The sequence below is a fragment of the Undibacterium sp. RuRC25W genome (assembly GCF_049339825.1).
In the GTDB taxonomy this organism is placed as follows: Bacteria; Pseudomonadota; Gammaproteobacteria; order Burkholderiales; family Burkholderiaceae_D; genus Undibacterium.
Genome location: NZ_JBMPPD010000018.1, coordinates 1 through 57,671 on the forward strand (window position 1 = coordinate 1; position 57,671 = coordinate 57,671).

At 48.8% G+C, this 57,671-nt stretch carries 43 protein-coding genes, 1 tRNA gene and 1 pseudogene (1 of these 45 running past the window's edge); 21 read left to right on the forward strand and 24 right to left on the reverse strand.

Annotated features, from left to right (window positions below):
• Positions 1 to 295 (reverse strand): annotated as a pseudogene (locus ACO0KV_RS09850) (energy transducer TonB); the annotation flags it as partial.
• Between the two features lie 459 nt (positions 296 to 754).
• Complete coding sequence (locus ACO0KV_RS09855; protein ID WP_423042307.1) at positions 755 to 3,646, reverse strand: alpha-1,6-glucosidase domain-containing protein; 2,892 nt, start codon at positions 3,644 to 3,646, stop codon at positions 755 to 757.
• A gap of 180 nt (positions 3,647 to 3,826) precedes the next feature.
• Here ACO0KV_RS09855 and ACO0KV_RS09860 point away from each other — a divergent pair, with 180 nt between their 5' ends.
• Both ACO0KV_RS09860 and ACO0KV_RS09865 read left to right on the forward strand, forming a co-directional pair.
• Complete coding sequence (locus ACO0KV_RS09860; protein WP_423042309.1) at positions 3,827 to 4,900, forward strand: glucokinase; 1,074 nt, start codon at positions 3,827 to 3,829, stop codon at positions 4,898 to 4,900.
• A gap of 95 nt (positions 4,901 to 4,995) precedes the next feature.
• Positions 4,996 to 6,642, forward strand: coding sequence for an alpha-amylase family glycosyl hydrolase (locus tag ACO0KV_RS09865; protein ID WP_423042311.1), 1,647 nt, complete (start codon positions 4,996 to 4,998; stop codon positions 6,640 to 6,642).
• A gap of 64 nt (positions 6,643 to 6,706) precedes the next feature.
• Here the strand turns inward: ACO0KV_RS09865 and ACO0KV_RS09870 are convergent, their stop codons facing one another.
• Positions 6,707 to 7,366: an energy-coupling factor ABC transporter permease gene (locus tag ACO0KV_RS09870; RefSeq protein ID WP_423042313.1), complete on the reverse strand. Its 660-nt coding sequence runs from the start codon at positions 7,364 to 7,366 to the stop codon at positions 6,707 to 6,709.
• Positions 7,367 to 7,961: 595 nt separating this feature from the next.
• Between ACO0KV_RS09870 and hflK the strand changes: the two genes are divergently transcribed.
• The 4 genes from hflK (at position 7,962) to ACO0KV_RS09890 (ending at position 12,773) form a co-directional block, all read left to right on the forward strand.
• Positions 7,962 to 9,035, forward strand: coding sequence for an FtsH protease activity modulator HflK (gene hflK, locus ACO0KV_RS09875; RefSeq protein WP_423042315.1), 1,074 nt, complete (start codon positions 7,962 to 7,964; stop codon positions 9,033 to 9,035).
• Entirely contained in the window at positions 9,032 to 9,946 is a 915-nt protein-coding gene (gene hflC / locus ACO0KV_RS09880) for a protease modulator HflC (protein ID WP_423042317.1), read from the forward strand. Before hflK ends, hflC begins: the two co-directional genes overlap by 4 nt.
• 76 nt (positions 9,947 to 10,022) lie before the next feature.
• Positions 10,023 to 11,255, forward strand: a complete 1,233-nt coding sequence (locus ACO0KV_RS09885; protein WP_423042319.1) for an NRAMP family divalent metal transporter — start codon at positions 10,023 to 10,025, stop codon at positions 11,253 to 11,255.
• A gap of 36 nt (positions 11,256 to 11,291) precedes the next feature.
• Positions 11,292 to 12,773: a TerC family protein gene (locus tag ACO0KV_RS09890; protein WP_423042321.1), complete on the forward strand. Its 1,482-nt coding sequence runs from the start codon at positions 11,292 to 11,294 to the stop codon at positions 12,771 to 12,773.
• 199 nt (positions 12,774 to 12,972) lie between these two features.
• Here the strand turns inward: ACO0KV_RS09890 and bamE are convergent, their stop codons facing one another.
• Positions 12,973 to 13,485: an outer membrane protein assembly factor BamE domain-containing protein gene (bamE, locus tag ACO0KV_RS09895; protein ID WP_423042323.1), complete on the reverse strand. Its 513-nt coding sequence runs from the start codon at positions 13,483 to 13,485 to the stop codon at positions 12,973 to 12,975.
• Positions 13,486 to 13,801: 316 nt separating this feature from the next.
• Here bamE and ACO0KV_RS09900 point away from each other — a divergent pair, with 316 nt between their 5' ends.
• Together ACO0KV_RS09900 and ACO0KV_RS09905 are read left to right on the forward strand one after the other, a co-directional pair.
• Positions 13,802 to 14,908, forward strand: coding sequence for an HAF repeat-containing protein (locus ACO0KV_RS09900; RefSeq protein ID WP_423042325.1), 1,107 nt, complete (start codon positions 13,802 to 13,804; stop codon positions 14,906 to 14,908).
• A gap of 285 nt (positions 14,909 to 15,193) precedes the next feature.
• A complete protein-coding gene (locus ACO0KV_RS09905; protein WP_423042327.1) occupies positions 15,194 to 16,195 on the forward strand; it encodes a catalase family peroxidase in 1,002 nt (333 codons plus the stop codon).
• Between the two features lie 152 nt (positions 16,196 to 16,347).
• On the opposite strand, the gene ACO0KV_RS09910 is transcribed toward ACO0KV_RS09905, so the two are convergent.
• The 11 genes from ACO0KV_RS09910 to mutL all read right to left on the reverse strand — a co-directional run bounded on the left by ACO0KV_RS09910 (position 16,348) and on the right by mutL (position 31,760).
• Positions 16,348 to 17,529, reverse strand: coding sequence for a CmpA/NrtA family ABC transporter substrate-binding protein (locus ACO0KV_RS09910; RefSeq protein ID WP_423042329.1), 1,182 nt, complete (start codon positions 17,527 to 17,529; stop codon positions 16,348 to 16,350).
• Positions 17,530 to 17,540: 11 nt separating this feature from the next.
• Complete coding sequence (locus ACO0KV_RS09915; RefSeq protein WP_423042331.1) at positions 17,541 to 18,116, reverse strand: ANTAR domain-containing response regulator; 576 nt, start codon at positions 18,114 to 18,116, stop codon at positions 17,541 to 17,543.
• Positions 18,117 to 18,190: 74 nt separating this feature from the next.
• Complete coding sequence (locus ACO0KV_RS09920) at positions 18,191 to 20,902, reverse strand: molybdopterin-dependent oxidoreductase (RefSeq protein WP_423042333.1); 2,712 nt, start codon at positions 20,900 to 20,902, stop codon at positions 18,191 to 18,193.
• Between the two features lie 13 nt (positions 20,903 to 20,915).
• Entirely contained in the window at positions 20,916 to 21,239 is a 324-nt protein-coding gene (gene nirD / locus ACO0KV_RS09925) for a nitrite reductase small subunit NirD (protein WP_423042335.1), read from the reverse strand.
• An 11-nt stretch (positions 21,240 to 21,250) separates the two neighbouring features.
• Entirely contained in the window at positions 21,251 to 23,683 is a 2,433-nt protein-coding gene (gene nirB / locus ACO0KV_RS09930) for a nitrite reductase large subunit NirB (RefSeq protein WP_423042337.1), read from the reverse strand.
• Positions 23,684 to 23,699: 16 nt separating this feature from the next.
• Positions 23,700 to 24,902, reverse strand: coding sequence for a nitrate/nitrite transporter (locus ACO0KV_RS09935; protein ID WP_423042339.1), 1,203 nt, complete (start codon positions 24,900 to 24,902; stop codon positions 23,700 to 23,702).
• Between the two features lie 434 nt (positions 24,903 to 25,336).
• Positions 25,337 to 28,024 carry a polysaccharide deacetylase family protein gene (locus ACO0KV_RS09940; protein ID WP_423042341.1) on the reverse strand — a complete coding sequence of 896 codons (2,688 nt, stop codon included), beginning with the start codon at positions 28,022 to 28,024 and terminating at the stop codon, positions 25,337 to 25,339.
• Between the two features lie 391 nt (positions 28,025 to 28,415).
• On the reverse strand, positions 28,416 to 28,535 hold the full coding sequence (locus ACO0KV_RS09945; protein WP_423042343.1) for an Arm DNA-binding domain-containing protein: 120 nt from the start codon (positions 28,533 to 28,535) through the stop codon (positions 28,416 to 28,418).
• Between the two features lie 123 nt (positions 28,536 to 28,658).
• Positions 28,659 to 28,735 (reverse strand) — tRNA-Met (locus ACO0KV_RS09950).
• Positions 28,736 to 28,842: 107 nt separating this feature from the next.
• Positions 28,843 to 29,784, reverse strand: coding sequence for a tRNA (adenosine(37)-N6)-dimethylallyltransferase MiaA (gene miaA / locus ACO0KV_RS09955; RefSeq protein ID WP_423042345.1), 942 nt, complete (start codon positions 29,782 to 29,784; stop codon positions 28,843 to 28,845).
• A 68-nt stretch (positions 29,785 to 29,852) separates the two neighbouring features.
• Complete coding sequence (gene mutL / locus ACO0KV_RS09960) at positions 29,853 to 31,760, reverse strand: DNA mismatch repair endonuclease MutL (RefSeq protein WP_423042347.1); 1,908 nt, start codon at positions 31,758 to 31,760, stop codon at positions 29,853 to 29,855.
• 79 nt (positions 31,761 to 31,839) lie between these two features.
• Here mutL and ACO0KV_RS09965 point away from each other — a divergent pair, with 79 nt between their 5' ends.
• Both ACO0KV_RS09965 and ACO0KV_RS09970 read left to right on the forward strand, forming a co-directional pair.
• Positions 31,840 to 32,487 carry a VTT domain-containing protein gene (locus ACO0KV_RS09965; protein WP_423042349.1) on the forward strand — a complete coding sequence of 216 codons (648 nt, stop codon included), beginning with the start codon at positions 31,840 to 31,842 and terminating at the stop codon, positions 32,485 to 32,487.
• 62 nt (positions 32,488 to 32,549) lie between these two features.
• Positions 32,550 to 32,879 carry a hypothetical protein gene (locus ACO0KV_RS09970; protein ID WP_423042351.1) on the forward strand — a complete coding sequence of 110 codons (330 nt, stop codon included), beginning with the start codon at positions 32,550 to 32,552 and terminating at the stop codon, positions 32,877 to 32,879.
• A gap of 55 nt (positions 32,880 to 32,934) precedes the next feature.
• Here the strand turns inward: ACO0KV_RS09970 and ACO0KV_RS09975 are convergent, their stop codons facing one another.
• On the reverse strand, positions 32,935 to 34,419 hold the full coding sequence (locus ACO0KV_RS09975) for an N-acetylmuramoyl-L-alanine amidase (RefSeq protein WP_423042353.1): 1,485 nt from the start codon (positions 34,417 to 34,419) through the stop codon (positions 32,935 to 32,937).
• Positions 34,383 to 34,868, reverse strand: a complete 486-nt coding sequence (gene tsaE / locus ACO0KV_RS09980; RefSeq protein WP_423042355.1) for a tRNA (adenosine(37)-N6)-threonylcarbamoyltransferase complex ATPase subunit type 1 TsaE — start codon at positions 34,866 to 34,868, stop codon at positions 34,383 to 34,385. Before tsaE ends, ACO0KV_RS09975 begins: the two co-directional genes overlap by 37 nt.
• 79 nt (positions 34,869 to 34,947) lie before the next feature.
• Between tsaE and queG the strand changes: the two genes are divergently transcribed.
• The 4 genes from queG to ACO0KV_RS10000 all read left to right on the forward strand — a co-directional run bounded on the left by queG (position 34,948) and on the right by ACO0KV_RS10000 (position 39,581).
• Positions 34,948 to 36,033, forward strand: coding sequence for a tRNA epoxyqueuosine(34) reductase QueG (gene queG, locus ACO0KV_RS09985; protein ID WP_423042357.1), 1,086 nt, complete (start codon positions 34,948 to 34,950; stop codon positions 36,031 to 36,033).
• A 411-nt stretch (positions 36,034 to 36,444) separates the two neighbouring features.
• On the forward strand, positions 36,445 to 37,911 hold the full coding sequence (locus ACO0KV_RS09990) for an APC family permease (RefSeq protein ID WP_423042359.1): 1,467 nt from the start codon (positions 36,445 to 36,447) through the stop codon (positions 37,909 to 37,911).
• Between the two features lie 125 nt (positions 37,912 to 38,036).
• Positions 38,037 to 38,528 carry a CreA family protein gene (locus ACO0KV_RS09995; protein ID WP_423042361.1) on the forward strand — a complete coding sequence of 164 codons (492 nt, stop codon included), beginning with the start codon at positions 38,037 to 38,039 and terminating at the stop codon, positions 38,526 to 38,528.
• Between the two features lie 189 nt (positions 38,529 to 38,717).
• Positions 38,718 to 39,581 (forward strand): HDOD domain-containing protein, encoded by an 864-nt coding sequence (locus tag ACO0KV_RS10000; protein ID WP_423042363.1) that lies wholly within the window; start codon positions 38,718 to 38,720, stop codon positions 39,579 to 39,581.
• 58 nt (positions 39,582 to 39,639) lie between these two features.
• Here the strand turns inward: ACO0KV_RS10000 and ACO0KV_RS10005 are convergent, their stop codons facing one another.
• The 3 genes from ACO0KV_RS10005 to ACO0KV_RS10015 all read right to left on the reverse strand — a co-directional run bounded on the left by ACO0KV_RS10005 (position 39,640) and on the right by ACO0KV_RS10015 (position 41,922).
• Positions 39,640 to 39,834 (reverse strand): hypothetical protein, encoded by a 195-nt coding sequence (locus ACO0KV_RS10005; protein ID WP_423042365.1) that lies wholly within the window; start codon positions 39,832 to 39,834, stop codon positions 39,640 to 39,642.
• 288 nt (positions 39,835 to 40,122) lie between these two features.
• Positions 40,123 to 40,947, reverse strand: coding sequence for an N-acetylmuramoyl-L-alanine amidase (locus ACO0KV_RS10010; protein ID WP_423042367.1), 825 nt, complete (start codon positions 40,945 to 40,947; stop codon positions 40,123 to 40,125).
• Between the two features lie 6 nt (positions 40,948 to 40,953).
• A complete protein-coding gene (locus tag ACO0KV_RS10015) occupies positions 40,954 to 41,922 on the reverse strand; it encodes an N-acetylglucosamine kinase (protein WP_423042369.1) in 969 nt (322 codons plus the stop codon).
• A 285-nt stretch (positions 41,923 to 42,207) separates the two neighbouring features.
• On the opposite strand from ACO0KV_RS10015, the gene ACO0KV_RS10020 reads away from it, so the two are divergent.
• From ACO0KV_RS10020 to ACO0KV_RS10035, 4 genes are all read left to right on the forward strand, one after another.
• Positions 42,208 to 43,515, forward strand: a complete 1,308-nt coding sequence (locus ACO0KV_RS10020) for an MFS transporter (RefSeq protein ID WP_423042371.1) — start codon at positions 42,208 to 42,210, stop codon at positions 43,513 to 43,515.
• A gap of 69 nt (positions 43,516 to 43,584) precedes the next feature.
• Complete coding sequence (locus tag ACO0KV_RS10025) at positions 43,585 to 44,541, forward strand: succinylglutamate desuccinylase (protein ID WP_423042373.1); 957 nt, start codon at positions 43,585 to 43,587, stop codon at positions 44,539 to 44,541.
• A gap of 86 nt (positions 44,542 to 44,627) precedes the next feature.
• A complete protein-coding gene (locus ACO0KV_RS10030; RefSeq protein ID WP_423042375.1) occupies positions 44,628 to 46,424 on the forward strand; it encodes an ABC transporter substrate-binding protein in 1,797 nt (598 codons plus the stop codon).
• Positions 46,425 to 46,439: 15 nt separating this feature from the next.
• The gene (locus ACO0KV_RS10035; protein WP_423042377.1) at positions 46,440 to 47,039 is read left to right on the forward strand and encodes a M15 family metallopeptidase; all 600 of its coding nucleotides are present in this window, start codon (positions 46,440 to 46,442) and stop codon (positions 47,037 to 47,039) included.
• Positions 47,040 to 47,096: 57 nt separating this feature from the next.
• Here the strand turns inward: ACO0KV_RS10035 and ACO0KV_RS10040 are convergent, their stop codons facing one another.
• Both ACO0KV_RS10040 and ACO0KV_RS10045 read right to left on the reverse strand, forming a co-directional pair.
• Positions 47,097 to 48,752, reverse strand: coding sequence for a glycoside hydrolase family 10 protein (locus ACO0KV_RS10040; protein WP_423042379.1), 1,656 nt, complete (start codon positions 48,750 to 48,752; stop codon positions 47,097 to 47,099).
• A gap of 128 nt (positions 48,753 to 48,880) precedes the next feature.
• On the reverse strand, positions 48,881 to 49,804 hold the full coding sequence (locus ACO0KV_RS10045; protein ID WP_423042381.1) for a LysR substrate-binding domain-containing protein: 924 nt from the start codon (positions 49,802 to 49,804) through the stop codon (positions 48,881 to 48,883).
• 218 nt (positions 49,805 to 50,022) lie between these two features.
• Here ACO0KV_RS10045 and ACO0KV_RS10050 point away from each other — a divergent pair, with 218 nt between their 5' ends.
• Positions 50,023 to 50,862 carry a phytanoyl-CoA dioxygenase family protein gene (locus tag ACO0KV_RS10050; protein WP_423042383.1) on the forward strand — a complete coding sequence of 280 codons (840 nt, stop codon included), beginning with the start codon at positions 50,023 to 50,025 and terminating at the stop codon, positions 50,860 to 50,862.
• A 37-nt stretch (positions 50,863 to 50,899) separates the two neighbouring features.
• Positions 50,900 to 51,721, forward strand: a complete 822-nt coding sequence (locus ACO0KV_RS10055; protein WP_423042385.1) for a sugar phosphate isomerase/epimerase family protein — start codon at positions 50,900 to 50,902, stop codon at positions 51,719 to 51,721.
• A 136-nt stretch (positions 51,722 to 51,857) separates the two neighbouring features.
• Here the strand turns inward: ACO0KV_RS10055 and ACO0KV_RS10060 are convergent, their stop codons facing one another.
• The gene (locus ACO0KV_RS10060; protein ID WP_423042387.1) at positions 51,858 to 54,251 is read right to left on the reverse strand and encodes a TonB-dependent receptor plug domain-containing protein; all 2,394 of its coding nucleotides are present in this window, start codon (positions 54,249 to 54,251) and stop codon (positions 51,858 to 51,860) included.
• 231 nt (positions 54,252 to 54,482) lie between these two features.
• Positions 54,483 to 56,033: a D-alanyl-D-alanine carboxypeptidase/D-alanyl-D-alanine endopeptidase gene (dacB, locus tag ACO0KV_RS10065; RefSeq protein WP_423042389.1), complete on the reverse strand. Its 1,551-nt coding sequence runs from the start codon at positions 56,031 to 56,033 to the stop codon at positions 54,483 to 54,485.
• Positions 56,034 to 56,352: 319 nt separating this feature from the next.
• Between dacB and ACO0KV_RS10070 the strand changes: the two genes are divergently transcribed.
• Positions 56,353 to 57,671: the 5' portion of a peptidase U32 family protein gene (locus tag ACO0KV_RS10070; protein ID WP_423042391.1), read on the forward strand. 652 nt of this gene lie beyond the right edge of the window; 1,319 of the gene's 1,971 nt are visible here — the first part of the coding sequence; its start codon is at positions 56,353 to 56,355; the stop codon falls past the right edge of the window.

A 57,671-nucleotide genomic window follows, 5' to 3' on the forward strand; every position in this document is an offset into this window, starting at 1 on the left:
CCGCATTGATGGTGTTTTGTTGTGGTTGCTGCTGTACTTGCACTTCTGGCGGCGGAATAAATGGTGGCGGTGGGGCCAACAGTTTCGGCGGCGGTGGTGGTGGCGTATCAGGTGGCGGTGGCGGAGGCTTTACCTCTTCCACGATTTTAGTCTCCATTGGCTTTTGGATGATCTGAACGATCTTGGTCCCTAAGCCATTGAGTAGTGCATACAACAGCACTAAATGAAATGCTAAAACCAGCCCCATGCCGAGGAACTTCTTACCTGGCTCTTGCTGGCGATTTGAAAAATCCATTCCGACTGTCTCCTCAATCTAAGAATACGAAGGCGCTAATAATAACCGCTGTTACGTGAAAATTTTCGCCTCAATGCTGAAAAGTTTTCATATTTTTTGTAGCAAACACAGGTATTTTCCGAATAAGCGGTTATTTATCGGTTTTTCGCTGTGAGAAAACGCTATCTGTCGATCAATTTTTTGCTGCTGATTTACCTCTTTTGCTCTTTCCTTCACTATGACTAAGGCTAGGTTTTACGTCTGTTTTTCTACGCTCCTTTAATACCAGTAATACCAATGGTATTGATCGCAATGTCGGACGTTATTTGTTTTCCTGCGGTAGTCCTGAAATATTTCTGATTCTCAGTAGCACACTTGTTTGCAACTGCAATTGCAATTATTGTGCCCGCTGATACGGGTCAATCAAATAGTGATGTACCTATCCTTTAATCACATCACTTAACGCTGATGATGCCTATATTATTTTTCCTCTACAAAAACGACAGCGCTTCTGGCAGGTAGGCTGAAACCGTCACTCACTGAAAATGTTGCTTCTTTTGCGATGCGTTGATCTCCTGCGTTTGCACTGAGGTGGACCGGGTGTAATTGAAATGCACGCTGTTCTAGTGCAGGGATGCGTAGATGTTGTGCCACCTGGCTGACATTGATCAAATACACCAGTGATTTCCAGTGCGCAGATGCCAGTTGCTCTCCATTAATAAAGCCGACAATGACTGCGGGGTTTTGAGTTTTGCCAGTATTGTAAAAATGGAGTCGTTGTCTGACCTCTCTACTTTTGTTGAGATGGAACAGGGAGGTACTTTGTCGTATTTTGAGCAAATCTCTGAAGGTGTCGCGCGTCCAGGCAATATCTTCTGGACGTGGTTTGATTAACATTGTCGTCAGCAAAGGCTGCATCAAGGGATAAAGTGCTGCATTATCTTGTTTCGGAGGTAAGCCTGTCCCAAAGTAATTATCTTGATACGTCCAGTCAATGCGGTTGAACCAATCTCCGGAGTTATAGCTATTACCGTCCAATGACTTTGAACGAAGGATATCTGTGCCCGCATGAAAATAGGCAATACCTTGACTAAAAGCGGTCAGCGCTAGGCCGAGAATCTGCACTCTTGCGCGGTCTTCGTGACTGGTCGTCAACGGAAGCCGGAATGCATTGATATCAAATAGCGTTTGGTTATCGTGATTTTCTACATAATTGACTACTTCGTCTGGTTCGCTGGCATAGCCTGCGGGCTGGCCGTTGTAGTCGATTTCTTTGAGTTTTTGATGTTGCCCTTGCCAGGTCTCGAGTTCGTAATCGCTGAGAGTTCCAGCTAGTCCGACACGGACCATATCTGCAGCGCGTAAAACATGCTGCGGGTCGGTTCGCGCCGAGAGTTGATTAGGGGCGTCAACCATCCCATTGATAAACCCCTGATCTTTGATGATGCTGTTGATGTCGTCATTTCTCCCTGGACCTCGAATGGCATCGCGTGCTCGGTCGCTGAACGTACCGATGCCACTGCCATTGAGGCTTAGCTGCGTTGCCTGAACGAAGCGTGCGTTATCAGCTACCTCACCAAAATTCCAGCCTTCACCAATTAACTCAATAGGATGACCGTTTTCAATTGCCAGTGACGTCTTTAATTGCTCCATGACAGCACGTGGTTGATGTCCCATCAGATCAAAACGGAAGGAGTCGATCTTGTACTCGCGGGCCCACAGGCGTACTGAATCGGTCATTAATTTGGCCATCATTTTGTTTTCAGTCGCTGTATTTCCGCAGCTCTGACATGTTGACTCTTCAACCTTTCCTTCGCTATTACGTCGTTGGTAATAACCAGGGACGATACGATCGAGTACCGATTTCTCATGCTGACCAGCGTAGGTTGTGTGGTTATAAACAACGTCCATGCCGACCCGAAGATTGGCTTGGTGTAGCGCCATTACCATTTTTCTGAACTCAATAATACGTGTCGCCCCATCTGCAGCACTGGTGGCGTAGCTGCCTTCCGGGCTGTTGTAATGGTAGGGATCGTAACCCCAGTTAAAGCAATCAGTTGCGGCATGTGCATCAGTGATGGCTTGCTGCTGTTCGCTATCAGCGCTTCCGGTGACTTCAGGTGTGTCGCAATGCGTCTCAGGGATCGTGGCAATATCGAAGACCGGCAGCAAATGGATATCAGTGATGCCTGCTTGACTCAGTGCAGTCAGGTGGTGCATGCCGTTGGACTGCGTTTCGGTAAAGGCTAGGTATTTGCCGCGATAAGCTGGTCGTACGCTTTGGTCATTGGCAGAAAAATCGCGAACATGTAATTCGTACACAGACATATCCGTCGGCTTTTGTACCCGTGCAGGGATTGTCTGCCGATCCCATCCTGCTGGTTTAAGGGCGGGATTAGTTAGGTCGCCAATATAACTACGTGTTGAGTCTGTTGTCAGACTGATCGAATAGGGGTCGGTGACTGCATTCCGGACCCAGCCTGTTCCCGGGATGAAAACATCCACCAGATATCGGTAATACCGACCGGAGAGATCTTTATTTGTTTGTGCCGCCCAGACGCCAGTCGATGCATCAAAGTGCATAGGATGAATCGTATTCGCTTGACTCTTACCTGTGTGATAGGTACAGACCGCAACGTGTTTCGCAGTCGGTGCCCATAGTTTAAAACTGCTATCGCTTTTTTGTGAGCGACCTGTCGCTTTTAGTTTGACGCCTAAATCATTCAAGTCGTTGGCAGCAACATAGAGGTCATCGAGGGCGCCCGGATTCTGAATATAGGTGTAGTCAGTGACGTTGTTTTGTTTATCCACTTGGACTAAGACGGCTTGTTGCTGGAGTAGTTTTAGCAATGCTGTTCGTGGCTGATCGACATGCAACTCGACCCCTGCGCCGGTAAAGGTGAAGCGGTTTTGCAGCTCAGTTCGTGCACTCTTGACACTGCTGCCGGCAGCTAAGCGCAGATGTGCTGATGCGCCTTGAACTTTGCTTCCTTTGACAATGTCTAGTTTGCCACTCTCTGATAAGTATAAATAAAAACTGCCATTCGACGCTTTATGTGGCCAGCGTAGTGTGTCGCTACTGAGCCAGTAGGCACGGGCATCTGTTGCTTGTAATGCTGTTTTGTTCAGGAGTGTCTGATATGTTGATTGATCGCAATCGCTGATCTGAGGCGATGAAATGGCGTGAGTCGCAGGTAGTTTTGTTTGATCAGTGGACATGGCAGCAGCCGTGCTCAGACTGACGAGCGGACTGAGTAGCGTGAGTAGCGTGAGTAGCAGCGATGCTTTCTGCGCCCGACGAACGCGTTTTACGTCTCGTTGGGCCGACAGGGGCTGGTACCTGCCGCGAGCGGCAGAGTTACTTGATATCACTGATGTCTCCTGCGTTAAGTAGTTCAACTACATTAACGTGATGCCTAGTTATTTATAAAAATTCCAATAATTCTTTATTATTTTTGTTTATGGGAACAATTTTAACTGATAAATACACAAAATGTGTGACTTTGAATTTAATCTATGTAGTAATATTACATAAATTGATGGCGAACTGAGATGTTGCTGCGCCATCTCCGGAGAAACGACATTGATGGTGATACGCTAGTGCAAGATATAACAATCCAACATTCCTCAGCACCACGTCTTCTCGCCGATATCGGTGGGACTAATGCCCGCTTTGCGCTTGAGTTTGAGGCACATCGTTTCGTTGCCGTGGTCGTTTTATCATGTCACGCTTATGCTGATCCAAAGGCTGCTATTGTTGATTATTTAAACAGCGAGGTAGTGCAGCGGGTTTGGCCTGGTGCAATTCACCATGCGGCCATTGCTATTGCTAATCCGGTAGATGGTGACGTAGTGAGCATGACGAATAATCACTGGACGTTTTCTACTACGGCCTTAAAACAGGCATTAGCGTTGGAAACCTTGCTAGTGGTGAACGACTTTACCGCTCTGGCGCTCGCCTTGCCTCATCTGGAGTCGCATGAACGGATCCAGATTGGTGGCGGGCAGGCACAAGAGAATCGCGTCATCGGCCTGATTGGTCCTGGAACTGGTCTAGGCGTTTCTGGCATTATTCCTTGCCAAGAAAAGTGGGTACCATTATGTAGTGAGGGTGGTCATACTAGCTTTTCACCAACCAACAAAACCGAACTGGCATTGCTGGAAGTCATTTGGCAGGAGTTTCCGCACGTATCCGCTGAACGTTTGATTTCAGGCATGGGCTTAGAACTGTTATACCGTAGTTTGCAAACCTTGAAGGGTGTCACCCAACTCGAAACCTTATCCGCAGCGGAAATCAGTGCGCGGGCATCCGACGTCACTTGTCCGGTGTGCACGGAAGCCGTTAGTCATTTCTGTGGAATGCTCGGGACTGTTGCCGGAAATCTGGCACTGACTTTAGGTGCAACTGGTGGTGTGTATATTGGTGGTGGTATCGTGCCTAAACTTGGTGAGTTATTCCTAGCCTCTGCCTTCCGTCAGCGTTTTGAAGCGAAAGGACGATTTGCTGATTACTTGGCACAGATACCCACGTATCTGATTACCGCTGAATATCCGGCATTTCTGGGGGTTTCGGCACTGCTTAATGAACACCTCGCTGCGCAACAACCTTACACCCGCGACTCTTAGCAACAGAGAATAGCGGATAGCACTAGGGCGAAATAGCGAGCGCGGGTAAAGCAATCAACATCGTCAATCAAAAACAAAATAATTTGCAGGATCTTATGTCGACCACATTGAGTAATCAGAATGTATCAGCAACGACACCACAGTGGTGGCGTGAGTCAGTGATTTATCAGGTTTACCCTCGTAGTTTTCAGGATAGCAACGGCGACGGTATCGGCGACTTGCCCGGGATTACCAAACAGTTAGATTACATCGCTTCCTTGGGTGTGGATATCGTCTGGATCTCTCCTTTTTTTAAGTCGCCAATGAAGGATTTTGGCTACGATGTCTCGGATTATTGCGATGTTGATCCTCTGTTTGGTACGCTGGCGGATTTTGATCACCTGTTAGCACGCGCGCATGAGTTGGGTTTAAAGATCATGATCGATCAGGTCTTGTCGCATTGCTCAGAGCAGCACCCATGGTTTGTTGAAAGTCGGCAAAGCCGGGATAACCCAAAAGCAGATTGGTATGTCTGGTCAGATCCACAACCAGATGGCACGCCGCCGAATAACTGGCTCTCCGTGTTTGGTGGCTCGGCCTGGCAGTGGGATGCACGTCGCCGTCAGTATTACATGCATAATTTCCTAGTCAGTCAGCCAGATTTGAATTTTCATCATCCTGACGTGCAACAGGCGCATCTCGATAGCATGCGTTTCTGGCTTGACCGCGGTGTTGATGGTTTCCGGTTAGATGCCTGTAATTTTCATTTCCATGATCGTCAGCTGCGTAGTAATCCTGCTGCGACTAATCGCGATACCAAAACCGTGCAGGACACCAATCCGTACGGCATGCAAGCGCACGTGCATGACAAAACACAACCTGAAAATTTACTCTTCCTAGAAAAAATCCGCTTACTACTCAACGAATACGGCGCGATCGCCATTGGTGAAGTTGGCGCGGATGATTCATTAGGCGTTATGGTCGAGTACACAGCAGACGATAATAAACTTCACATGGCGTACAGCTTTAACTTACTGACACCAGAAGTTTCGGCACAATACATCCGCACGCAGGTTGAAGAGTTCGAAACTCGCGTTAAAGGTGGCTGGATATCATGGTCAGTGGGTAATCACGATGTCGTGCGCGTGATGTCACGCTGGGGCGGTAAAAATGCGACGCCGCAGTTTTCCAAGATGATACTCGCGTTGCAATTAGCCTTGAAAGGAACGCCGTGTCTGTATCAGGGTGATGAGCTGGCGTTGACGGAAGCTGACATTGCTTATGAAGATATTCAGGACCCTTACGGTATCACGTTCTGGCCTGAGTTTAAGGGGCGCGACGGTTGCCGTACACCAATGCCATGGATTGCCGATGCGCCGTTTGCTGGATTTAGTAATCACAAGCCATGGCTGCCAGTGCCGCCAGAGCATGCCGCTAATGCCGTCGCGGTGCAAGACAAGCTAGCCGACTCTGCATTGAACTACGCACGTCATATTCTGCGTTGGCGCAAACAGTTTCCACAACTGACGTTAGGAAATATTTTCTTTTTTGACGCGCCCGAGCCAATCTTGGCGTTACGTCGAGATTTACCTGGTCACCCAAGTATTATTGCTGCATTTAATCTTGGCGATCAGCCGATCCAGTTTTTGTGGCCTGAAGCAGCAGGTGCGCGTCAGCTCACTGACGTTGGATTGCCAGGTCAGCTCAATGGATCCTGTCTAGAATTACCTGCATTTGGTGCATGGTTTGGTGAATTGAACTAATAGACCATTGCATTTTTGGGTGGGTAAAAACGTGCCATGTATTTGTTGATACTAGGCACGTTTTTTATTTGCCCTTCAGGTAAAGCTGATCTTCAAACGTGAATACCCATGCTGGTTTATAGACGACAAAGATTGTGATCAAAAAACCGGTTAAAAATGCCTCCCCCCAAGCGAGCAGCAGCATGTAAGCATACGCGTCGTTCGGGATAGGAATCGTTGGCAGCAATAAGCTATGGATACAGAGTGCCAGCAGTCCGGTAGCGGCATTGACGATAAATGCCCCAAAAAAACCGTTTCCAAATAAATACACAAACATATGCTGCGGTAGATATTGCTGCGTTTTTTTTAGGATGAAATCACTGAGAAGGGCCGGTATCACTGCAAGCAAGAGGATATTGGTTCCAAGGTTAAGCCAGAGTCCGTCAAATTCTGCCGTATAGGCGAGCACGCTCAGCGCTGCACCGACACAGGTCAGTGCACGACCAAACATCAGCGCGAACATCGCTAAGCCGATTAAATGTAACGATAAGTCGGTTTGCACATGGACGCGCATGTGCCACAGCAACGTTAGAACAATAATGCTAGCGCACCAGGCGGAAAATGCCGTTGGCTCGCGCCATTTTTTCCAAGGGATTTTTTTGATCTCTGCCAAGAGAAATAGGCTGGCGGTCAGCATCATGAGCAGGTTAAAGGCGAGTTCTATTGGGGTGTAAAAGATGCCCATGATGGTGGCGCTCGGGTTTAAGTGGTGGGGTAGAATTAATGATAAACCTGTTTTTGTGCGCGGGGCTTGTTCTTAATTAATTGGATTGCACTTCGGATGTTGTTACTGCGTGTCGCGCAAATTGCTTTGTCTAAAATGAACAAGGTCAACACTTTAAACTCTACACCTCAAACTTCACATCTAACATGCCCAATCCCTCGTCTTGCCGTCATCTGCGATGGCGGAGGATTTAGTGCGCGTGAGTGCTATTTGTCTCTGGCGGCCCCCGCTTTGTTGATCTCCATCAAGATCAATGATCGCACTCTCCCTCCCGCAGGGGAGTTTTATTGTCACGCAGGGGGGCTGGGTAGTAATATGCTTGCTCTTAAGATAGCTGGATCTCGATGGTTTATTTTCAGTGGGGTGCTTTTTACTTAACTTCCCGACCGAAGCGCCAAATGAGGTCGTCAGCTAACCTGCAGAGAGCGAATTTCCCCGTGTGGCATAAAAATCGGCTTTAGACCTGGCCAGCGTGCGTTTTTGTCAGACGAAGTTGATTTTTTGTTTATGATACGGTGTCGCCCATATTCTATGCTTCAAGGAAACGGAATCCATTATGTCTTCAGCGTCACCGGAAGAGCAACAGCCTGTCCCAGTAGAGCAATCCAAAGTTGATACGCTGTTATATGCGGCACAAAAGCAGGCCGCCAGGTTTTATATCGCCCTCAATGCAAGAGGTCTGGGGCTGATTGCTGGATTGTTTTTCTTAGCGTGGATATTTTCGGGTATTTATAAGGTACAACCAGAAGAGCAGGGGGTTGTGCTCCGCTTTGGTAAATGGACAGAAACCACCAAATCTGGATTGCATTATCATTTGCCGTATCCGTTTGATACAGTACTTTTTCCTAAAGTAACGCAGGTCAATGAATTAAAGCTCGGCCGCACCCGCGCCAGTTCAGCTGACAATTCCAATTCACATGATGACCAGATGCTGACCGGCGATGAAAACATTGTCGAGGCCGACTGTGTGGTGTTTTGGAAGGTGAAGGACGCCGGTCGCTATTTATTTCAGATCAAAAATCCAGAACAAGCGATGAAGATCGCTGCTGAAAGCGCATTGCGTGAAGTAATCGGGCGGACGCCGATTCAGGCAGCGATGTCGGATAAACGTCAGCAAATTGCGGATGAAACCAAACAACTCTTACAGACCCTGCTTGATAAAGAAGAATCTGGTATCTATGTCACACAGGTACAGTTGCAACGTGTTGACCCACCAGTTGCTGTCATTGACGCGTTTAACGATGTTCAACGGGCTCGTGCGGATCAGGAACGGGCGCGGAATGAGGCTGAGGCCTACCACAACGATATTTTGCCGCGTGCCCGCGGTGAGGCATCCCATATTATTCAGGATGCAGAAGCCTATAAAACACAGGCCGTCAATTTAGCAGAAGGTGAAGCGAAGAGTTTCTTATCGGTCTATCAAAGCTATGCGCAGGCCAAAGATGTCACTGCGTGGCGTTTGTATTTACAAAGTGTCGATGCCGTCTTGAAAAAATCGGGCAAGGTTATTATCGATTCTTCAGGTAAAGGTGTCTCTGGCGTTGTGCCGTATATGTCGGTTACCGATAAAAATACAAATACGAGTACCAATGTCACTAACAACGCAAATGGCAGTGAGAGCAAAAAATGAATAAAAATACGGTCAGGTTAGGCGTCGCTTTCTTTTCATTAATCGGTTTGTCTTTGTTGTCCTCGACGTTTTATACCGTTGGCGAGGATCAACAAGCTCTGGTCGTGCGTTTGGGGGCACCAACGGGTGCAGTCAGTCAACCCGGCCTGAAAACCAAAATGCCAATGCTCGATACGGTCATTTATTATGATCGTCGCTTACAAATTCTGACGCCACGTTCAGAACAAGTCATTCTGGGTGACCAGAAGCGGATTGAGGTCGAGACGTACACGCATTTTCGTATTATCAATCCTTTGCGTTTTTATCAATCGGTCCGCACTGTTGATCAGGCGGGCACCCAATTGTCGCAACTGGTCAGTTCATCGCTGCGCCGAGAGTTAGGTCAAGTCATGCTACCAGCGTTGCTGTCGAAAGAACGACCAAAAATTGTTGATCGTATCCAAAAAGAAGTTACTGAAAAAGCACGTTCACTGGGCATCGAAGTGACAGAAGTGCGCTTTCATCGTGCAGACCTTCCATTGGAAACGAGTCAGGCGATTTACGATCGGATGAAATCCGAACGTGAACGGGAAGCCAAAGAATTACGTGCACAGGGTTTTGAGTGGGCACAACAAATTCAGGCATCGGCGGATCGTGAGCGTGCGATCATCTTGTCCGAAGCCCAACGCCAGAGCAACATCACACGCGGTGAAGCAGATGCGCAAGCCAATCAAATTTTTGCTGCGGCATTCGGTAAAGATCCGAAGTTTTATAAACTATATCGCTCTTTGCAAACCTATCGGACATCGCTTGCTGATTCTGCACCAACGCTGGTGTTGTCGCCTGATGCTGAATTCTTACGCCAGTTTAAAACCGGGCCAGCAGAAAGCGGTACCGGAGGAAATGCGGGCAACGGTAGCGGCAAACATTGAGCGCGCTGCGTAATGCCACGTTCCCGATACGCTATTGCCCCTGGCGTTAGCGTTTTTTCGTCTCGCTGATAGCCACATGTCTACTCATCCACATCTCGGTCAACGTTTGTTGCGTATTGCCATGACGGTTGGCCCCGGTCTGGTCGTGATGTTTGCGGATGCTGATGCAGGTAGTCTCATTACCGCTGCGCAGAGCGGTGCCGAGTGGGGTTATCGTTTGTTGCTGCTACAAATCGTGTTGATTCCCTTGCTCTACATTGCACAGGAATTATCGATACGGCTGGCGCTTGGTACAGGCAAAGGATACGGAGAACTGATACGGCAGCGGTTCGGCAGTGGGATGGCATTTTTATCGCTTTCAACGCTGATCATCAGTTGCTTTGGTGCGCTGCTGACACAAATGAGTGGTTTGGCGGGGGCCGGACAGTTACTCGGCATTCCTATCTGGCAGACGATCTCTGTCGTGGTACTGCTTATTTTTACGATGATGTGGACTGGCTCGTATCGATCGGTAGAAAAAATTGCGATTGTCTTTGGGTTGTTTGGGCTCGCCTTTTTACTGGTCGCATGGAAAGCGCATCCGGATATGCAACGCGTTGCGCAGCAAATACAAGAGTTGCCACTCCATGACAACCGCTTTCTCTATTTGATGGCGGCCAATCTAGGTACCAGCATCATGCCATGGACATTAATTTATCAGCAGTCAGCGTTGTTGGACAAAGGATTGTCCTTGTCACATCTAAAAATCGCCAGAACTGAAACTGCCATTGGTGCGACACTCTGCCAGATGGTACAAGCTGCGATCCTCATCGCTGCCGCAGCATCGTTTGGGCAGCACGGCGTTGTATTAGAAACGGTGCCGCAGATTGCTGACGCATTTACTGCAGTGCTCGGGCATACCGTGGGACATTTGGTGTTTATCATTGGAATGACTGGTAGCGCCATGGTTGCGACGATTGTGGTTTGTCTTACTGCGGCGTGGTCAGTCGGCGAGGTGATTGGCGTACGCCATTCGCTAGAACAACATCCACGCGATGCGCCTTGGTTTTATGTCGCATTCGCGGTCATGCTAGTGGCTGGCGGTATATTGGTTTGCTCTGGCGTTAACTTGATTCACTTATCGATCGCGACTGGTGTGATCAATGCGCTGTTGTTACCGATCGTGCTCGGATTTTTATATAACCTGGCGCGTACCGAGTTGCCACCTGCGCTGCGTTTACAAGGAAGCTATGCTGTCGTCGTTGCCTTGCTTTTTGTACTGACGGCAGGTGTCGGGCTCTATGCAGGTCTTGCAGGGATGCTGACATGAGCAGTATTTTGATGAGAGCAATCCAAAGGAGAAATAATGGGATTTGATGGCATCATGCATGCAATAGGAATGACGCTGCAGGTTTTTTTTCTTGATCTCATTCTGAGTGGCGATAATGCCGTGCTCATCGCCTTGGCGTGTCGCCGCTTGCCGAAGCGACAAATGCGTCAGGTGATCTTAATGGGGACAGGCTTTGCCTTCTTTTTACGGATCGTGCTCACAACCATCGTCAGTTATTTATTGTCCGTGCCGTCTTTGCGCTTGATTGGTGGTCTTGCATTAATGTACATTGCATTGAAGTTGTTGGTTGATGACGAGCAGCATCAAAACGACGACACACTCAACGATACGGATACAGAAAAAAACGCCGCTGTTACAGTGTGGTCAACCGTTGGCATCGTCGTCGTTGCCGATCTGGTGATGAGTATAGATAACGTCATTGCGCTCGCTGCCGTAGCGCAGGACAACACCGCATTTCTGGTGTTTGGCCTGCTATTGAGCGTCCCTTTATTGATGTATGGCAGTTTGTTTGTTACCGGATTACTCAATCGTTATCCGTTGCTGGTTCCGGGTGTCGCGGGCTTGTTGGGATGGATTGCTGGAGATATCGCTGTTGCCGATCCCCTGATCGCAGAATGGATCAATACGCAGTCACCAGGACTTACAGTGGTCATGCCGTTGCTATGTGCCATTTTTGTACTCCTGCAAAGTAGGATTGTCAAAGAGGTTCGTGAGGCCTGGGGAATCAACGATCAGATCGCGAAGAATAAAACCGATATCTCTACTCGTCTGTTGGCGATGGCAGAGACGCCGGTTGTTTCTGATCTAGCGCAGAATGCCGAGAAAATCGTCCATCATTCAGTGGCTGATGAGGCGCCTGTTGCTACCGCGTTATCTGAAAACCTTGGTCATTCGGTACAGGCAAGCGTTAGCGTGAATAAGGTTGAGGCCTCACCGATATCTGTTCATCCTCCTCTTGCCATCAACGAAACATCGTTAATTTCACATCAAATCACCGATGGGGCGCGCGCTGATGAAGAATCAGAAGTGGATAACAATGAGGATGAGGAAGATACGTCTGAAAATGAAAATGAAAATGAAAATGAAACTGAATCAGGCGATGTGATACCTGAAGTGTCAAGCATACTGACTCGCTTAAGAGAAAATGGACTGCTCATTGGTGGTCTCTGTTTAACTGGTTTACTGATTTTTGTATTTACTCATTTTGGCCAGAGTTTTATACCAGCACCCGCACCCATGACCCAATTCGACTGCCCTGGTTATACAGGAAAGTTTTCGCTGTATTACAAACATGGCGGTGAAAAAATTCAAATTCGTACCGGAGGTCGGGTGATGAACGGTTCAGTCAATTATGGCAAACTTCAGTGGGACAATACTGGTGAGATCAGCAAAAGTATAGGGTTCACGTTGCCTGAAGAAATTGTTTCGGATTCGGGGCGTTCTGTGCAGATTAATGGGGGGAGTTTTCGGCAGATTAGTTGTATGCGTGTTGACTAAATGGGTATTCAATGAACGTTCTCTTGTCTGCTCTGAGTCTTTTTCGTTTATTGTTGATTTGTGGAATTGATCTTCGCGGAGGGGCAGGTCGGGAGTGGCTGCCGATGCGGAGATGTTGTCCTTCTGATGCCGCACTGCGTGTCGCAGAAATTGCGTTGTCTTAAGCGGTGAAGGGCAAAATCAAAACACCTTATTTATACTACCGTCCCCTGCCACGCCCTTCACGTTCAAACAGTGGATCGGGGCCATTCTCTAGCTTGGTGACGACACCAGCTTGGTCAAAATAGACTGCCATCAAAGAATCCCAAGCACCATCTTGTTTGAACGGATAAGACCACGATTCTTCCCCAGAGCGCGAGTAAAAATTGGTCACGCTTGGCGCACCGATGATTCTGAGTACGCCTTCCTTATTGGTTTCACCAGGTTTAATTTTAGAGAAATACGCCATGGTTAATACTTGCCGATAGGAAATTAGATTTCCGTTGGCATCAAACGTCGCCATGTGCGTCGCTTGCCCCATGCGGCCTCGCATATATTCAAGAATAGTCTGATGACCATTGGCATAACGATGCGTAGGCTGCCCCACTAGCGCAATGACGTCCGATTCACTTTGTCCCGGTTTTACTGAGCCAACGCCCCAGCTCTGGCAGGCTGTCAGAACCAATGACATACTCAGAATATAGATCAAATAGATAAATTTTTTGATAGACATGGGTTTCTCCCGATGTAAAAGCATCAGGGATAGATTACGCTAATTCGGTTCAGCGTGTCGCTGTTACTGTTGCTTTTGAATTTTTCTACACTGACATGTCAAAGCAGTGTCAGTTTCAATACATGTCGAAACGAAAATCGTATGCCAACCCCGACAATCTGGGCTATGATGTTTTTGCCAATATGGCATCGCTATCGTTCGACGTACCTCTCTGCAATACCCAACTTTTTCAGCTGTTGTTACATTCCGCGATGGACAAGCACTCCATCGCTCTTTGTAGTCCATTCTTTGACTAAAAACACGAAGGGGAAATTGTATGCATCCATTGTATCTGCGCCATTGTTTGCTGGTGATGGCCTTGATGAGTACGGAGGTTTTTGCTACCAGCACTGCCGTTGGTATTTCACGCCAACAATACGGCGAGTCGATTGCTTACGACATGAATGCAACCGGACAAATCGCTGCCGTTATCAAAGAAAAAAATGGGACACCGCACGCGGTTTTCTACGATAAAGGACAACTAGTGAAGTTGGAACTACCCGGTGAAACAGAGAGTGAAGCGAAGCATATTAATGATCGCGGTGAGGTGATTGGCTACTCAAAAATTGGCTCGGTAGCGACTGCCTTTATCCGTGATCGTTTTCGTCATCAACAAGAACTTGGGACGCTTGGTGGGCCGAATAGTTATGGAATCGCGATTAATAACGAGGGCGCGGCGACTGGTTTTGCAGATACAGCAGATGGTGACTGGCATGCATTTTTATATAAACCGGGCGCAACGCTGAAGGATCTGGGCACCTTGGGCGGGAAGATCAGTTATGCATCCGGAATCAATAGCCTCGGGCAGGTTGCGGGGACAGCGACGACAGAGGACGGTTCTCGCCATGCGTTTATTTATGATGGTAGCAAAGGCATGACCGATCTTGGCACGTTAGGTGGACGTTACAGTTCAGCAACCGCAGTCAACGATAAAGGCGTTGTCGTTGGCACGTCAGAAACGTCAGATCATCGCTGGCATGCCTTTATCTACGATGGCAAAAACATGCTTGATTTAGGTAAAAAAATTGGCGTTGGCAACAGTTTTGCCACTGGCATTAACAATGATGGTCAGGTCGCTGGCATCGTTGATGTTGAGGATATGCGTTATACCTTTGTCTGGCGTAACAACAAGATAACGATGCATCCTAGTGGCAAGAGTCTTTATTTAACGAATGCGATCAATGAGGCGGGGCAAGTCATCGGTGCCAGCTATGACCATGGTCTGAATGCTGCCACTATGCCTTCCAACGCGATTCCGTTTGTTGATCTCGGTGGTAATAAGATCCTTGGATTTAATATTTTTGTGATCGCTATGGCGCTCCTTGCTGCCGTTTATCGTAAGCGCTTAAAAGGCTTGTTTTTCCAAGAAAGATTATTTTTCTAAATAGCATGAGCGGTTGAATAACACACCCGCACTCCATCAACCATGTGATCAACCTGCCGCAGGTGGCGGCAGGTGGCGCTGGTTTTAAACGTTGGCAATTCCTCCTCTCTTAGCCTGACTGGGTTACGTCGTCGCAACATTGCGCACTAACAACCCGCAATCAAGAAATCAGCTAAACTTACCCCGCCTTGTTGCCATCAGTCGCCGTCCGTAGCTATTAGTTGCCATAACTTTGTTGCTAAAGAGTTATTTCTATATCAATTGTCCAACCCAAAGAGGAATGAAATGCGCGCTAGACGATTTACCCAATTAACGGCTGCATGTTTGATAGCCACTATCTATACACCGAGTATGGCGGAGGATACAACAGTTTCCCCAGACAAAATCATTGCAGAATTCGAAAGTATCTTTGGCGTCAATCCGGGGCATCGTAGAAATCATACCGAGGGGCTGTGCGCGCAGGGCGAGTTTGTGGGCGCCAAAGAAGCAACTGCGTTTTCCAAATCCATCTTGTTCAACGGTAAAAAAATTCCCGTGATTGCGCGGTTCTCTTTGGCCGGTGGCAATATCAATGCACCCGACACCTCAAAAAGCCCCCGAGGGATGGCATTAGAGTTTGCGTTGTCCAAAAGTAGCATTCAACACATGACCATGCTCAATGTTCCGATGTTTGGTGCCGCAACGCCGCAGAGTTTTTATGACGGTATGTTGGCTGGCAGAGTAGATCCGGCAACCGGAAAAGCTGATCCAGAAAAAATCAAAGCGTTTCGCGCCTCGCATCCAGACAGCCAACCTCTGGCAGCATTTATGGGCAGTCATAACCCACCGGTTAGCTACGCCAACAGTGATTTCTATAGCATTCACACGTTCAAAATGTTGAACAAGAAAAATAAAGTCACCTTAGTTCGCTGGCGTTTCGAGCCCGAGGACGGTGTGCAGAGATTAACCGATGACGAAATGAAATCGGGACCATCCAGTTTTCTGGAAAAGGATTTTTTGTCCAAGGTCAGCGCAAAACCGATCCGCTGGAAAATGATTCTGACCGTCGGTGAACCCGATGATGTGCAAGACAATCCTACCGTTTTGTGGCCCGCAGGTCGCAAGGAAATTCAGGCTGGTGTACTGACATTGACATCGGCTGCGAAAGAGGCAGGCGCATCTTGTGAGAAAATTAATTTTGATCCGCTTGTGATGGGCGATGGCATTGCACCAACTAACGACCCTGTCTTACTCTATCGCTCTCCAGCCTATGCGCTGTCATTTGCGAAGCGGATCAGCAATCAGTAATTCTTGGCTCCTTCGTTACAGTCGACGGTAGTATAGTAAGGCCGTCGGCTGCAACGGCAATTGTTCTCATGGTGAGCATGGATATTGATTGCCGTTGAATGCGCCGGATTATTTTTCTGGTGTTGCGTTGCGTAGTCAAACAATAAGCACACCTAGCTAACAGCGTTTATTGTGAACTGCTTTGCATAGCTTACCGCATCATGGCCATCCCAGATTTGACCATCAATGAATTGAATTTCAGTAGTTTTAGTTGGTTCTAGGGTAAGCTCGAGTTGTTGCGTTGCCTGTGTATAAAGTGCAGTCTGACACACCTGGTTCACAATAGCGTCCCAGTCGCTGGTCGATTTTAATAAACCCCATCTGTAAAACTGGCTCAGAAACCAAAGACCATCTGCTGGCAGCGGATAATTCGTTGTCGCGTCGGTAAAAAAACGGATTGGCAAGTTTGATCCTCGCTCTGCATTTTCGTCGTCCAGGCGACGACCAACGAGACGCGACTGTATTAAATCTTGTGCGAGATGCAGATATTCTGGTTGCGCTAACCAGGTACTGAGTTGCCATTTATTTTCAGTCGCTTCAATCCACTGGCAGGATTCCAGCATCGCTCGAATTAACGCTTGTACCGTGTTGGGATACAGTGCGGCAAATTCACGGCGACAAGCGAGTGCTTTTTCAGGATGATCTGGCCAGATCTGGCTGCTGCTGACGATAGTTCGTCCGCTCTTATTATGTTCGGCGACGGCGTGCCATGGTTCTCCGGCGCAAAAACCGTCTAGTTCGCCATGTGCGAGGGCTTCAGGCATCTGCGGTGGTGGAATGACGATGCTCTCTACGTCGCTGACGGGATGGATGCCGTTTGCTGCGAGCCAGTAGTTGAGCCACATCGCATGGGTTCCGGTCGGGAATGTCTGTGCGAAGACAGGTTTTCTGCCGAGCGTTTTCAAGGCCGCACGCAGTGATTGCCCTTCCTTTAATTGATCGGCTAGTTGATTTGATACCGTAATTGCCTGACCATTGCGATTTAAGGTCATCAATATTGCCATATCCGCTTGTGGGCCACCTAAGCCGATCTGAACACCATAGACTAAACCATACAACGTCTGCGCTGCGTCTAGTTCTCCTGAGAGTAATTTATCGCGAATCGCTGCCCAAGACGGCTGTTGGTAGAGTTCTAGTGTAATGCCGTGACGTTGATCGAAACCCATTTGTTTGGCGACGATTAACGGTGCGCTATCAATCAGCGCCACATAACCGATACGTAAGTGTGGGCGCTCTGGTGGTGCGGATGATGTGACGTCTGTCACGGCAGAGAGTGAAGTTGGCAATGAAGTCATGTGGATTTCTTTCAGGTCAGCAGATCAGCCATTGCAATGATCTGGCGCGCAATTTCTGCAATTTTCATTCCTTGTTTCATGGATTGATTACGCAGTGTTTCGTAGGCCTCTGCTTCACTCATCTTTCTTTTATCCATCAATAAACCTTTAGCCCGATCGATAACTTTGCGATCAGCTAGTTCATTTTCTACCGTCGCTAATCGTTGACGTAAGCGTGACTCAGCAGCAAAACGGGCTAGCGCCACCGTCAAGATCGGTGCCAGTCTTTCTGGTGCCAGTCCATCGACAACATAGGTGGTAACCCCTGCGCCGACCGCGGCGCTAATCAAATGCTGATCGGCATCATGGCTAAACATGACGACGGGGCGAGGGGCGGATGAATGCATCAGTGCGAGTTGCTCAAGCGTGTCTCGTGAAGGTGACTCAGTATCGACGATGACGATATCCGGCTTTTGTTGCTTCACTGCCTCCGAGAGTGCGCGTGAGGTCGCAACCAGCGGCAGAACATCGTAGCCGTTTTCAATCAGTGTCTGACAAAGCTCGCCAATGGGTTTATCAGTATCGTTGATGAGAAGAACGCGGAGCATGAAATAAGAAATCGACTTTTATAAATAATCTGCAAATGAACAAGGCCACAGTGCGCCCAAATTTGAGCCCCAATTTAGGCTACATTGATTTTCGCAACCATCTGCGCGATCTGCGGTAGACAGGAGCCGCAGACACTACCACATCCTAATGTTACTTTAAGTTGCGTCAACGTTGCACCTTGACGAATCGCATTCTCGATACGCGACTCTTTCACCTGCATGCACTGACAAATGGTGCGGTCTACCACCTGTCCTCCGGTGTGACGTGAAAAAATCGCCAGACGTGAACCTTGCCATGCCTGCTTCTGTCGCACATGATTCAAGGCGAAATCTGCACTTTGAATATCACCCGAAAATATAAATCCAGCTAGGTGTCCATCCTTCCATTGCGCTCGTTTTGCAATATGACGTTGCTCGTCACGGTATTCCAATGTCTCTGGGCCGACCACGAATTCCAACGCGTCAGAGAGGCTTTCCAGCCACCCCTCAGGCGGTGAATGATGCGCTGCGTTTAATATCACGATGTCATTTTCGACAGTGATAGCGGCATACGCGCACTGTCGTAGCAAAGGCTGAATACGCGCCTGCATCGCCAACACATTCCCGCGACACGCAGCAACTACCCGCCATGGCAATTCGATAGCTTCAATCCTCACTGCGGCGTGCTTTAATTCTGGCTGAAATGAACGTGGATCGACTTTGCCAGTAATCACTTCGTTGATACCGCCACTGTTTAAATATTGACCATTCCAGTGCATTGCAGCAAAAACAGTACCAGATTTTACCTCGTCGGATAGTTGTAACGGTAAAATCATTTTCGTTTGCTTATTACTAATGACAACCAAGTCACCGGTCTTAAAGCCACGACGTTCAGCATCAGTTGGGTGCATGGTCAATGCTGGTTGTGGGTCATGCGCAAATGCTTGCGCAGCACGACCACTACGGCTCATGCCATGCCACTGATCTCGCAGCCTTCCTGTCATTAAGTGAAAAGGAAAGCGTGCATTGGTCGTTTCTGCTACTGGTTGGTATTTAGTGGCATGAAACTGGGCGCGATGATTTGCAGTATGAAACAGTCCGTCGGTATACCGACGGGTCTGACCCGCTATGTGCCCTTGAGGGAATGGCCATTGTTGCGGGCCTTGTTTTTCTAGGACAGCGTAACTTAGACCACCAATATCCAAGTCGCGCCCGATGGTCAGCGAGCGATGTTCGTTAAATGCAGATTCTGGTGATGTAAATGGAAACAGATCCTTCAGCTCTGGATGAAGCTGCGCCTGTATGCGGCGGGCAATATTATTTGCAATCCACCAGTCCGGTTTGGCATCCCCAGGTGGGGAGATTGCCTGACGGACCATTGAAATACGCCGTTCAGAATTAGTTACTGTTCCCGCTTTTTCTGCCCAGCTACTTGCAGGCAGGACAATATCAGCAAAAGGGACAGTATCAGTGTGCATAAATGCTTCTTGAACGACCACAAACTCAGCACAGCGCAGTGCTTGACGAATTTTGTCGGTGTCTGGCATGGAATGGACGGGATTCGTGCAGACAATCCAGACCGCTTTGATTTTTCCGCTTAGGATTGCATCAAACATCGCCACCGCAGGCAAACCTGGTGTCGCCGACATGTGCTCAACGCCCCATTGTTCGGCGACTTCTGCCCGATGGATGGGATTTGTAATATCGCGATGTGCCGCCAACATGGTTGCCATGCCGCCGACTTCGCGTCCGCCCATCGCATTTGGTTGACCTGTTAGCGAAAAGGGGCCCGCTCCTGGGCGACCGATTTGTCCGGTTGCGAGGTGTAAATTAATCAGCGCAATATTTTTATCAGTGCCATGGCTCGATTGGTTTAGACCCATGCAATAAAGCGACAAGGAAGAGGGCGACACCGCAAACCACTCGGCTGCCTGAATCAGATCTTTTTCTGTAATGCCGCAGATCTCCGCTGCAACACGTGGCGTGTATTCACGGACGAGATTTTTTACTGTCGCAAATCCATCGGTATGTTCGTCGATATAGGTTTCGTCAAGCCAGCCTTCCCAGATTAAATGATGCAGCATGCCATTAAAAAGCGCCACATCAGTTCCAGGTTCAATGGCCAGATGCAGGTCTGCCATTGCTGCGGTATCTGTGCGCCGTGGATCGATCACAATCCATTTGACATCGGGGTTTTTCTCGCGAGCGGCTTCCAGACGGCGATACAAGACCGGATGGGCATAAGCTATATTGCTGCCCGCAAATAACACGGTTGTCGCGTGTTCTAAATCCTCATAACAACCAGGTGGTGCGTCAGCGCCAAAGGCCATTTTGTAGGCAGTAACGGCGCTTGACATACACAGACGGGAATTGGTGTCGATATTATTGGTACCGATCAATCCCTTTGCTAGTTTGTTGAAGACGTAATAATCTTCTGTGAGCAATTGTCCTGATACATAAAACGCCACAGCATCAGGACCATGCAAACGAATAATGTCAGAAAAACGTAGTGCGACCGTTTCCAGTGCTGATTCCCAATCCACTTGGCGACGTGGCGAGGTACGATCGATCCGCAGTTCAGGATATAAAGCGCGCCCAGTATCATTGCTGACAGTCAGTGGCAATGACAAACCTTTACTGCATAGTCTGCCAAAGTTGGCTGGATGATCGGGGTCGCCCTCAATCCCGACCACGCGATCCCCCTCAGATTCGATCAGTACGCCACACCCCACCCCACAGTAACAGCAGGTTGATTTGGTGATTGTTCGCATTGTTGGCACTATCCGCGTTGTCGGCATTGTCTGCATGTCTTAATCCTGACTAAGGTAATGCGAGAAAAATTTGACCTGACTCCACTTTCACAGGAAAGTGCCGTGCACATCCAACATCCGGCGCTTTGGCTTCACCACTGCTCAGGTCAATTTGCCAGTTATGGAGTGGACAGGTCACTGACTCGCCATGAACAATCCCCTGAGAAAGCGGCCCTGCTTTATGTGGGCAGCGATCCAGTAGTGCAAAAACCTTATCGCCATTGGTACGGAACACAGCAATATTGCCATCAGCCCGTTCAATCACGCGGGAGCCCAGTTCAGGAATATCGTCCACCTGACAAATGTGTACCCATTCACCTTTGATGATGTTCATTTCATTTTTCCTTACGCGATGACTTTTAATGGAATGAATTCATGACGCTGCGCTCCTTTGATACGAGCGGCCCATGGATCAGGCAAACCGTCTAACGAATAAAGTAAGCGCTCATACAACACTTTCCGTTGCGCATGATCGGTGACGACTTTTGCTTTGATATAGTCAAGGCCTACTCTGGCAATATAATGCACCGAGCGGTCGAGGTAATAGGCTTCTTCACGGTATAACTGCAAGAAAGCACCGGCATATTCTTTGACTTCCTCAGCAGTTTTTACTTTCACTAAAAACTGTGCGACTTCGGTCTTGATGCCGCCATTTCCTCCAACGTACAATTCCCAGCCACTATCGACAGCGATCACACCGACATCCTTAATGCCAGCTTCAGCACAGTTACGAGGACAACCAGATACCGCTAGTTTTACTTTATGCGGAGACCACATATTGGCCAGCATCGTTTCTAAGTCGATTCCCATTTGGGTACTGTTTTGCGTCCCAAATCGACAGAATTCGATACCGACACAGGTTTTGACTGTACGAATTGATTTGCCGTAAGCATGGCCAGAATTCATTCCTAGATCGGACCAGACATGGACCAGATCTTCTTTCTTTACGCCTAACAAGTCAATCCGTTGACCACCAGTTACTTTCACCATAGGTATCGCATATTTATCAGCTACATCAGCGATGCGACGCAATTCGGATGCATTCGTGACGCCACCTTTCATTTGTGGAATGACTGAGAATGTTCCATCTTTCTGAATGTTGGCGTGCGCACGTTCGTTAATGAAGCGACTTTGCGGATCATCGATGGCTTCGTGTGGCCACGTCGATAGTAAATAATAATTGATCGCAGGACGGCAGGTCGCACAGCCATTGGGTGTGCGCCACTCAAGAAAGTCGTAAGTACTCTTGTGCGTTAACAAGTGATGTTCACGAATCGCTTTGCGTACTTCACCATGATTACGGTCGGTACAACCACAGATGGCTTTGGTTTTTGGTGTTTCCTGAAAACTGCTGCCCACCGTGTTCAATAAAATCTGTTCAACTAATCCAGTACAGGAGCCGCACGAACTGGCAGCTTTGGTCTGTTTCTTGACATCGTCGAGGGTGAACAGTCCCTTGTCTTTGATCGCTTTGACGATCGTACCTTTGCAGACACCGTTGCAGCCACAGACCTCATCTGTATCTTGCATCTGGTTGGCACGACTTTGCCCTTGCACGCCCACATCACCGACATTAGATTCGCCAAACATGATGTGATCACGCAGTTCACCCAGTTTTCGCCCCTCTTTGAGTAACTTGAAATACCAACCACCATCAGTGGTGTCACCGTAAAGACAGGCGCCGATCAACTGATCATCTTTGATGACTAATTTTTTATAGATGCCACTTGCTGGGTCAGACAGCACGATTTCTTCGCTGCCCTCTTTGCCCATGAACTCACCTGCTGAAAACAAGTCAATGCCAGTGACTTTGAGTTTTGTGGACAGGAACGAGCCAAGGTAGCGTCCTATACCCATTTGTGCCAAGTGATTCGCACACACTTTTGCCTGCTCAAACAGCGGCGCAACCAGGCCATACGCCACACCACGATGGCTGACGCATTCGCCCACGGCATAAATGCGCGGATCATAGGTTTGCAATGCGTCGCTGACGACAATCCCGCGTTGACAGTAAATGCCGGCTGCCTCTGCCAGTGCCGTATTTGGGCGTATGCCCACGGCCATGACAACGAGATCTGCATCAATGGTGGTGCCACTCTTGAAACGTACAGCGCTGACTTTACCTTCTTCATTGCCGATGACTTCTTCAGTCACTTCTCCCATCAAAAAATCTAAGCCACGCTCTTGTAGCGATTGCTGAAGCAGCTTTCCTGCAGTTTTATCTAACTGACGTTCCAATAACCACTCAGCCAGATGGACAACGGTCACATTCATGCCACGCAAACGAAGGCCGTTCGCTGCTTCTAGACCCAGCAATCCACCACCGATGACGACCGCATTTTTTTTAATGCGTGCTGTCTCGATCATAGTTTCCGTGTCATGAATATCACGATAGCTGATGACACCATCGAGTTTATTGCCCGGCACCGGCAGAATAAATGGCGTCGATCCGGTAGCAATCAACAAACGATCGTACGGTGTGCAGCTACCATCATCAGTAATGACCTGGCGTTTAATCCGGTCAATCTTGGACACCGCACATCCCATACGTAAATCGATTCCTGCTTCCTCATACCAAGACACAGGGTTAAGTACGATATCTTTAAAATCCTGTTCTCCAGCCAACACAGGTGATAAGAGAATACGGTTGTAGTTGGGGTGCGGTTCATTCCCAAAAATAGTAATTTCATACATATCCGGCGCAATGGCGAGTAATTCTTCCACTGTTCTGATACCCGCCATCCCGTTACCAACGACGACTAATTTAAGCTTTTTCATAGTGTACCTTTCATCGTCAGACGCGAACCATACCTGCGGACCAGCTTGTTCTCCAACGGGCTTTCACACCACTCAGACTGACCCATCCTAATGCCGCGAGGAAAGAGAATAACCATAATCCTACAGAATAGTCGCCAGTGGCTTGTTTGATCGCACCAAGGCTGGCTGCGAGGGCAAAGCCGCCAATCCCACCCGCCATACCAATCAAGCCTGTCATGACAGCGATTTCTTTACTGAAACGCTGTGGTACTAACTGAAACACCGCACCGTTACCAGCACCTAGACACAGCATCGCCATGATAAACAGCGTCAGCGCGCCGACTGAGCCACCAACATGAAAGCCTGCAGTAGCAATCAATACGGAGGTGCTTGCAAACACGACCAGCAGCGATTTTGTACCGCCGATACGATCAGCTAACACACCACCGAGTGGACGCATCACCGAGCCAGCGAACACACATGCTGCCGTTGCCAATCCTGCTGTTTTAGGATCAAAGCCAAACTGATCATGGAAGTAACCAGGCAGCGCACTCGCGAATCCAGAAAACCCACCAAACGTGAGGGAATAGAAAAACATAAACCACCATGCATCCGAGTCACGCAGCATGCGCAGGTAGTCGCTCACATCCTTTTTCATGAAAGTGCCAGGCGCATCTTTTGCGAAGCGTGAATAGGTGATCAGCAACAGCACGAGCGGAATGCACGCAACACCAAACACATTTTGCCAGCCGAGCGCGGTCGCTAACATCGGCGCAAATAAAGCCGCCAGTACCGTACCTGAATTGCCCGCACCTGCAATACCCATCGCTGTACCTTGATGTTGCGGTGGATACCAGCGAGATGCCAGCGGCAATGCCACCGCAAACGAGGCACCAGCAACCCCAAGAAACAGGCCCAAAAACATGATGCCCGCAAAACTATGGATGCCAAATTGCCATGCGCAGAGCAAGGCCGCAATCACGACGATCTGTCCAATAACGCCAGCGCGCTTTGTCCCCACCCGATCAGCCAGAAAACCCATGAAAACGCGTAATAGGGCACCTGCCAAGATAGGCGTTGCCACCATGAATCCGCGGGCCTGCGTTGATAAACCGAGCGCTGTAGCAATCTGCACTTGCATTGGCCCCAGCAGATACCAGACCATAAAACTCAGATCAAAGTACAGGAATGAGCAAAATAATGTCGGCGTGTGGCCGGAGCGCCAAAAACTACGATCCATGAGAATCTCCTAGCTAAAGCAGCGGATCACAATAAAGACACGCTGCGCGAAACAATAAAAAAAGGCATCCGCTCGTACTTTCTCTACGAGGGGACGCCATTGTCCTTGTCGCACGTTGTCGCCGTTGACATCGCACCTTGCATTCTTGTTCGCACGTCGTTGTGCTCACATCTGTTGCATTGCAATATGTGTGCCAGGTGAGAAAAACGGGTATTTCAGAGGGAGGAGGGTAGACGCCAAAGACCGATGCGCATGATTAATGCACTGAGGAAGTGCAAAAACATCGTGTTGCACTTGAATGGGGTGAGGCCTTAATGCTCAATGCATATTATGTTGTTTATTCAATATAGGTACGCGCTGCGCCCCTGATCTGACATGCCATTCCCAGCAAAGAAATGGTGGTTGTGGGCACGTCAGAGATGACTTCAGAGTATTTACAGCTTCTCCAGTTGCTTCTTTGCATAAACCGCAGAAGGCGAAGTCGGGCTGAGCTCAAGATACGTCTGATACGCTTTTTTTGCTTTGACATTATCTCCTGCATGGACATAAGCATCGCCTAAGTTGAGATAAGCAATCGCCCTTGAAGGATCGATCTTGATGGTGTTTTCAAACCATCGTGCTGCCTCTGCGAATTGGTCGCGCTTGTAGTAAACAAAACCCAGATTATTGGCCGCAAGCGCAAAGTCAGGACGCAGTTTCAGTGCTTGGGTAAATTGCGCTTTGGCTTCGGCGTATTGTTTTTCTTTGTAGTACTGCAAGCCTCGGTCATTCGCATGTTGTGCCATTTGCCGTGAAGAGAGTGGCGTGTTCACCGGCGTGACCAGCGTTTGTACTGCACCCTGTAAATCTCGTACTTTGACACCGGTGTTGGGCTGCGCTGCATTACCTTTGTCATTGACTGCGGCTTCTGGTCTGGTGGAGTCGAGCTTGGTATTGAGCGCGATTGCATCATTCGATAACTGGGTCGTGGCCGTGTTGATAAATTCGCTCTCGACGGGTAATTCAAAGACAAAGTCGCCACCCTCTGAACCCGGCAAACTACCAAATGCTGGCGTTTGTTGCGACACCGCGGCGACGGCTGGTGCGACATACGCCGCCAGCTCAGTGGCGGTGATAATGCCGTCACCGTTCAGATCTGCTTTGCCAGAAAGCCCTTGCATGAGCGTCCAGGTGAAGACCGAGTGCCCGTTCGGACCACCATCGGCGACCATTTGATCAGAACCACCCGCTGTTAACATCTGGCGACCAATCCGTTTTGCGTTGTCGCGCAGATAGTTAGCGGCACCACCTCGGGTGAGCCCCAGCCCACTGTAGCAGGCATCCATCACAAAAAATACGTGCTTGGAGTTCAGACTTTCAGAAATATTTTGAATTTCCGTCATCGGGATCGCATCAGCGGCAAATGCATTGGGGTCCGAATCGACCGGAACGATATACCCTAAGTCACGCCCAGAGCTGAGCTTACGCGTCGCACCATGTCCGGCAAAGAACACAAAAATACGGTCATCTTTTTTGATATTCGGGTTGGCGAGGCGATCATGGAATGCAGCCAGAATCCCATTGCGGGTTGCTTCGCCATTTTGTAGCGCGAAAACATGGTCGGAAGGAAAGCCCAGTTTCTCAATCAATACTTGTCGTACACTCTGTGCGTCTTGAACAGCATATTGAAGTTTAGGCCATTTGGCGTAGTCGTTAATGCCAATCACCATTGCCCACGAGTTGCTGTAGCCTGGGCTCACAGAGACTTTATCTTGTGCAGCATTTTTACCTTTGACGACAGTGAAAGTTTTGCCGTCCCATCCTGCAAATTGATAACCATCGGCGACGAGCTTGTCCAATACCACGGGCAATGCTTTGACTGCGCGGTCGTGAATATCATGGAATAGAATAATCCCATGATTTTGTTTTTCAATGGCTTGCAAGACGCGGTCTGCAATCGAGCTTGGAATAGGATCCGCCCAGTCTAAGGAGTCGATATTCCACATCACTGACTGTAAGTGTCCTTTTTCCAGTGCTTGTAAGCCTTCCTGATTATGCGCACCGTACGGGAAACGGAACAAGGGCGAACGGTTCGTATCCATTGCCTTTAACAGCGTATCCGTTTGAAAGATCTCTTTGTTCAGATTGTCGCCACTGAGCTTGGATAATTGCGCATGGCTAAAACTATGATTCCCAATCACGAAGCCATCATCATGCAGTTTTTGGCTGATCTTTGCCGTTGCAGCGAGTGTGGTACTGCCATCGGTATTAATGGCACCTAGATTTTGCCCGACATTAAAAAATACCGCAGGAACACCATATTTTTTCAGGATGGTGGCAATTTCTTCTGTGTACTGTTTATGCGGTCCATCATCGAAGGTGAACACGACAGTTTTTGACGGCAGTCGATTTCCGAAAATTTCGCGTTCTGGTTTGCTGGCATCAGACTCAATGACTTCCTCTCTGATCGGCGCAGGCAGCACAGTGCCATAGTCTTTGAGTATTTTTTCGCGTGAATATTGCTGCTTCAAATGCGCAACGTAGGCATCCCATTTTTCTCTCTTTAAGACAATACCACGCTGCTCAAAGTGACCGAAGATCTGGCCTAATTCTTTTTCATAATTACGCTCAATCTCATTTAATGCATCCAGATCTTCCGAGATCCGTTTATGCATTTTGATTGCCGTCAGTGAAGTATCTTTGGTCACTGACGTGAGCAGAGCGGCCATGACCTCTTTAAATGCCAGGCGATCGGCGTCGAACAGGGCTGGATCTGATTCGACATAATCGAGCAAGTGATTGATGGTCTCAAAGCGGTTTGCTTGCGTTGAGCTGACTAGCGCATCTAAGCTCGTTTTGAGCTGTGAAATAGTGTCCTGATTTTCATGAAAGATGACTTGGCCCACTCTGACGCTGGCATCCAACTCAGTTTTAGATAGCTTGCCTTCATCCGCTACCAGAACGATTATTTTTTGGTAATTGGATAGAATGCCTTTGAATTGTGTGTCGAGAATGGTATCGCTGGCAGGTGCGTTGGTCCCAGCAACGGCATTATCGGCAGGTTTTGCATGATAAAGCCATGCTCCACCAGTAGCGACTAAGAGGCTGGCAAGGAGGATGACAATGGTTTTGGTATGTTTCACTTTTTAGCCACAATAGAGAGGTGATCGCAAAGTGAATTTTATCGTGAAATTACAATTTAATAATGACAACCGTGCGTGAAAGTACATTTAAATCCAACGCTACCCCACCGCAGTCTTAACGCAAATTCATCGCTACAATATTAACTTTAACAATCTGCCTTTGCACCATGCTTGCCGTCAATGCGCCAGCATTAAGGAGAGGCCTCTTTTTCTAAGCCGTGCCGGACGTGAGCTGCAGTACGACTTTGCCATGTGTTAAGTTAATTGGCGTGCCAAGCGCGTGCAACAGTTTCCAAGGCGTTGGCGCTGCCAGTCGCTTTGTTGATTTTTCGATTCGCTTGGCCTAGGACAGATCTATCTCCGCGTTTAATTTGTGCCTGTGCCGCTGTTCTTACTTCTCTGGCTCTTTTAAGGAGATATTAGGATACGTTCCAAAGGCGATAGGTCGCTCGGAACCCTCAACACGGTAGCCCATGCGCCAATACTTAAAACCAGCAAAGTTAACCCGCAAATGTACTCACAAAGACGTTGGCTATCAATGGGCGTTAAAATCGCTTAGAAAACAAAAAACCCGCCGTAGCCTAAGCTAGAAGCGGGTTCTTTGTACGTTACCGAACTAGTCGGAACGCGAATCTGGTGGTGATAGGTGGACTTGAACCACCGACCCCAGCATTATGAGTGCTGTGCTCTAACCAACTGAGCTATATCACCAAGAAGCCTGAGATTATGGCAGCTTGTGGGGCGGGTGTCAACCCTGCGCTGGACTTTTTTGCTGGAAACGTCGGGGATTTTCTAAAAAGACAAGGGGTATTTTGTGTTTATTCGGGTAGATGTAAGTGTTCTTTTGCTAACTGCAGAATTTGTTGTGGGGGATTGTGGCTTAAGCAATCGATGATGATGCGTTCTGGCATGGAGCGTAGCCAAGTGAGTTGGCGTTTAGCGAGTTGGCGGGTGGCGATGATGCCGCGTTCGCGCATGTCGTCGTAGTGACACTGTTGGTCAAGATAGTCCCAAGCTTGACGATAGCCTACGCAGCGGATGGACGGCAGATTGGCATGTAGATCAGGTCGTTGCTTGAGCGCAGCGACTTCGTCGATGAAGCTGTTTTCCAGCATCAGATCAAAACGTAAGGCGATGCGTTGATGCAAAACGCTACGGTCTGCTGGTTCCAATGAGACGGATAACATATCGAACGCTGGACCGGCTTTGGTCTGGCGGGCGAAGAGTGTAGTCATGGTTTCGCCGGAGATGGCGTAGATTTCTAACGCGCGTTGTATGCGTTGGCTATCGTTTGGTTTTAAGCGGGCCGCGGTTTCCGGATCGATTTCTGCCAAGCGTGCATGCAGGCCGGGGACGCCAATGCGTTCTGCTTCTGCATCGAGTTCTGCGCGGACGGCTGGATCCGCACCGGGCAGATCATCAAGACCCTGTTTAAGCGCGTTGAAATACATCATCGTGCCGCCAACCAAAATGGGTAACTTGCCGCGCGCCTGAATTTCTTTGACTAAGCGCTCGGTATCTTTGCGGAACTGGGCGACGCTGTAGGATTCTGCGGGATCGATGATGTCAATCAGGTGGTGCGGTGCACTTGCGAGTTCTTCGGCGCTTGGTTTAGCGGTACCAATATCCATATCGCGGTAGACGAGCGCGGAGTCCACCGAGATGATTTCAGCGGGAATATGCTTGGCAATTTCTAACGCAGCAGCGGTTTTGCCCGCTGCTGTGGGGCCCATGATGGCGATGACGTTGGCCTTGGTCATGATGCTGACTTTCTGTGTGAAACGATCGCACTGATCTTGTGATTAGACGATATTTTGTTGTAGGTGCTTTACTGACCGCGCAGGAACATCTTATCGAGGTCGTTCATACCGAGCTGTACCCAAGTGGGGCGGCCGTGATTGCACTGGTCGGCGCGTTCGGTGTGTTCCATTTGGCGGAGCAAGGCATTCATTTCTGGTACTGTCAGACTGCGATTGGCGCGTACCGCGGTATGGCAGGCGAGGGTGCCGAGTAATTCATTACGACGGTCAATCAGTACCCGCGAGCCGCCGAACTCACGCACTTCACGCAGAACGTCGCGTGCTAGTGACTGGGCGTCAGCGTTTTTGAGTAGCGCAGGGACAGCACGCACCGCTAGCGTTGTTGGTGAGATGGCCGCCATGTCAAAACCCAGGGTCTTGAGTGTGTCCTGATGTTCTTCGACCGTGCCGACTTCAATGGCATCGGCGTAAAACGTAATGGGGATCAGCATCGGCTGCACAGGCATGGCGTTTTCATCGAGCGCGTTTTTAAGTTGCTCATACAGAATACGTTCATGCGCTGCGTGCATATCCACTAGCACGAGTCCCTTGCTGTTTTGTGCCAACACGTACACGCCATGCAACTGGGCGAGCGCAAAGCCGAGCGGATGATCGTCGTCAGGCAAGCTGGAGGTGTTGACTTGCGGTGCGACGCCTATCGGATTGGGATTGTTGTTATTCGTGTTTTGGGCATTGCTACCACTAAAAAACGCGCCGTAGCTTTGCAGACGTTGTGCTACGCCTTGTTCGGTGCGGCCACCAAAGTTATTGTAGTTCTGACCGCCGCTATAGTTCGCTTGGCTACCGTTGGTGTACGGCGAAGGTGTGTTGAACTGGCTGGCAAAGGTGGTTTGTTCGCCGGCAATCCATGGTGTCTTGCCAGACATGATAGCGCTTGCTGATGCTGCGGTTGCTGGCGCAGGAACGGTGCCAAATGCCGTTGCTGAGGTCTGTGCCAAAGCGCGGCTGACCGCATGAAAAACAAACTGATGAACGGCACGGCTATCACGGAAGCGGACTTCAATTTTAGACGGGTGGACATTGACGTCCACTAAGGCTGGGTCCAGATCAAGTGCTAGCACATAGGATGGATAGCGATCACCATGCAGCACATCCTGATAGGCGGCGCGGACGGCGTGGGTCAGCAGTTTATCTCTGACAAAGCGACCGTTCACATAAAAAAACTGGGCATCGGCACGACCACGTGAGGCGGTTGGCAGGCCAACAAAGCCATGAACCCGTAGCGGGCCAGCACTTTCATCGAGCGGTAAGCGGGCACTGGAAAACGCGTCTCCCAGAATCTGCGCACTGCGTTTGTCGATGGCGCTGACGTTCCAGTGATCGACGGCTTTGCCATTATGCGTGAGTGAAAATGACACATCCGGACGGGCGAGTGCGATACGACGAACGACTTCGGCGCAGTGACCAAACTCTGTTTGCTCTGATTTTAAAAACTTACGTCGTGCCGGCGTGTTGTAGTACAGATCCTGAACATCAACTGTCGTACCAATCGCGCCGGAGGCCGGAGAGATTTTGCCGGCTTCGATTTGCCACGCATGGGGCCCATCTGCGGTACGTGTGGTCAGAGTCAGTAAGGAAACGGAAGCAATGGACGCTAGTGCCTCACCCCGAAAACCCAAGGTCGCGACATTCTCTAATTCGGTTAGCGATGAAATTTTAGAGGTTGCGTGCCGCGCGACCGCGAGCGGTAGTTGCTCTGGAGGAATTCCTCGGCCATTGTCACAAATCGCAATCCGTTTGACGCCGCCTTCTTCGAGGCGAATGGTAATCGTGGTCGCGCCTGCATCGAGGGCGTTTTCTAATACTTCTTTGACGACGGCGGACGGGCGTTCAACCACTTCCCCAGCGGCAATCTGGGAAATGAGGTGGTCGGGAAGGGCCTGAATCGGCCGATAATCGGGAGAATTCGTAGTCATTCCCCGATTATACCCGTCTGAGCTTGCGTGTAATACCGCTTAGTGTATGATTGCGACGGCTTCATTGACTAGGATAATAATGGATTTAGTGCAACTATTTGACATGATCTTGCATGTCGACAAAATGCTGGATGCCGTCATCAGGCAATATGGGACCTTGGTCTATTTTGTTTTGTTTGCAATTATTTTTTGTGAAACTGCTTTTGTTGTATGTCCATTTTTACCGGGCGATTCGTTGTTGTTTATCGCTGGAACGTTTAGCGCAACAGGTTCGTTGAACATTGTCATGGTGATTGTTTTATTCATCATTGCGTCCGTGCTCGGCAATACGGCAAATTACTGGATAGGTAGTCTTATCGGGCACAAAATTCTTGAGAAGAATTACGGCTGGCTGGATAAAAATGCCTTAATGAAGACGCATGAGTTTTATGAAAAACATGGTGGTAAAACCGTGGTCTTAGCGCGTTTTATCCCGATTGTCAGAACATTTGCACCCTTTGTTGCAGGAATTTCTGATATGACGCACAAAACATTTCAGACGTTTAATGTATTGGGTGCTTTGTTGTGGATTTTTTCTCTCGTGCTGTGCGGTTATTTCTTTGGCAATATTCCGTTCATCCGCGATCATCTCAATACCATCGTTTTATTTGGCGTCGGTGTCGCGATTGTTCCGATTGTGTTGGGCGCTTTGTGGAAACTGTTGAGTGGGTTCCGTCGCAAGGCTTAAGATTCGTCAATCCCTTTTCGCCCTCTCCGCTGCTGTGAGAGGGCCTTCCTGAGCGCACGGCCTTGAAAGAGACGACGACCTCCTCCACGGTAATCTGGCTGCAGCAACAAGCACCAGTCAAACCTGACGTGGGACAGCCTTGTAACGGTTGTGGCGTTTGTTGTGCTGTCGAGCCTTGTCCTGTTGCCCGCGTTTTTTTGTGGCAACGCACTGGACGTTGCTGCGCTTTGGTTTGGGATGAGGCGCAACAGATTTACCGCTGCGGCATGCTAATTCAACCATCAAGCTATCTCGTCTGGCTACCACAACGCTGGCAGACTTGGTTTGGCCGGCGTGTCAGACGCTGGATTGCAGCGGGCGTGGCCTGTGATTCTTACTCTTCCATTGATTAAATTAAAAAAGCCCGGAAATGCATCTGCATTCCGGGCTTTTTTAATACGTTATCGATCAGGTAAAGCGACTCTTCGCTAATGGTGGATTGCGTGAGAAATACTTCTTGATTCCTTTCATTACTGCTTCCGCCATCTGGTCCTGATACGCTTCGTCGGTCAGTTTGGCTTCTTCTTCAGGATTAGAAATAAATGCAGTTTCAATCAAAATGCTCGGGATATCAGGCGCTTTTAAGACTGCAAATCCTGCCTGTTCTACCGAACCTTTATGTAGCTTGTTGATGCCGCTGATTTCTGATAAGACGACCTTACCCAGTTTCAGGCTGTCATTGATTTGTGCGGTGGTTGATAAGTCGAGCAACACGCTGGCGAGTTGTTTGTCGTGGGCTTTGATATTGACGCCACCGATCAGATCGGCCGCGTTCTCATTATCTGCCAGCCAGCGCGCTGCTGCCGAGCTGGCGCCTTTATCGGACAGTACAAAGACAGATGAACCCTGTGCTGAGGCGTTAACAAACGCATCTGCATGCACCGACATGAACAGATCAGCTTGCACCGCGCGGGCTTTTTGTACACGGACATTGAGCGGTACAAAAAAGTCTGCATCACGGGTCAGCATGACACGCATGTTGGGTTGTTGCTCAATTTTGGCTTTTAAACGTTTGGCAATCGACAGGACAACGTCTTTTTCGCGGTTGCCGCCACGTCCTGTCGCGCCGGGATCTTCACCGCCATGACCCGGATCAATCGCAATGGTAATCATGCGACCGTTACCGGTACTTTTTTCCGCTGGAAACGCATCTTGTTTTGAATCGCGCTTGGACTCTGTTTTTTGTTCAACCTTAACGTCGTTCTTCGCCAAGGTTGATGGCGTAGTCGCTGTGCCCTGCGCTGGTAAATTAGGGACTGGTGGCGTGCTTGCTGATGAAGCAAACGGTGTTGTTGGCGCTACTTGCGTTTGTTTTCCGTCGCTTTGCCAGTCGCCTTTTTCTATCATCGCCATGATCGGATCCGGTGCCGAGGCTGGGTATAAGTCAAACACTAGACGATGTTTGTAGAGCCCCACGGGTTGCAAGGTAAATACTTGCGGATTGACTTCTTCTTTCAGATCAAAAACCAGACGTACGACGTTAGGTTTGTTTTGCCCTACGCGTACTTGTTTGATGTAGGGATCGTTCGCTTGAATTTTGGCGACCAGCTCTTTTAAGGTCGGATTGAGTTCTAAGCCCTCAATATCCACCACCAAGCGCTCAGGATTTTTGACGGTAAAGTAGTTGGTGACCAGTTCGCTGTCATTCTCTAACGTGACGCGGGTATAGTCTTCCGCTGGCCAGACCCGCACAGCAAGAATCTTAGCAGCATGGGCTGTTTGCGGAACCAGCACTGATAGGAGTAGCGTGCCACCAGCTTTGAGAAAGGTGCGACGTTTTTTCGCCGCACGCGTTGTGTTGGGCAGCGTGGGTTTTAAGCTTAATTCTAAGCGCAATTCTGAGTTGAATTCGTCGCTTACAGATTCGGAACAAATTGGAGTGATGCGAGACATGCGATACCTTTAGCAGACAACGCTTGTAATTCTACCTCACGACCGTCGCCCGCGACGCGTAAAAAAACATGTAAATCGGGTTCGGGTAGCAGACCATCGGCTTTTTCCGGCCATTCAATAATGCAAATAGTCCGTTCGTTAAATTCTTCTCTGAATCCTGCTTCTAAAAATTCTTCTGCACTGGTCATGCGGTATAGGTCAAAATGCATGATCGTTGTTGGCTGCCCCTTAATGCGTACAGCATAGGGTTCCGCCAGTGTATAGGTCGGACTTTTGACGTTGCCAGCATGGCCTGCAGCATGAATGAGGGCGCGTGTCAGCGAGGTCTTACCCGCGCCCAGATCACCGTGCAAAAAGATGCTCATGCCAGGACTTAGCGCATGGGCAAGACATTTACCTAATGCCTGCGTTGCCGCCTCATCGTGCAGTGTAGTTTTATAATGTGACATTTACAGCCTGATTTCTATTCATGAATTCGCTAAACATAGCATATTGCCCAGCCCTTGTGTATTCACCGGAGTATGAAGCGTGAGTCTGAGTGAACAAGTATTAGCTGATTTATCGGCGCAAATTAAGTCCTGGGGCAAAGAATGTGGTTTTGCAGAGATTCGGATTGCCGATGTCGATCTGAGTCATGCCGAAGCAGGGTTACAGGCGTGGCTGGACGCTGGTTATCATGGTGATATGGCCTATATGGCGGCGCATGGAACCAAACGCAGCCGCCCCGCTGAACTGGTGCCTGGTACGGTACGGGTGATTTCGGCGCGCATGAATTATCTGCCATCATCGGAATCTTGGCGCGAAGCTGAAAAGCAGCATACGCCAGATACGGCCGTCATTTCATTGTATGCACGGGGACGTGATTATCACAAAGTGTTGCGCTCACGCTTACAGCAACTGGCAGACAAAATCGCAGCGCAGATTGGCGAGTTTGGCTACCGGGTATTTACCGACTCAGCACCAGTGATGGAGGTCGCGTTAGCCGAAAAAGCAGGTCTGGGGTGGCGTGGGAAGCACAGTCTTTTGTTGAGCCGCGAAGCGGGATCCATGTTTTTTTTAGGCGAAATTCTAGTTGATCTGCCATTGCCTGTGGATGAGCCTGTTGGCAATCATTGTGGTCAATGTCAATCCTGTATCGATGTCTGCCCCACCAAGGCTATTGTTGCACCATTTCAGGTCGATGCGCGCCGCTGCGTTTCTTATCTGACGATCGAATTGCATGGAAGTATTCCCGTTGAATTACGTCCACTCATTGGCAATCGCGTGTATGGCTGTGATGATTGTCAGTTATTTTGCCCTTGGAATAAGTTTGCTCAGAGTGCCGTGGTCGATGATTTCGAGGTCCGACATGGTCTCGATCACGCCCGCATGGTGCACTTATTGCTTTGGTCAGAAGCGCAGTTTCTGCGCATGATGGAGGGCAGCCCGATTCGACGTATTGGTCATGAACGGTGGCTGAGAAATATCGCCGTCGGCCTGGGTAATGCTGCGGTCACTATGCGCGGCGATCCAGAGATCGTTGCCGCGTTGAGCAGCAGGCTGGAGCATCCTTCTGATTTGGTGCGAGAGCACATTCAATGGGCGTTAGTGCAACACGTCTCTGCTATTAATTAAATGGTAAGAATGTTTCTGTGGATGCAGTTTGAAACAGTTGAATGCGTCATTTTGACAATGCCTGTCGCAGATCTGTCAGCGAAGTTTGTAAAAAAAACGGCGCCGTAATGATCATCCGGACATTTACCGCTATGATTGCGGTTTTCCTGTAACACAAATGACATAACACCTTGCAGAAAAGAGTGAATGATCATTTTTACCAGACTGAATTTTTGTCGGTTCTATGACATTGTTACGTATATTCTGCGCCCGTTAGTAGGTCATAGTATGAGTAAAAAAAATGGTCATTCCGTGCATTCTGATCATTCATCTGCGCAAAAGCAGAAGTGGTAGGGCGGTGGTACCGCATGTTTCTTCGCGCAGTGATGCGCAAAACCTGATAAGAACTGAACATAATAACAAGGATAGATTTTGAGACAGCCATCATTTTTAAAGCAATTGATCCGTACCAAAGCGGTCGAATCGCATGACATAATCTCTGAAGATCAACAGCAAAATAGCTTGCACCGGTCGTTGGGGATATTTTCACTGACGATGATTGGAGTTGGTGCGACCATCGGCACCGGTATTTTCTTTACGATGGTGGAGGCGGTACCAAAAGCCGGACCGTCCGTTATTTTGTCCTTTTTAATCGCAGCGATGACGGCTGGGTTGACTGCCTTGTGCTACTCCGAACTTGCTGCTCGCATTCCGGCATCAGGATCGTCGTATTCGTTTGCTTACGCCACAGTGGGTGAATTTGCCGCATTTGTGGTGGCCGCTTGTCTGCTACTTGAGTATGGTTTAGCGGCAAGTGCCACCGCCATTGGCTGGTCGGATTATCTGAATAACTTTTTGCAGAATGCGGTTGGCTGGAAAATTCCTGAAATGTTGCGGTCTCCGATGATTGTCTCAGGACCCAATGGGGTCGAATTACATCCCGGACAATTCAATCTGCCGCCTGTGGCGCTAGTCTGTATTTGTTGTTTTTTATTGTTGCGCGGTGCAAAAGAGTCGGCAACGGTAAATGCCATCATGGTGATGATCAAGCTGGTTATTTTGATATTTTTTGCTGTGATTGCTTTTTCTGGCTTTAACATCGAGCATTTCACGCCTTTTTTTAATACTGATAACAGCAAAGGTATGGCTGGTATGGCGGGCGTGACTTCGGCAGCTGGCACGGTATTTTTCTCGTTTATTGGTTTAGATACAGTCGCCACAGCTGGCGCTGAGGTCAAAGACCCCAAACGTAATGTCCCTCTGGGCATCATGGCGGCGCTGATCGTGGTGACCGTGTTTTATATGCTGGTGGCAGTGGCTGCCGTCGGTGCGCAACCTGCTGCCTTGTTTCAGGGACAGGAAGCTGGTCTGGCCGTGATCCTGCAAAATGTGACTGGTAAAGCGTGGCCTGCACTGATTTTGTCGGCAGGTGCGGTCATTTCAGTGTTTAGTGTGACGTTGGTGACGATCTACGGTCAAAGCCGGATCTTGTATGCGATTAGTAAAGACGGCCTGATTCCTTCCTCCTTTCAAGTGGTTAATCCGCGAACGCGTGCGCCAGTTGTCAATACCATCATCGTGAGTATCGCTGTTGCTATCGTTGCTGGTCTGGTTGACTCCACCTTCTTGTGGGATATGGTGAGTATGGGCACACTGGTTGCCTTTATTGTGGTGTCCACTGCTATTCCGGTGATCCGCCGTAAGGGTATTGGTCAGGGGATGGAGGGTTTTCGGGTGCCATTTGGGCCATATCTGATTCCTGGATTGAGTATTTTTGCCTGCTTGTATATTTTAAAAGACTTATCCGGCACCACATTCAAGGTATTCTTTGCCTGGATGACGGTAGCGATTGCGATCTATTTCATTTACAGCAAGCGTCATTCTCGTCTGAACAAGTAGAGAAAGCCAATGCCTGTGCCAACCATCGCGGCGACGCAGCGTGTCGCTGGGTGAGCGCGGCATAAGAAATGAATCCTTTATGCATGAATGTGAATTAACCAGAGGTGGTGAAAACAATGAAAGCAATGAAAGCAATAAATTTATCTGTCCGCGCGGCATCCTTGTTTGTTTCGATGTTTTTCGCGTTCGCATCAACCGCACACGCAGAAGCGATCGGTAGTGTCGATACTGCCTTTAAATTGATTGGCCCCGACCATAAAATCGTTGTTGAAGCCTATGACGATCCAAAAGTGAACGGAATCACGTGTTATGTCTCGCGCGCAAAAACGGGCGGTATTGCTGGTGGCTTAGGACTAGCAGAGGATAAGGCAGAGGCATCGATTGCTTGCCGTCAGGTTGGCCCGATCAGCTTTACAGGACCGCTTAAACAGGAAGAAGAAGTCTTCAATCAGAGCTTGTCTATTCTGTTCAAAAAACTGCGTATCGTTCGTATGGTTGATCAGAAACGCAATGCACTAGTTTATCTGACCTATTCAGATAAATTGGTCGACGGTTCACCAAAAAATAGTGTGACAGCGGTTGCTGTAGACCATAGTACTGTCATTCCGGTTAAATAAATAAATGCTATTCTGTCTACTCGTACCAGATTGTCGATACTCTGGTGCGGGTTAGCGTACGTTGCCATCGCGCTTCGTTAGTCTGATTTGTTGGTCTGATCGCTATTTTGTTTATACGAAATTATTTCTGTTGAACAATTAGTGCGTTAAAATGTCATTTGCCAGAAATGACCTTTATATTGTTTTAACATGACACATTCGAGTATTGCTTCTGTTGCGAACGATCAATCTGTTGACGCGCTGATCAAAACAATACGGATACCGCCACGTCCTAGCATGTTAATTGACGTGCAGGCTGAACTGGCATCGCAAGAGCCAGATCCAAAGCGACTGGCGGCGACGATTGCAAATGACGTGGCCCTTGCTGCTTCACTGCTGAAGCTCACCAATTCTTCATTTTTTGGTTTGCGTCTCAAGGCGAGTTCGGTGGAACACGCGGTTAATTTATTAGGAATGCGGCAGAGTGGCATGTTGATGACGGGTATTATTGCTCGGCAGACAGTTAAAGTTGACAACATGTCTCTGGTGAAATTCTGGGATTTTTCTGCTAAGCGTGCGCAAGCAATGGCGCACTTGGCGAGCCGCATGCATATTTGCTCGCCGGATCTTGCTCATACCTTTGGCTTATTCTGCGATATTGGTATTCCTATCCTCATGGAGCGTTTTGAAGGATATCAGACAACGCTGGAGCTCGCGAGTCAGCAGTTTGAACATAAGTTCACGTCAATTGAGCAAGAGCGCCATAGCACGAGCCATACGTCGATCGGTGCGTTGATGGCACGCACTTGGGGTCTTCCTGAAGACGTATCGACGGCGATTTTAGTGCATCATGATTATAATGTGCTTAATGACAGTACCACACCAGAAACGGTGCGCTCGCTCATTGCATTAGCACTTGTCGCTGAATACAGTATTCACAAATACCACGGTGAAGAAACGTTGGCTGAGTGGGAGAAGGGCGGAACGCAGGCGTGCGATTTTCTTGGTCTTGGAAATGACGAACTGGAAGATCGGTTTGAAGAACTGCACGACTTATTCAATCGCGTCCACTAATCAATCGCGGACGTTATTTCTCTTCTCTATGCCCGCGTGTGCCGCGATCGCTCTTTGATCACAGCACACGATTGATCATCTTTGCAGGCAGCATCACAATCGCCCGCAGTAGTTCAAAAACACCCTCTACCGCAATCCCGATCATCCGTAGTGGCAATGTTATTAGCCATATCAACGGGTACAGTACGATTGCCATCAGTGCAAGCGGCCAGCAAAACACAAATAACATCAGCCAGATAAATAACGTCAACATGGCGTCTTACCTTACTAACACGTGAACCAGATTGCTCAACATGACTAATGCAATAGTGGCGATGACAACGGCATCCATATTAGCGCTGAGTTTCATGATATTTCCTTTCAATGTCGTCTTGGAGTGATGTCACTTTAATCCATCCGAAAAGGCGATACGAGGACAATGAGATAAAAGGTCAGAATGCGATGACAGAATGCTTTTAGGCGTGATGAAGTTAGCTGACGGCCGCTTGGGGGGACGCTGTTGATGAGATAAACGATGAGAGGGCGGTGATGAGGTGTTGTTTTAGGTTTTAATTTTACTGAGCAACACATCAATCATCGCTGCCGTTTGTGCGTCAGGAACACCATCAAATTTCTCTGGGCGGTATTTCATCTGAAATGCAGCGATGACATTTTTGGTTGCGTCATCCATGATCCCTTGCTGCGGGATCTTGTAGCCGATTTTCGCCAGCTTTTGCTGAAACCATTTTACATCTGGTAATTCTTGTTCATAGCTTGGCTGCAGCGCCATTACTTCGCTGGCATCTGGCCATGGAATCAAACCGGCATCTGCTAATTGCTTCCATGGGAACAATGGGCCGGGATCTGGTTTTCGTTGTGGTGCGATGTCAGAGTGAGCAAGAATGTATTGAGGACGAATGTGATAGCGCGTGGAGATATCTTTGACCAAGGCAATCACGCGGTCGATCTGCGCTTGCGGAAAAGGAAAATACACCCGACCATCCGGCGTTTCTTTGTAGCCAAGATTGACAATTTCGATACCAATTGAACTGGCATTGAGACGACTGAAATCGCGCCAGTCGCTGTAACCAGCATGATATGCCATACGACTTTCGTCAACTAATTGCCAGACCTTTACCGGCGTTTCATTCCCGACCAGATAGTGAGCACTGACGTCTTGTGTGCTGAGCACGCGCAAGGAGGTTGGCTGGTCAATCGCGGTGTAATGCAAAATAATAAACTGGACGCGGTCTTCCTGACCTTTTGCCACTGCGCTGCGATCAATATCGTTGCGAGGTGCTGTGGTGGCACAGCCGTTGAGTAGTCCGCTCAATAATCCTAAAAGGCTAATAAGGAACAGTTTTTTTATATAGGTTGTCGTGGTCATGGAGCATTAAGTGGATGAAGATATCAATTTTAATTGTTTTGCTGCAAGTCGGGCAGCAGAAAAATGTGCCTGGCAAGGTTTTTGTCTGAAACTGATCTTCGGTGGTAAATGAGCGCGCAGGGATTCCGCAATGACAGGATGGAGTTCTTGAACGCGTCCACTCAGTGCAATTGGCCTCTCGCCAAAACGTTTGCACATCGCCATACCAAGCCGTGCCAGTTCTTCACCAGCGCGTTTGAGTATATCCAGCGCAACCACATCTTTATCTGCTGCGCTGGCAACAGCTAACGCCAGTTTGCCGATATCGCCTCGGCTACGTTGGTAAATGAATTCACGTGACTGTTTCCAATCGTTACTACCAATGAATTTAAAGATACTGCGTGCAAGCACCGAAGTACGCCATTGCTCAGGGCTTTCATCTTCTAGGCGCCAGATGTGACGCAAGGCTTCACGGGCAATCCAGAATCCGCTACCTCCATCGTCCAGTAAATAGCCTCTGCCACCGGCGCGATGAAATTGTCCTTGTTCGTCAATGTAGACGCCAATAGAACCGGTGCCAGCATAAATGAGATAACCTGCGCCTGGCCGGAACGTATCGAGATAGGCAATTTCGACATCATTACCAACGCAAACATGATGTTCTGGTATTTTAAAAATGGTTGCCAGCGTGCTCTGGAGATGTTCAGTATTATCACCAAAACCAGTAATGCCAGCTCTGACCGTGCATAAAGTGCCGTGTGCACCCACCGTCGCGGCGAGGGCAGAAAAGACGTGTTGAAAGGTATTTTTTCCTTCTACCGTATCAAAATGCAGGGCAGTAAGTCCCTCAGCTGTGCCGCTAGCAATGATGTCCTCGTCAGCCCGCGCAAGCGCCCACCGAGTTTGTGTGCCGCCGGTATCGATCCCCAAGCCTAATTGTGGCGGAGCATAGATGTCATGCTTCGCAGAATAAATGTGGTCGTTGGTCAGGGTCATTACGGTTAATTAAGATCGATAAAATCGTCTTTTGGCTTGATAGTTTAAAAAAATGTAGTTTAAAACAGCTAGCGCTACTATCGTGGTGCTTTTTTTAATGTATTTCCGTTTATTATAGGTTGCTTATTGCCCGACGTATGTATGGAAAAGTACACTGGCAGACTAATCTACAAAAGTAAGTACAAGTAAGCATGGCGACTAACCTGTTGATCACACAGTTGTTATTGAGAATGTGAGCAATGCTGTACTGAACTTCTCCGTTAAATAGAGAACGAAAAAATAAAAATGACGACGAGTGCAGCTTCCCCGACACCAGAAAAATCTGTCGCACCTCCCACACTGAACGGCTGGCGTTGGATTCCTTCCTTGTATTTTGGTCAAGGAATTCCTTATGTCGTGGTCATGACCTTGTCAGTGATCATGTACAAAAATATGGGCATATCGAACGCGGATATTGCTTTATATACAAGCTGGTTGTATTTACCTTTTGTGATCAAGCCGTTATGGTCGCCGATTGTTGATCTACTCAAAACACGGCGTCTCTGGATTGTTTGCACGGAGCTACTGATCGGGGCCTTATTTGGTCTTGTTGTATTGATCATTCCCTTGGCAGGTTTTTTTCAATTGACCTTGCTCCTATTTTGGCTCATTGCGTTTAGTGCCGCTACCCATGACATTAGTGTCGACGGGTTTTATATGTTGGCGCTGGAGCAGCATCAGCAAGCCGCTTATGCGGGTGTTCGTAGTCTGTTTTATCGGATAGCGATGTTGGCGGGGCAGGGAGCGCTGGTTTATCTGGCAGGGAGTCTGAAAGATGTCACCGGACGTGTCGATATAGGCTGGTGCGCTGTATTTGCCGCGTTATGTGTGTTGTTTATCGGACTTGCTTTGTATCACAAACGGGTGTTGCCTTATCCCTCTGCAGACCTCCGACAAGACGCATCGAACGCTAATGTGGGGCAATTTTTGACGGTTTTCAGAGAGTTTTTCAAAAAGAAAAATCTGTTACTGAGCATTGCTTTTCTATTATTTTATCGGTTTGGTGAAGCGCAACTGGTTAAAATGGCACCGCCCTTTTTATTGGATGATGTCGTTAAAGGCGGGCTGGGCTTATCGACCCAGGCAGTCGGTATTATTTACGGCAGTGTCGGCATGCTGGCATTAACCGCAGGTGGCTTACTTGGCGGCGCTGCGATTGCGCGCTTTGGCTTGAAGACGTGTTTGTGGCCGATGGCGTTGGCGATTAATGTGCCACATTTGGTATACGTGTATCTTGCATTCTGTCAGCCTCAACATGTATTGCTGGTTGGTATTGCTGTCGCGATAGAACAGATGGGCTACGGCTTTGGTTTTGCAGCGTACATTTTGTACATGATTATGTTTGCTGAAGGTGAGCATAAGACAGCCCACTACGCCATTTGTACCGGCTTTATGGCCTTAAGTATGATGCTACCTGGTATGTTCAGCGGTGCACTGCAAGCCGCGCTGGGGTATGCACATTTTTTTGTCTGGATTTGTTTATCCGCCATTCCTACTTTTATCGTGACGGCGCTGATCAAGATTGATCCATTATTTGGGCGCAAAAAAAATTGATCTTTGACCATGGACTGACCGTGGTTAAGCATCCAGCCACGCTATGTATTTCTGAAAAAACGAATGAATATGACGGATTTCTCTTTTAATAGTCATCGCTATGACTCTCCGGTGCCAGGCACACGTCTGATCATTACCGGCGCTGTCCATGGGAATGAAACCTGCGGTACGGTAGCGATCCGTCGGCTGATTGACGAGTTAGCTACAGGCAAAGTCAGACTCATCGCTGGTCACCTGACCCTCGTACCTGTAACGAATCCTTTGGCTTTTGAACGTGGACAGCGTCAGGGTGAGCGTAATCTGAATCGCCGATTGTTACCGACATCAACTCCAACAGAATTTGAAGATCACGTCGCCAACTGGTTATGCCCGTTATTGGCGGCACACGACGTGCTGTTAGATTTGCATTCGTTTGTTGGTGATGGCGAACCTTTTGTCATGATAGGGCCGCAAAATAATACCGGCATATTAGAGCCTTTTCAGCATGCACAGGCTGAATGGGCGATGGCTGTCCGCGTGGGTGTGTCACGCCTAGTTGATGGCTGGCTGAGCACCTATGCGCGTGGCGTTACACGTCGCCAGCAGCGGTTATCTGGAACTGAAGATGCCAGTGTGATCGCTAATGCTGGTGCACAATTTGGTGTTGGTACCACGGAATATATGCGCTCGGTCGGTGGCTACGGCGTGACCTTAGAGTGTGGATCGCATACTGACCCGCGGGCGCCCGACGTTGCTTATCGGGCAATCATCAACACCCTTACGCATCTGGGGCTGATCGCAGGTAGTCCGCCAGTTGCGCAAGAGAAGATGGAAAGCTTGCGCATTTATGATGTGATTGACCGCTATCATCAACAAGATCGGTTGGTGCGCAACTGGCAGAGTTTTGATGCCATCGAGCTGAATGAGTTAATTGCAGTACGCTACGACGGCACCGAGCTACGTGCCGAACTCGCTGGCAGAATTATTTTTCCGGATGATGGCGCTGCACCGGGTGAAGAATGGTTTTATGTGACACGTTGCCTTTGAAGCATTACTTCTGCAGCACTACATGTGAATCGAGACAGGTGATGTTCCGTGATTCGACCCGCCGCGTCTCAACATAGGATAAAAGAATGAAATTACGGTTTTTTTGCAGACAAGGATTGGCCGCACTCGGTTTAATGTCTGCAGTCATCATCAGTACCGCCGCACCGCTGAAAACATTACATCTGTTACTGACCAAACAAGAAAGTGTGATGGATCCTGCCGTCGCCTCCGATATCACCACGGTCAGTATCAATGAAAACATTTTTGAGCCGATGTTGACCTATGATTATCTGGCCCGCCCGCTCAAATTAAAACCCAATACGCTGACAGCAATGCCGACCATCAGCGATGGTGGCAAAACGTATGTCATGCATCTGCAGCACGGTATTTTATTTACGCCCGACGCGGCGTTTCATGGGCAGTCACGTGAATTGGTGGCTGACGACTATATCTACGCGATCAAGCGCCTCTACGATCCCGGTTTAAAATCCCCGTGGTTATTTATGTTTGAAGGAAAATTGCAGGGCGACGATCAATTACGCGCAGATAAACTCGCAGCTGGAAAAAAATTCGATATCCGCATGCCGATTGCAGGTCTGAAGGCACTCGACAAGTACACGCTACAAATCAAACTCAATGCGCCGGACACCAATTTCCTGTTTATTCTAGCGACGACCGCGACGGGAGCGGTCGCAAAAGAAGTCATGGATGCCTATGGCAATCAGGCGGGCAATCATCCCATCGGTACCGGACCGTTTGTGGTGAGTCAGTGGCAGCGGAGTTTTCAGATTACCCTCAGCAAAAATCCACAATACCGCCAAACGCCATTTGACGGTGATGCAGGAAACGATCCGGTAGCACAATCAATTGCCGCGCACCTCAAGGGTAAGGCGTTACCCCTCGTAGATAAAGTCGAGATCAGTATTGTTGAAGAGCAGCAGGCACGGGTACTTGGTTTTCTGAACCGTGAATTTGACGTCTTGGAGCAAGTACCGCCACCATTAGCAGAAATGGTACTCAAAGACGGCAAACTCAAACCGGAATTACAGCAACAAGGCGTACAACTGGCGATGTTCCCGACACTGCAGACCTACTACATGTGGATGAACATGCAAGACCCTGTGGTTGGCGGTTATACACCAGAAAAAATTGCCTTACGGCGCGCCATCGCACTTGCTTACAACAGCAAAGAAGACATCAGCCTGATGGAAAAGGGCTTAGCAATTCAGGCGCAGACGCCTTTACCACCGAGCGTTCTGGGGTATGACGCGGGTTTTGTCAGCCCGGTGCAATATGATGTGCAACTCGCCAATGCTTTACTCGATAAGTTTGGCTATCAGCGCGGTGCGGATCATTACCGCCAATTACCAAATGGCCAGCCATTGCAGTTGTTGATGCATACGGAAGCCAATGCCAGTGGGCGGTTGCGCGATGAGGTCTGGCGCAAAACGATGGATACGCTGGGTATCCGGATTCAGTTTAAAGCTGATAAGCACTCTGAAATTATTCATGCGGCACGCTTGGGAAAAGTACAGATGACGGAGGCCGACTGGATTGCTGATTTTCCGGATGGCGAAAATTTTTATCAGTTGTTATACGGTGGCAATATCGGCCGCGCGAACTATGCTCGCTTTGACTTACCCGCATTTAATCAGCTCTATGAGCAGTCGCAGAAATTAGCTGACTCGCCAGAACGTCGCCGCCTTTATGGACAAATGGCGTTGCTGGTGCAAGGTTACAACCCCTGGGTATTGCGCACACATCCCTTGTCGGCAGACGTAACGCAAGCTTGGCTGCAAAATTATTTGCGTCATCCGGTCAATTTCACGAATTGGCGTTATCTGGACATTGGTCCGGATGCGCGACAGAATAGTAAAAAATAAGTCTGGAACTCATGAATGCGTTGTGAATTATTACCTGAACATCCGGACTTTTGCCGGTTATCGTCTGTAAACGGTGCGTTGCTTGATCTACGTTATGTTGGCGCTCATAACTTTGTCGGCAGAGATTTGTATGGGACCTTGGATTGCGCGTGGTTGCATAAAGAGGCTGCCGCTGCTTTGCAGCGTGCTGTAGATACCTTGGCGCACGCACATCCAGATTTAAGATTGCTGGTGCTTGATGCATTGCGTCCGCATCGTGTACAGGAGTTACTGTGGCAGCATTTGGCGGGTACACCTTTACAGATGTACGTCGCTGATCCTGTGCGTGGGTCAATTCATTCGTTTGGGATGGCGGTGGATGTGACGCTGGTAGATATCGCTGGTCGGGAAGTTGATATGGGTAGCCACTTCGATGAGTTTTCTGAACGATCGCATCCGGATATGGAGCCACCACTGTTGGCGTCAGGTCAGCTTTTACCGCAACACATTGTTCACCGTGAAATTCTACGCAAGGTGATGTTTGGCGCTGGTTTTCAGGGCATACACAGCGAGTGGTGGCACTTTAATCTGGGTAGTATGGAAACAATTCGGCAAACCTATGTACGGATTGACTGAGTCTGTTGCAAAAGCCTGACTGCCTTGGCAATGTGTGTTGGCAGTCAGGTAGATCATTTAGATTGCAGCGCTCGCCTTGATACTTTCCTGACCTGATCGACTGATTGCCATGACGCTGATTTGCCGCACTGACGCAGGCGCACCGGCATTCACATCAATCGTCAGTTTTGTTGCTGACTGCACAGAGAACAACCATTGCTGATCGGTCCGTTTCCAGATTGCCAGCCAACGCGTGTTCTCGGGATCGGCAAGTTTGACAGTAAGACTTTTCTTATCCTCTGAGAATGTCAGTTGCGGTGGGGCTATATTGGTATTTTCCAGCCAGGGGGAAGCGGGGACTAGCGCCTGTGACGTGTATCTGTCGGCCGCCAGACGTTGGCTAATATTTTTACGATTTTGTTTTAAAGCGATCAAGCTGAAATGGACGTGACCATCCCCCCCTTGTTCACGCAGGGCATCAACCTGATTCAGAATTTCGTCCGCGCTCCATGAGTGATCAGAGTTGTCAATACGGCTCGTGTACAGCCCTGGCCAGATATGGCGTTGTTGTAGGTTTTGCGATTGCCAGTAGGAATTCAATACTTTAAACGCTTGTGGCGCCTGATTGATGGGCCAATATAATTGTGGCGACAAATAATCCAGCCAACCATTGGCGAGCCATAGTTCAACATCAGCGTAGAGTTTGTCATATTGACTAAAACCCGTAATGCCCGTGGGCATTCTATCCAAACGACCGATGCCAAATGGGCTGATGCCGAATTTCACCCAACTTTTTCCCTGGTGAACAACCTGATTAATTGCTTCGACCAGATGATTCACATTGCTCCGCCGCCAGTCTGCGCGGTTCAGCGTACCACCACTGATTAGATATTTTTGCCAGGATACGTCGTCAGGGAACTCCAATTCATTCCCGTTGGCACCCTTCACCGGATACGGGTAAAAATAGTCATCGATGTGAATACCGTCGATATCATAACGGCGTAACACGTCAGTGATGACGGCGACGGTTTGCTGCATAGCGCCAGGCTCGCCCGGGTCCATCCACGATAAGTCGCCGTATTGCTTCACGACCTCAGGCATAGTTTTGCTGATATGGTTTTTAGCGGCATTGCTCTTGGACACCGCAGTGCGGGCGCGATAGGGATTGAACCACGCATGCAATTCCAATCCTCTTGCATGTGCCTGTTCAATCCAGAATTGCAGTGGGTCGTAGTAAGGAAAGGGCGGGCGACCTTGTTCGCCAGTCAAAAACTCAGACCATGGTTCGATCGCAGAAGGGTAAATCGCATCCGCTGCTGGCCGTACTTGCAAAACGATGGCATTTAACCGGAGTTGAACAGCCTGATCAAGAATGGCGATGATCTCCGCTTTTTGCTTATCGCTGCTTAAATCACGACGACTCGGCCAATCGATATTGGCAACGGTCGAAATCCAGACCGCTCTGAATTCACGTGGTGTTGGCGGTGTTTCAATACCCGGAACCTGATCAGACGAGGGGGCGTTGGCGATTATCGCTGATAACGATGTCGCCGCTGGTGGTGTCACTGGTTTAAGCGGCTCTTCTTTTTTTAGTTTATTCGTGCTGCATGCACAGAGTGCGCAGACGATCGTCACCATGCACAATTGCAAGAACTGACGCCATTGTTGATTCATCGACGTCAACGGTTTCCCGCCATGTCCAAACCTAGAAATGAGAGCTGAAAACGAAAACATGCGTCACTGATCGCTGAAAGACAAAGAGTTGAGATGCTACTGCATAACAGTTGCTCAAACCAGTCTTTCTTATCCTGAGCGCGTGATCACCTTACCGGCGCTAGGGTAAATCAGCTTCCTATTGCCGATCAGATGAGCTTGGCGGCAGCTAGGGCGCGATCCCATGCCGGCTCAGGCTGGTATTGCTCGACCAGAAAGTCGATCAGTGTCCGGATTTTTGGGGTTACTGTACGAGTAGACGGATAGAGTGCCGTCAAATGATTTAAGGGTAAATCCCAGTCACTCAGGACGGGCACTAAATGGCCTTCCAAGAGATCACGCCACGCGAGAAACGTCGTATCATAGACGATGCCTGCGCCGCGCAGTGCTGCCTGATGGAGCACTTTGCCGTTATTCGAATTAAAACTTGGAATAATATCAACGGTCAGTTGCTCGCTTTCACCATTCAGATCACGCGTAAAGTGCCAGTTGGCTCCCCGTGTCAAATGACTAAAATGTAGACACCGATGCTGACGCAACGCCGAGGGATGGTGAGGTGTGCCAAACTGGGCAAGATAGGCTGGACTTGCGCATAAAATTCCGCGGCAAGGAGCTAGCGTGCGCATCTGTAAGCCATGGCTATCCGGAATCCCACCGACGCGTATGCTAAGATCAAATCCATGTTTAAACGGATCAAGCAAGTTATCGTCAACATGCAACGTCACTTGCAGCTGAGGGTGTCGCAGTGTGAATCTTGCGATGGCATCCGCTAACCATTCACTGCCAAAACTACTCGGCGCCTGTACCCGTAGCCCGCCGGCCAGTTCGCTCACCGATTGGGTGATCGCCAGACGCCCGAGTCTGGCTTGCGCGACGCTGGCAGTGCACGGATCCAGATACGCGTGCCCTGATTCTGTCAGGCTGACCTCGCGGGTAGAGCGATGTAGCAAGCGCGTGCCGAGTTCGGTTTCGAGTTGTAGGATTTGTTTGCTCACCAGTGCTCGACTGACGCCCAATTGCTTGCCTGCAGCACTAAAACTACGAAGGCGTGCGACTTCAACAAAAATTTCCATTGCTCTTAGCTGATCCATGTTGTTATTGTCAATAAAATGGAGACAATCTGTCAACCGTTTTTTGTATTGTGGTGCAGCGATGCAATTTATTACACTTGAGTCAGATCAACATGCCTGATCACGCTGTTCGCTTGAAACTTACCGCGGGACCAAAGGGCATAAGGCGAAAGCATTGCCTAGCTAATTTGTAGATAAATCATGCGTACTATGGAGACCGTATGTTAAGCCAGCAACAAATGACCCAGTTTCATGAAGATGGATATGTGCTTATTCCTGACTTTAAAACTGCCACCGAGATCGCCGCTTTGCGCGAGCGCGCGGCGATGATTGTCAATGATTTTGATCCAACAACGTCAAGCTCTATTTTTACTACCCAAGAGCAAGAACAGCACATCGACCATTATTTTCTGAACTCGGCGAATAACATCAGTTGCTTTTTTGAAGAGGAAGCGTTTGACGAACAAGGTAACCTGAAGCAGGATAAATCGCTGTCGATCAACAAAATTGGTCACGCGATGCATGATCTTGATCCGGTATTCAGCGCGTTTTCGCGTGGTCCGGCGCTGGCGCAGGTGGCGCAGCAGTTGGGATTGCAACAACCAGCCATCTGGCAGTCGATGTATATTTTCAAGCAACCCGGTATCGGCGGTGAAGTCCGCTGGCATCAGGACGCGACCTATTTTGATACTGATCCAGTCAGTGTCACGACTTTCTGGTTTGCACTCGAAGATGCGACCTTAGAAAACGGCTGTTTGTGGGCTGAACCGGGTGGTCACAAGACACCCATGCGCGAACGTTTTGTGCGTCATGGTGATCACGTGACGGTAGAAAAATTATCCGATATGCCGTGGCCGAGTGATGCGACTGCCGTGCCACTAGAAGTGAAAGCGGGTACGCTAGTGTGCTTTCATGGCTTGCTGCCGCATTACAGCGCACCGAATCGTTCCGCGATCTCACGACATGCTTATACGTTGCACGTGACCGATGGCGCGACGCGGTATTCGCCTCAAAACTGGATACAACGCGACGCTAGTTTTCCGGTACGCGGGTTTGAATGATTACTTTTTTTTCTGAGCAAACAATCTGGAACGACGCATGACACAACACGTCTTTATCTTTGCCCCGCACTGGGGGAGTGCCCATTTGAGCCGCGATGCGTTCATTCATCAAGTGAAGGAGGCGGGATTTGATGGTATCGAAATGTCGCTGCCAATGGTGGCGGTGGAGCGGGATGCTTGGTGTAGAGCGATTGAGGATGCCGGTTTGCTGTTGATTGCCCAGCAATGGGAAACGGCACTCCATGCAGATTTTGACGACCATAAACAAGCACTGGCAGCGTATCTTTTCAATGCCTGCGCTGCCCAGCCTTTGTTTGTGAATACCCATACTGGCAAGGATTTTTACAGCTTTGCGCAAAACAGTGAATTACTCGATCTGACCGAGAGCATCAGTCTGGAAACCGGCGTGCCGATTGTGCATGAGATTCATCGCAGCCGTTTTTCCGGACATCCGATGTTACTTTTGCCTTATTTGCAGCAACGGCCATCGTTGGCATTCAATGCGGATTTATCCCATTGGTGCTGTGCGTGTGAATCCTTATTAGAAGACCAGCAGCAGACGCTGGCGCAGGTCTTTCCGCATGTGCAGCATATCCACGCCCGCGTTGGTAATAGTCAGGGACCACAAGTCAATGATTTTAGAGCGCCAGAACATGCCAATGCATTACAGCAGCATCTGGCTTGGTGGGATGCCATCATTGAGTTGCGTCGTCATGCGGGTGTTCAACAGATCACGATCACACCAGAATTTGGGCCTGCGCCTTATACACAAACGCTGCCATATACGAATCAGGTGGTGAGTGACGCGTGGGAGTTGAATGTGGCCATGTTGCGGTTATTACGTGAACGTTATGCATAAGCGGTAGAGCTATTGTCATCCATCCTCATCCCATACTGTCTTCTGACAAAAAAACGCTGGCGAGTACTTTCGTACCGCCAGCGTTTTTTTTGCTAAGTCAAATACACTGCGCAAATGCACTACGCAAATGCACTGATTACCAGTTATAAGCAGCTTTTCCGTAGAAATAACGGCCATCAAATCCATACGGTGAGAAGGTACTGTATGGCAGGGTTCCGCCGCTATTGAGACTACTTTGAACCTGATCCGGATACTTGTTCGTCACGTTATTGATACCACCAGTCAATGTCCATTTGCCGATTCGATAGCTTGCAGCGAGATCCAACAAAGTATTGGCGCTATAGGTCTGATCTTGGGCCGCATTATTTTGTGGCACCAGGAAACTACCATAACGTGTTACCTGTGCGTGCGCCGTCCATTGATTCAGGATGTAATCAGCAGCCAGCGTCAGTTTGTCTTTTGGCGATGATGCCGTTGCACGTAGAATTGATTGGCGGTCAATTAACGTGAGATTGTTTGCTGCCAACACAGCCGGATTAGCCGCGACATTACTGACAGACGTACTGTTATGGTTATAGCCCAAGCTTAACAATACTTTGTCGCTACCGGAGATCGACAATTGGTAATTGCCAACCACATCGACGCCGCGTGTTTTGGTATCTAACGCATTAGTGAAGTAACGTGCTGCACCGACTAACACACCTTGGCTAGCGAGGACGCTTTGCAAGCTGGCAGGAAGTACTAAGTTACCAGAATACAAAATACGGTTGTCGATCTCGATGTCGTAGGCATCAACGCTCAGAGATACATTTTTTGTTGGTTGGAAAACACCACCAAGACTAAAGTTTTTCGATTTTTCTGGCGCCAGTGGTTTTGCGCCCAACGCTTTGGCTGCCGCGGTTCCAACACCAAACGTACCTGTGTCAATCGGTTGTGTTGTGCCATTGACGGTCAGTAAGTTCGTGCTAGTAATTGTGTAATTCTCTTGTGCCAGTGAAGGTGCACGGAAACCATTAGAGGCCGCTGCGCGTAAAGCGAATTGTTTGTTGAACTCAAAGCGTGCAGATAATTTGCCGGACGTCACACTGCCAAAGTCACTATAGTCTTCATGACGGACTGCCGCACTTGCACTCAATTGTTTCGTTAAATCCGTCTCAATATCGGCATACACCGCTGTGCTATGGCGACGGAAGTCACCAGAATTCGACGCTTGAAAGCCAGAGAAACCTTGTGCACCGCTACCGCTATACGAGTTAGGGTTGCCAGGGCTAATCTGATATTCATCGCGACGATATTCTGCACCAAAAGCAAAAGTGACTGGATTGGCTAATGCTGCAAATTCAAATTCTTTGGCTGCATCAACGTTCAATAAGGTTTGCGTATTTTGGAGCTGGCCATCATAGAAGCTGGTCGGGCTTTTAGCGCCTAGACTGAGATTGGCCGTATTGTTGACGTTGAGTCTAAATTGATTGTAGCCATAGTTGAGACTGGTATCCCAACGCCATCCATCCGCATGACCACGTACACCAACAACACTTGAAACGTCGATATTGCGTGCAGCTTCAATTGGTAAAAAACCAGTTGGATAGAGTGGTGAGCGTAACGTTGTGCCTGATGTATAGGCAGCACGCCATGTTGCGGCTGCATTTGTGTCACGCTGACTTGCATTGGCAAAGGTGTAAAGCTCAATATCATTCGTCAGTGGTAGAACGGCATTGATGCCCACATTGTATTGCGCTAATTGCGGATCGCCTTGTTGCTGCGTCACTTTGCCATACAATGGTTCGAGTGGATTACGGAAATCAGCACCTGCACGATTCGTTGTTCCTTGGTGCTTTTCTTCAGCAGTCAAACGCAACCAGCCTTTTTCTCCGAGTTGAAGACCAAAGTTTGCACTCAAATCACCTTGGCGGCCATCACGCTCACTGTATTCGCCGCCACTGAAAGCGATCTCGCCACCGGTTGCGCCTTTTTTCAGAATGATATTGATGACGCCTGCGATGGCATCAGAGCCATATTGCGCTGCTGCGCCGTCACGTAAAATCTCGATGTGATCAATGGATGACAGCGGGATCGTATTTAAATCGGCTGGCGATGAGCCGCGTCCGACAGTGCCATTGACGTTCACGACAGCCGTTGTATGCCAGCGTTTTCCATTGACTAATACCAGCGTTTGGTCTGGCGATAGGCCACGTAATTGCGCTGGACGATTAGCGGAAGTAGCATCTGCCACAGCGGGGCTAGGAAAATTTAAAGAAGGTAATAATCGATTTAACGCACTACCAATATCGGTGGCACCAGTCGTCTGCAGATCCTTGCTCGTAAAGATATCGATCGGTGCTTCAGAGTCAGTCACTGTGCGGTTGAGACTGCGTGTACCTGTCACAATCACTGCTTGTGGCGCGGCAACTTCGGCTGATGGAGTGGATTGTTGCGCATAGGCTACTGGGGCTATGCCGCTGACAAACAGTGCAGAAACCAACAGGGATAAACGTCGTCGCGGTAAACGAGGTGATAAAGAAGCGGACATAAGGTTTTCCAATGTAAATTGCGTGCGGTAAGCAGCGGATTGAGCCCAGGTCAACAATAATGATGATCCATAGCATGAATGGTCAGATCATACGTGGGCGTGCTAACGATCCTAACGAAGCTTTGGCAATTTAAAAAGACAAAAATAATATATAGCTTATTTATATAGCTTATTTTCTTCAATTTCTGTTGTATCAACTCGTCCCAATATTGAGTGAGATCGTCAATATGATTAATGAGATTCTTGCCCATGAGCGATGGGCTGTACAGACGACAAAGCAGGGGCATTACTCGCGCTCACATCACCACCTGTTGCCACCCAGTCGATCAGGATATCGAGTGCAGTACGCGCCTTATCTGCCTTATCACTATTGACCATGGCGACTACGATCCACTGTTGTTTTTGTACGTCACATACGTAACCAGCAATGGCAACACTGTCTTTTAAGGTGCCCGTTTTGATTCTTGATGACAACGCCGCAGGACTCTCTCTGAGGCGTTTGCGCATGGTGCCATCCATGCCCGCTATTGGCAGGCTGCTAGCGAATTCCGGATACCAATTACTTCGCGACGCGGCAAGCAATAAGGCAGCCATTTGCCGCGCACTGATTTGCTCTATCCGCGATAAGCCTGAGCCATTTTCAAGTACCAGGTTAGTGTCATTAATGCCATGTTTAAACAACCAAGAGCGGACGCGAGCTTCGGCCCGTTGCGCGCTGTTGTTACTATCGCCATTGATCCCCAATGCACTCTCTGCACCTAAGGTCAGAAAAATACTGCGTGCCATGGCATTGTCAGAATGCTTGTTGACGATACGGATGGTATCGGCGAGCGTCTCGGATTGATGTTCGAGCAATTGTTGCGCTGTTGCCGGCGCCTTGCCGTCGACCATCGTCCCTTGCCACGTGCCCCCCATTTCTTGCCACAACTGACGGATGGCATGGCCGATATATTGATTTCTGTCTAGCAGATTCAGATGCTGGGTGATTTTGCAATTGCGTGGAAAATTACCGTTCAGACTGACCGTGATGTCGTCGCCATTGCTCATTAGAGTCGGTGCTTGCCAATATTTTTCCCATTCTGTGCAGGGTTTTTTAATCATGCTCAATTGGCTATCAATCCTGACCTTGTTCAGTGGCGTCAATAAGTTGACACGGACATGATCGTCGTCAGACTGAACGGCAATTGAGCTGATATTACTGTTGATAAGCAAGGCATCTGGAATGACGTTGTAGTAGGCATTTGGATACGCATCAAATGCTGGCACACTCATGTCACTGCGTTCTGGCTGAAAATAGCTGCGATCAAGGACAATATTTCCTTCAATGGAACGCAGTCCCAGATTGCGTAAATCACGCAACAATACGCCCAGCTTCTGCAAATTCAAATCAGGATCGCCACCGCCCCGCAAATAAAGATTGCCGTTCAAGACGTCTGATACGATAGGCTGGTCACTCAGCAACTGGGTCTTCCAACGAAAATTCGGCCCCAGTTCATCTAACGCAACCATGGTCGTCAACAGCTTCATTGTTGACGCAGGATGCAGAGGTAAGTCGGCGTTATAGGTCAGTGTCGCTGCCGTGGCGTCGTTGGCGCTGACTGGCATCACGATAATACCAATTCCGCTCGCTGGCACCCCTGCTTTTTGTAAGGTCGTCGTTAATTTTTCTGGTAAAACAGACTGCGCAGCAACCCCATGACCTGACAACAAAAAGCTTAGGCAGGCACCCGCCACTAAGAATGGTGTGTTGAATGAAAAACGCAGTTGAATGGGTAAAAACATGGATGAAAATAAATAGTAGAAGAAAATGAAGTAGGTCCAGAGAAGGGCAAAAGTAGCAGTTATCTTCTTTGAGGCTGAATGAGTGTCGTTATGCAGAATTGTAGATGAAATTATATTTTTTCCGAAAATATGCTGCAATTCTCTGCAGAATCCCGACACAATCGCATCACAATCGCGAATAAACCTCCAAGACTTTACACATTGACATTGGTATTTGCTGTAATTGCACTAAAAACCGCCATGAAGCGAATAGCATGCAGGACATAAGCCCTTGATTTCGTTATAATTTCGCCCTTTCCTTGTTACACTGGTCTTCGCCATGAGCTTGCTCGTTAATCAAACTGAACTTCTGTCTCCCGCAAAAAATATTGAGATAGGCAAAGAAGCGATCCTGCATGGCGCTGATGCGGTGTATATCGGTGGCCCATCATTTGGTGCGCGCCATAATGCCAGCAACGAAATCACTGAAATTGCCGAGCTGGTGCAATTTGCACACCGCTATCATGCGCGCATTTTTGTGACGATGAACACGATTCTGCACGAGTCCGAATTGGAGCCCGCCCGCAAACAAATTCATCAGCTCTATGATGCCGGCGTGGATGCACTGATTGTGCAAGACATGGGAATACTGCAATTGGACGTCCCGCCCATCCAGCTACATGCTAGTACTCAATGCGATATCCGCGGCGTGGAAAAAGCTAAATTTTTGGGTGACGTCGGCTTTTCTCAATTAGTCCTCGCCCGCGAGCTGACGATAGAGCAAATCAAAGCCATTAAAGCGGAAGTAAAAACGCCGTTAGAGTATTTTGTGCATGGCGCTTTGTGCGTTGCGTTTTCAGGCCAATGCTATATCTCCCATGCCGATAATGGTCGCAGCGCGAACCGTGGTGATTGCTCTCAAGCGTGCCGCCTGCCTTATACCTTAACGGATGGAGAAGGTCGCGTTGTCGCCTATGAAAAACATCTGTTGTCCATGAAGGATAACGACCAAAGTCGCAATCTGGAAGCCTTGCTTGATGCTGGTGTACAGTCCTTAAAAATCGAGGGCCGCTACAAAGACATGGGCTATGTTAAAAACATCACAGCACACTATCGCATGTTGCTCGATGAGATTTTAGAGCGCCGTCCGGAGTTTACGCGGGCATCCAGCGGTCGCAGTCAGGTTTCTTTTACACCAAACGTCGACAAAAATTTCCATCGTGGTCACACCGATTATTTTGCGAACGGTCGCCTCGACGATATCGGCGCGTTCGATTCACCGAAATACGTCGGTTTGCATCTTGGCTATGTTACTCGTATCGGTACGACCTGGTTTGAGATCGAAACCAATGAGCCCATGGCAAATGGCGATGGTCTTAACTATATGCTCAAACGTGATGTGATGGGTATTCAGGCCAATACCGTTGAGCACATGGGTAAGAGCGAGAATGGTGACACATGGCGCGTTTCACCGAACGAAAAAGTCAGTGAGCTGGCCGGCCTCAAAGTCGGCATGTTGATTAATCGCAATCGTGATCAACGTTGGGAACACGCACTGACCAAAAAATCTGCTGAACGTCGGGTTCCGGTGTGGATGACCTTGTCAGATGATGAGCAAGGACTGCGTTTGGCAATAACGGATGAAGAGGGTGTTCATTC

Excerpts from the sequence above, each read along its gene's own strand:
- ACO0KV_RS10040 (WP_423042379.1), bottom strand. The coding sequence starts at position 48,752 with ATGTTTTCGTTTTCAGCTCTCATTTCTAGGTTTGGACATGGCGGGAAA.
- ACO0KV_RS10015 (WP_423042369.1), bottom strand. The coding sequence starts at position 41,922 with ATGACCCTGACCAACGACCACATTTATTCTGCGAAGCATGACATCTAT.
- ACO0KV_RS09900 (WP_423042325.1), top strand. The coding sequence starts at position 13,802 with ATGCATCCATTGTATCTGCGCCATTGTTTGCTGGTGATGGCCTTGATG.
- ACO0KV_RS10020 (WP_423042371.1), top strand. The coding sequence starts at position 42,208 with ATGACGACGAGTGCAGCTTCCCCGACACCAGAAAAATCTGTCGCACCT.
- ACO0KV_RS09905 (WP_423042327.1), top strand. The coding sequence starts at position 15,194 with ATGCGCGCTAGACGATTTACCCAATTAACGGCTGCATGTTTGATAGCC.
- ACO0KV_RS10010 (WP_423042367.1), bottom strand. The coding sequence starts at position 40,947 with ATGACCACGACAACCTATATAAAAAAACTGTTCCTTATTAGCCTTTTA.
- ACO0KV_RS10050 (WP_423042383.1), top strand. The coding sequence starts at position 50,023 with ATGTTAAGCCAGCAACAAATGACCCAGTTTCATGAAGATGGATATGTG.
- ACO0KV_RS09995 (WP_423042361.1), top strand. The coding sequence starts at position 38,037 with ATGAAAGCAATAAATTTATCTGTCCGCGCGGCATCCTTGTTTGTTTCG.
- ACO0KV_RS10035 (WP_423042377.1), top strand. The coding sequence starts at position 46,440 with ATGCGTTGTGAATTATTACCTGAACATCCGGACTTTTGCCGGTTATCG.
- hflK (WP_423042315.1), top strand. The coding sequence starts at position 7,962 with ATGTCTTCAGCGTCACCGGAAGAGCAACAGCCTGTCCCAGTAGAGCAA.
- nirD (WP_423042335.1), bottom strand. The coding sequence starts at position 21,239 with ATGAACATCATCAAAGGTGAATGGGTACACATTTGTCAGGTGGACGAT.
- ACO0KV_RS09965 (WP_423042349.1), top strand. The coding sequence starts at position 31,840 with ATGGATTTAGTGCAACTATTTGACATGATCTTGCATGTCGACAAAATG.
- ACO0KV_RS10030 (WP_423042375.1), top strand. The coding sequence starts at position 44,628 with ATGAAATTACGGTTTTTTTGCAGACAAGGATTGGCCGCACTCGGTTTA.
- ACO0KV_RS09935 (WP_423042339.1), bottom strand. The coding sequence starts at position 24,902 with ATGGATCGTAGTTTTTGGCGCTCCGGCCACACGCCGACATTATTTTGC.
- ACO0KV_RS10055 (WP_423042385.1), top strand. The coding sequence starts at position 50,900 with ATGACACAACACGTCTTTATCTTTGCCCCGCACTGGGGGAGTGCCCAT.
- ACO0KV_RS10000 (WP_423042363.1), top strand. The coding sequence starts at position 38,718 with ATGACACATTCGAGTATTGCTTCTGTTGCGAACGATCAATCTGTTGAC.
- mutL (WP_423042347.1), bottom strand. The coding sequence starts at position 31,760 with ATGACTACGAATTCTCCCGATTATCGGCCGATTCAGGCCCTTCCCGAC.
- ACO0KV_RS09885 (WP_423042319.1), top strand. The coding sequence starts at position 10,023 with ATGTCTACTCATCCACATCTCGGTCAACGTTTGTTGCGTATTGCCATG.
- ACO0KV_RS09860 (WP_423042309.1), top strand. The coding sequence starts at position 3,827 with ATGTTGCTGCGCCATCTCCGGAGAAACGACATTGATGGTGATACGCTA.
- ACO0KV_RS09890 (WP_423042321.1), top strand. The coding sequence starts at position 11,292 with ATGGGATTTGATGGCATCATGCATGCAATAGGAATGACGCTGCAGGTT.
- ACO0KV_RS10060 (WP_423042387.1), bottom strand. The coding sequence starts at position 54,251 with ATGTCCGCTTCTTTATCACCTCGTTTACCGCGACGACGTTTATCCCTG.
- ACO0KV_RS10045 (WP_423042381.1), bottom strand. The coding sequence starts at position 49,804 with ATGGAAATTTTTGTTGAAGTCGCACGCCTTCGTAGTTTTAGTGCTGCA.
- miaA (WP_423042345.1), bottom strand. The coding sequence starts at position 29,784 with ATGACCAAGGCCAACGTCATCGCCATCATGGGCCCCACAGCAGCGGGC.
- ACO0KV_RS09865 (WP_423042311.1), top strand. The coding sequence starts at position 4,996 with ATGTCGACCACATTGAGTAATCAGAATGTATCAGCAACGACACCACAG.
- nirB (WP_423042337.1), bottom strand. The coding sequence starts at position 23,683 with ATGAAAAAGCTTAAATTAGTCGTCGTTGGTAACGGGATGGCGGGTATC.
- tsaE (WP_423042355.1), bottom strand. The coding sequence starts at position 34,868 with ATGTCACATTATAAAACTACACTGCACGATGAGGCGGCAACGCAGGCA.
- dacB (WP_423042389.1), bottom strand. The coding sequence starts at position 56,033 with ATGTTTTTACCCATTCAACTGCGTTTTTCATTCAACACACCATTCTTA.
- ACO0KV_RS10005 (WP_423042365.1), bottom strand. The coding sequence starts at position 39,834 with ATGTTGACGTTATTTATCTGGCTGATGTTATTTGTGTTTTGCTGGCCG.
- hflC (WP_423042317.1), top strand. The coding sequence starts at position 9,032 with ATGAATAAAAATACGGTCAGGTTAGGCGTCGCTTTCTTTTCATTAATC.
- ACO0KV_RS09910 (WP_423042329.1), bottom strand. The coding sequence starts at position 17,529 with ATGACTTCATTGCCAACTTCACTCTCTGCCGTGACAGACGTCACATCA.
- ACO0KV_RS09915 (WP_423042331.1), bottom strand. The coding sequence starts at position 18,116 with ATGCTCCGCGTTCTTCTCATCAACGATACTGATAAACCCATTGGCGAG.
- ACO0KV_RS09975 (WP_423042353.1), bottom strand. The coding sequence starts at position 34,419 with ATGTCTCGCATCACTCCAATTTGTTCCGAATCTGTAAGCGACGAATTC.
- ACO0KV_RS09920 (WP_423042333.1), bottom strand. The coding sequence starts at position 20,902 with ATGCAGACAATGCCGACAACGCGGATAGTGCCAACAATGCGAACAATC.
- ACO0KV_RS10025 (WP_423042373.1), top strand. The coding sequence starts at position 43,585 with ATGACGGATTTCTCTTTTAATAGTCATCGCTATGACTCTCCGGTGCCA.
- bamE (WP_423042323.1), bottom strand. The coding sequence starts at position 13,485 with ATGTCTATCAAAAAATTTATCTATTTGATCTATATTCTGAGTATGTCA.
- ACO0KV_RS09870 (WP_423042313.1), bottom strand. The coding sequence starts at position 7,366 with ATGGGCATCTTTTACACCCCAATAGAACTCGCCTTTAACCTGCTCATG.